At 26.5% G+C, this 57,671-nt stretch carries 68 protein-coding genes, 3 tRNA genes and 1 pseudogene; 14 read left to right on the forward strand and 58 right to left on the reverse strand.

Annotation, left to right across the window (positions count from 1 at the left end; translation table 11 throughout):
- The first annotated feature begins 67 nt into the window (after positions 1-67).
- On the forward strand, positions 68-574 hold the full coding sequence (def, locus tag U0T59_02260; protein ID XBC43240.1) for a peptide deformylase: 507 nt from the start codon (positions 68-70) through the stop codon (positions 572-574).
- 2 nt (positions 575-576) lie between these two features.
- On the forward strand, positions 577-1,539 hold the full coding sequence (fmt, locus tag U0T59_02265; protein ID XBC43587.1) for a methionyl-tRNA formyltransferase: 963 nt from the start codon (positions 577-579) through the stop codon (positions 1,537-1,539).
- A 545-nt stretch (positions 1,540-2,084) separates the two neighbouring features.
- Here the strand turns inward: fmt and rplQ are convergent.
- The 36 genes and pseudogenes from rplQ to fkpA form a co-directional block, all read right to left on the reverse strand.
- Positions 2,085-2,477, reverse strand: a complete 393-nt coding sequence (gene rplQ / locus U0T59_02270; protein XBC43241.1) for a 50S ribosomal protein L17 — start codon at positions 2,475-2,477, stop codon at positions 2,085-2,087.
- A 45-nt stretch (positions 2,478-2,522) separates the two neighbouring features.
- Positions 2,523-3,512, reverse strand: coding sequence for a DNA-directed RNA polymerase subunit alpha (rpoA, locus tag U0T59_02275; protein ID XBC43242.1), 990 nt, complete (start codon positions 3,510-3,512; stop codon positions 2,523-2,525).
- Positions 3,513-3,541: 29 nt separating this feature from the next.
- A complete protein-coding gene (rpsD, locus tag U0T59_02280; GenBank protein XBC43243.1) occupies positions 3,542-4,162 on the reverse strand; it encodes a 30S ribosomal protein S4 in 621 nt (206 codons plus the stop codon).
- Positions 4,163-4,189: 27 nt separating this feature from the next.
- A complete protein-coding gene (gene rpsK, locus U0T59_02285; protein ID XBC43244.1) occupies positions 4,190-4,582 on the reverse strand; it encodes a 30S ribosomal protein S11 in 393 nt (130 codons plus the stop codon).
- 17 nt (positions 4,583-4,599) lie between these two features.
- Positions 4,600-4,956, reverse strand: coding sequence for a 30S ribosomal protein S13 (gene rpsM, locus U0T59_02290; GenBank protein ID XBC43245.1), 357 nt, complete (start codon positions 4,954-4,956; stop codon positions 4,600-4,602).
- Between the two features lie 119 nt (positions 4,957-5,075).
- Entirely contained in the window at positions 5,076-5,192 is a 117-nt protein-coding gene (rpmJ, locus tag U0T59_02295; protein XBC43246.1) for a 50S ribosomal protein L36, read from the reverse strand.
- 36 nt (positions 5,193-5,228) lie between these two features.
- A complete protein-coding gene (secY, locus tag U0T59_02300; GenBank protein XBC43247.1) occupies positions 5,229-6,554 on the reverse strand; it encodes a preprotein translocase subunit SecY in 1,326 nt (441 codons plus the stop codon).
- 14 nt (positions 6,555-6,568) lie between these two features.
- On the reverse strand, positions 6,569-7,003 hold the full coding sequence (gene rplO / locus U0T59_02305) for a 50S ribosomal protein L15 (protein ID XBC43248.1): 435 nt from the start codon (positions 7,001-7,003) through the stop codon (positions 6,569-6,571).
- Between the two features lie 11 nt (positions 7,004-7,014).
- Positions 7,015-7,206 carry a 50S ribosomal protein L30 gene (gene rpmD, locus U0T59_02310; GenBank protein ID XBC43249.1) on the reverse strand — a complete coding sequence of 64 codons (192 nt, stop codon included), beginning with the start codon at positions 7,204-7,206 and terminating at the stop codon, positions 7,015-7,017.
- A 4-nt stretch (positions 7,207-7,210) separates the two neighbouring features.
- Positions 7,211-7,711 carry a 30S ribosomal protein S5 gene (gene rpsE / locus U0T59_02315; protein XBC43588.1) on the reverse strand — a complete coding sequence of 167 codons (501 nt, stop codon included), beginning with the start codon at positions 7,709-7,711 and terminating at the stop codon, positions 7,211-7,213.
- Positions 7,712-7,730: 19 nt separating this feature from the next.
- Positions 7,731-8,093 carry a 50S ribosomal protein L18 gene (gene rplR / locus U0T59_02320; GenBank protein XBC43589.1) on the reverse strand — a complete coding sequence of 121 codons (363 nt, stop codon included), beginning with the start codon at positions 8,091-8,093 and terminating at the stop codon, positions 7,731-7,733.
- A 4-nt stretch (positions 8,094-8,097) separates the two neighbouring features.
- The gene (rplF, locus tag U0T59_02325; protein ID XBC43250.1) at positions 8,098-8,634 is read right to left on the reverse strand and encodes a 50S ribosomal protein L6; all 537 of its coding nucleotides are present in this window, start codon (positions 8,632-8,634) and stop codon (positions 8,098-8,100) included.
- Positions 8,635-8,646: 12 nt separating this feature from the next.
- Complete coding sequence (gene rpsH / locus U0T59_02330; GenBank protein XBC43251.1) at positions 8,647-9,042, reverse strand: 30S ribosomal protein S8; 396 nt, start codon at positions 9,040-9,042, stop codon at positions 8,647-8,649.
- Between the two features lie 30 nt (positions 9,043-9,072).
- A complete protein-coding gene (gene rpsN, locus U0T59_02335; GenBank protein ID XBC43252.1) occupies positions 9,073-9,378 on the reverse strand; it encodes a 30S ribosomal protein S14 in 306 nt (101 codons plus the stop codon).
- Between the two features lie 15 nt (positions 9,379-9,393).
- The gene (gene rplE, locus U0T59_02340; protein XBC43253.1) at positions 9,394-9,933 is read right to left on the reverse strand and encodes a 50S ribosomal protein L5; all 540 of its coding nucleotides are present in this window, start codon (positions 9,931-9,933) and stop codon (positions 9,394-9,396) included.
- 15 nt (positions 9,934-9,948) lie between these two features.
- The gene (gene rplX / locus U0T59_02345; protein ID XBC43254.1) at positions 9,949-10,263 is read right to left on the reverse strand and encodes a 50S ribosomal protein L24; all 315 of its coding nucleotides are present in this window, start codon (positions 10,261-10,263) and stop codon (positions 9,949-9,951) included.
- A gap of 15 nt (positions 10,264-10,278) precedes the next feature.
- Entirely contained in the window at positions 10,279-10,647 is a 369-nt protein-coding gene (rplN, locus tag U0T59_02350) for a 50S ribosomal protein L14 (GenBank protein ID XBC43590.1), read from the reverse strand.
- 137 nt (positions 10,648-10,784) lie between these two features.
- On the reverse strand, positions 10,785-11,039 hold the full coding sequence (gene rpsQ, locus U0T59_02355) for a 30S ribosomal protein S17 (GenBank protein ID XBC43255.1): 255 nt from the start codon (positions 11,037-11,039) through the stop codon (positions 10,785-10,787).
- A pseudogene (gene rpmC, locus U0T59_02360) lies at positions 11,032-11,211 on the reverse strand (50S ribosomal protein L29). Before rpmC ends, rpsQ begins: the two are co-directional and overlap by 8 nt.
- Positions 11,212-11,224: 13 nt before the next feature.
- Positions 11,225-11,638 (reverse strand): 50S ribosomal protein L16, encoded by a 414-nt coding sequence (gene rplP / locus U0T59_02365; protein XBC43256.1) that lies wholly within the window; start codon positions 11,636-11,638, stop codon positions 11,225-11,227.
- A gap of 12 nt (positions 11,639-11,650) precedes the next feature.
- On the reverse strand, positions 11,651-12,352 hold the full coding sequence (gene rpsC, locus U0T59_02370) for a 30S ribosomal protein S3 (GenBank protein ID XBC43257.1): 702 nt from the start codon (positions 12,350-12,352) through the stop codon (positions 11,651-11,653).
- A gap of 19 nt (positions 12,353-12,371) precedes the next feature.
- Positions 12,372-12,707 (reverse strand): 50S ribosomal protein L22, encoded by a 336-nt coding sequence (gene rplV, locus U0T59_02375; protein ID XBC43258.1) that lies wholly within the window; start codon positions 12,705-12,707, stop codon positions 12,372-12,374.
- Positions 12,708-12,721: 14 nt separating this feature from the next.
- The gene (rpsS, locus tag U0T59_02380; protein ID XBC43259.1) at positions 12,722-13,000 is read right to left on the reverse strand and encodes a 30S ribosomal protein S19; all 279 of its coding nucleotides are present in this window, start codon (positions 12,998-13,000) and stop codon (positions 12,722-12,724) included.
- Positions 13,001-13,018: 18 nt separating this feature from the next.
- Positions 13,019-13,840 carry a 50S ribosomal protein L2 gene (gene rplB, locus U0T59_02385; protein XBC43260.1) on the reverse strand — a complete coding sequence of 274 codons (822 nt, stop codon included), beginning with the start codon at positions 13,838-13,840 and terminating at the stop codon, positions 13,019-13,021.
- Positions 13,841-13,862: 22 nt separating this feature from the next.
- Positions 13,863-14,165: a 50S ribosomal protein L23 gene (gene rplW / locus U0T59_02390; GenBank protein XBC43261.1), complete on the reverse strand. Its 303-nt coding sequence runs from the start codon at positions 14,163-14,165 to the stop codon at positions 13,863-13,865.
- Positions 14,162-14,767, reverse strand: coding sequence for a 50S ribosomal protein L4 (rplD, locus tag U0T59_02395; GenBank protein XBC43262.1), 606 nt, complete (start codon positions 14,765-14,767; stop codon positions 14,162-14,164). The genes rplW and rplD overlap by 4 nt, the downstream gene beginning before the upstream one ends.
- Positions 14,745-15,413, reverse strand: coding sequence for a 50S ribosomal protein L3 (rplC, locus tag U0T59_02400; GenBank protein ID XBC43263.1), 669 nt, complete (start codon positions 15,411-15,413; stop codon positions 14,745-14,747). The genes rplD and rplC overlap by 23 nt, the downstream gene beginning before the upstream one ends.
- Before the next feature lie 36 nt (positions 15,414-15,449).
- Positions 15,450-15,764, reverse strand: a complete 315-nt coding sequence (gene rpsJ, locus U0T59_02405; protein XBC43264.1) for a 30S ribosomal protein S10 — start codon at positions 15,762-15,764, stop codon at positions 15,450-15,452.
- 480 nt (positions 15,765-16,244) lie between these two features.
- A complete protein-coding gene (tuf, locus tag U0T59_02410; GenBank protein ID XBC43265.1) occupies positions 16,245-17,429 on the reverse strand; it encodes an elongation factor Tu in 1,185 nt (394 codons plus the stop codon).
- 45 nt (positions 17,430-17,474) lie between these two features.
- The gene (gene fusA / locus U0T59_02415) at positions 17,475-19,586 is read right to left on the reverse strand and encodes an elongation factor G (protein XBC43266.1); all 2,112 of its coding nucleotides are present in this window, start codon (positions 19,584-19,586) and stop codon (positions 17,475-17,477) included.
- 96 nt (positions 19,587-19,682) lie between these two features.
- Positions 19,683-20,153 (reverse strand): 30S ribosomal protein S7, encoded by a 471-nt coding sequence (gene rpsG, locus U0T59_02420; GenBank protein ID XBC43267.1) that lies wholly within the window; start codon positions 20,151-20,153, stop codon positions 19,683-19,685.
- Positions 20,154-20,244: 91 nt separating this feature from the next.
- Positions 20,245-20,619 carry a 30S ribosomal protein S12 gene (rpsL, locus tag U0T59_02425; protein ID XBC43268.1) on the reverse strand — a complete coding sequence of 125 codons (375 nt, stop codon included), beginning with the start codon at positions 20,617-20,619 and terminating at the stop codon, positions 20,245-20,247.
- 105 nt (positions 20,620-20,724) lie between these two features.
- Positions 20,725-21,012: a sulfurtransferase complex subunit TusB gene (gene tusB, locus U0T59_02430; protein XBC43269.1), complete on the reverse strand. Its 288-nt coding sequence runs from the start codon at positions 21,010-21,012 to the stop codon at positions 20,725-20,727.
- A 9-nt stretch (positions 21,013-21,021) separates the two neighbouring features.
- Positions 21,022-21,381 (reverse strand): sulfurtransferase complex subunit TusC, encoded by a 360-nt coding sequence (tusC, locus tag U0T59_02435; GenBank protein ID XBC43270.1) that lies wholly within the window; start codon positions 21,379-21,381, stop codon positions 21,022-21,024.
- Between the two features lie 11 nt (positions 21,382-21,392).
- Positions 21,393-21,779, reverse strand: coding sequence for a sulfurtransferase complex subunit TusD (gene tusD / locus U0T59_02440; protein XBC43271.1), 387 nt, complete (start codon positions 21,777-21,779; stop codon positions 21,393-21,395).
- Positions 21,780-21,846: 67 nt separating this feature from the next.
- Positions 21,847-22,614 (reverse strand): FKBP-type peptidyl-prolyl cis-trans isomerase, encoded by a 768-nt coding sequence (fkpA, locus tag U0T59_02445; GenBank protein ID XBC43272.1) that lies wholly within the window; start codon positions 22,612-22,614, stop codon positions 21,847-21,849.
- An 824-nt stretch (positions 22,615-23,438) separates the two neighbouring features.
- Here fkpA and tsgA point away from each other — a divergent pair.
- Positions 23,439-24,599 carry an MFS transporter TsgA gene (tsgA, locus tag U0T59_02450; protein ID XBC43273.1) on the forward strand — a complete coding sequence of 387 codons (1,161 nt, stop codon included), beginning with the start codon at positions 23,439-23,441 and terminating at the stop codon, positions 24,597-24,599.
- Here tsgA and trpS read toward each other — a convergent pair.
- The 4 genes from trpS to aroK form a co-directional block, all read right to left on the reverse strand.
- A complete protein-coding gene (gene trpS / locus U0T59_02455; GenBank protein ID XBC43274.1) occupies positions 24,592-25,593 on the reverse strand; it encodes a tryptophan--tRNA ligase in 1,002 nt (333 codons plus the stop codon). The two genes, tsgA and trpS, sit on opposite strands and share 8 nt — an antisense overlap.
- 39 nt (positions 25,594-25,632) lie before the next feature.
- A complete protein-coding gene (gene rpe, locus U0T59_02460) occupies positions 25,633-26,322 on the reverse strand; it encodes a ribulose-phosphate 3-epimerase (protein ID XBC43275.1) in 690 nt (229 codons plus the stop codon).
- 279 nt (positions 26,323-26,601) lie between these two features.
- On the reverse strand, positions 26,602-27,684 hold the full coding sequence (aroB, locus tag U0T59_02465; GenBank protein ID XBC43276.1) for a 3-dehydroquinate synthase: 1,083 nt from the start codon (positions 27,682-27,684) through the stop codon (positions 26,602-26,604).
- A gap of 44 nt (positions 27,685-27,728) precedes the next feature.
- Entirely contained in the window at positions 27,729-28,253 is a 525-nt protein-coding gene (gene aroK / locus U0T59_02470) for a shikimate kinase AroK (GenBank protein ID XBC43277.1), read from the reverse strand.
- 848 nt (positions 28,254-29,101) lie between these two features.
- On the opposite strand from aroK, the gene U0T59_02475 reads away from it, so the two are divergent.
- Positions 29,102-29,187: transfer RNA gene (locus U0T59_02475), tRNA-Ser, on the forward strand.
- A gap of 94 nt (positions 29,188-29,281) precedes the next feature.
- Here the strand turns inward: U0T59_02475 and deoD are convergent.
- The 3 genes from deoD to U0T59_02490 all read right to left on the reverse strand — a co-directional run bounded on the left by deoD (position 29,282) and on the right by U0T59_02490 (position 33,052).
- Positions 29,282-29,992: a purine-nucleoside phosphorylase gene (gene deoD, locus U0T59_02480; protein XBC43278.1), complete on the reverse strand. Its 711-nt coding sequence runs from the start codon at positions 29,990-29,992 to the stop codon at positions 29,282-29,284.
- A 53-nt stretch (positions 29,993-30,045) separates the two neighbouring features.
- A complete protein-coding gene (locus U0T59_02485) occupies positions 30,046-31,275 on the reverse strand; it encodes a phosphopentomutase (GenBank protein XBC43279.1) in 1,230 nt (409 codons plus the stop codon).
- Between the two features lie 1,201 nt (positions 31,276-32,476).
- Positions 32,477-33,052: an NfuA family Fe-S biogenesis protein gene (locus tag U0T59_02490; GenBank protein XBC43280.1), complete on the reverse strand. Its 576-nt coding sequence runs from the start codon at positions 33,050-33,052 to the stop codon at positions 32,477-32,479.
- A 265-nt stretch (positions 33,053-33,317) separates the two neighbouring features.
- On the opposite strand from U0T59_02490, the gene bioH reads away from it, so the two are divergent.
- Positions 33,318-34,100, forward strand: a complete 783-nt coding sequence (gene bioH / locus U0T59_02495; GenBank protein XBC43281.1) for a pimeloyl-ACP methyl ester esterase BioH — start codon at positions 33,318-33,320, stop codon at positions 34,098-34,100.
- Positions 34,101-34,217: 117 nt separating this feature from the next.
- Here the strand turns inward: bioH and ssb are convergent, their stop codons facing one another.
- Complete coding sequence (gene ssb / locus U0T59_02500) at positions 34,218-34,727, reverse strand: single-stranded DNA-binding protein (GenBank protein ID XBC43282.1); 510 nt, start codon at positions 34,725-34,727, stop codon at positions 34,218-34,220.
- A gap of 940 nt (positions 34,728-35,667) precedes the next feature.
- Here ssb and dnaB point away from each other — a divergent pair.
- The 3 genes from dnaB to ruvX all read left to right on the forward strand — a co-directional run bounded on the left by dnaB (position 35,668) and on the right by ruvX (position 39,290).
- On the forward strand, positions 35,668-37,053 hold the full coding sequence (dnaB, locus tag U0T59_02505; protein XBC43283.1) for a replicative DNA helicase: 1,386 nt from the start codon (positions 35,668-35,670) through the stop codon (positions 37,051-37,053).
- Between the two features lie 229 nt (positions 37,054-37,282).
- The gene (gshB, locus tag U0T59_02510; protein XBC43591.1) at positions 37,283-38,254 is read left to right on the forward strand and encodes a glutathione synthase; all 972 of its coding nucleotides are present in this window, start codon (positions 37,283-37,285) and stop codon (positions 38,252-38,254) included.
- Between the two features lie 604 nt (positions 38,255-38,858).
- Positions 38,859-39,290 carry a Holliday junction resolvase RuvX gene (gene ruvX, locus U0T59_02515; GenBank protein XBC43284.1) on the forward strand — a complete coding sequence of 144 codons (432 nt, stop codon included), beginning with the start codon at positions 38,859-38,861 and terminating at the stop codon, positions 39,288-39,290.
- 137 nt (positions 39,291-39,427) lie between these two features.
- Here the strand turns inward: ruvX and leuA are convergent, their stop codons facing one another.
- The 4 genes from leuA to leuB form a co-directional block, all read right to left on the reverse strand.
- Positions 39,428-40,981 carry a 2-isopropylmalate synthase gene (gene leuA, locus U0T59_02520; GenBank protein XBC43285.1) on the reverse strand — a complete coding sequence of 518 codons (1,554 nt, stop codon included), beginning with the start codon at positions 40,979-40,981 and terminating at the stop codon, positions 39,428-39,430.
- Between the two features lie 440 nt (positions 40,982-41,421).
- On the reverse strand, positions 41,422-42,030 hold the full coding sequence (gene leuD / locus U0T59_02525) for a 3-isopropylmalate dehydratase small subunit (GenBank protein ID XBC43286.1): 609 nt from the start codon (positions 42,028-42,030) through the stop codon (positions 41,422-41,424).
- Between the two features lie 39 nt (positions 42,031-42,069).
- Complete coding sequence (leuC, locus tag U0T59_02530; protein ID XBC43287.1) at positions 42,070-43,467, reverse strand: 3-isopropylmalate dehydratase large subunit; 1,398 nt, start codon at positions 43,465-43,467, stop codon at positions 42,070-42,072.
- The gene (gene leuB, locus U0T59_02535) at positions 43,464-44,564 is read right to left on the reverse strand and encodes a 3-isopropylmalate dehydrogenase (GenBank protein ID XBC43288.1); all 1,101 of its coding nucleotides are present in this window, start codon (positions 44,562-44,564) and stop codon (positions 43,464-43,466) included. The genes leuC and leuB overlap by 4 nt, the downstream gene beginning before the upstream one ends.
- A 298-nt stretch (positions 44,565-44,862) precedes the next feature.
- On the opposite strand from leuB, the gene U0T59_02540 reads away from it, so the two are divergent.
- Complete coding sequence (locus U0T59_02540) at positions 44,863-45,531, forward strand: YggS family pyridoxal phosphate-dependent enzyme (GenBank protein ID XBC43289.1); 669 nt, start codon at positions 44,863-44,865, stop codon at positions 45,529-45,531.
- 431 nt (positions 45,532-45,962) lie between these two features.
- Here the strand turns inward: U0T59_02540 and trmB are convergent, their stop codons facing one another.
- Entirely contained in the window at positions 45,963-46,679 is a 717-nt protein-coding gene (gene trmB, locus U0T59_02545) for a tRNA (guanosine(46)-N7)-methyltransferase TrmB (GenBank protein ID XBC43290.1), read from the reverse strand.
- Positions 46,680-46,833: 154 nt separating this feature from the next.
- Between trmB and mutY the strand changes: the two genes are divergently transcribed.
- The 3 genes from mutY (at position 46,834) to murI (ending at position 49,062) form a co-directional block, all read left to right on the forward strand.
- The gene (gene mutY, locus U0T59_02550) at positions 46,834-47,889 is read left to right on the forward strand and encodes an A/G-specific adenine glycosylase (protein XBC43592.1); all 1,056 of its coding nucleotides are present in this window, start codon (positions 46,834-46,836) and stop codon (positions 47,887-47,889) included.
- Positions 47,890-47,909: 20 nt separating this feature from the next.
- A complete protein-coding gene (locus tag U0T59_02555; GenBank protein XBC43291.1) occupies positions 47,910-48,164 on the forward strand; it encodes an oxidative damage protection protein in 255 nt (84 codons plus the stop codon).
- Positions 48,165-48,279: 115 nt separating this feature from the next.
- Positions 48,280-49,062 carry a glutamate racemase gene (gene murI, locus U0T59_02560; protein ID XBC43292.1) on the forward strand — a complete coding sequence of 261 codons (783 nt, stop codon included), beginning with the start codon at positions 48,280-48,282 and terminating at the stop codon, positions 49,060-49,062.
- A 39-nt stretch (positions 49,063-49,101) separates the two neighbouring features.
- Here murI and sbcB read toward each other — a convergent pair whose 3' ends face one another.
- Positions 49,102-50,535: an exodeoxyribonuclease I gene (sbcB, locus tag U0T59_02565; protein XBC43293.1), complete on the reverse strand. Its 1,434-nt coding sequence runs from the start codon at positions 50,533-50,535 to the stop codon at positions 49,102-49,104.
- A 154-nt stretch (positions 50,536-50,689) separates the two neighbouring features.
- Positions 50,690-50,762, reverse strand: a tRNA-Asn gene (locus U0T59_02570).
- Between the two features lie 185 nt (positions 50,763-50,947).
- Here U0T59_02570 and U0T59_02575 point away from each other — a divergent pair.
- Together U0T59_02575 and pyrE are read left to right on the forward strand one after the other, a co-directional pair.
- A tRNA-Ile gene (locus U0T59_02575) sits at positions 50,948-51,020 on the forward strand.
- A 47-nt stretch (positions 51,021-51,067) separates the two neighbouring features.
- On the forward strand, positions 51,068-51,709 hold the full coding sequence (gene pyrE, locus U0T59_02580; GenBank protein XBC43294.1) for an orotate phosphoribosyltransferase: 642 nt from the start codon (positions 51,068-51,070) through the stop codon (positions 51,707-51,709).
- A 63-nt stretch (positions 51,710-51,772) separates the two neighbouring features.
- Here pyrE and dut read toward each other — a convergent pair whose 3' ends face one another.
- From dut to hflK, 7 genes are all read right to left on the reverse strand, one after another.
- Entirely contained in the window at positions 51,773-52,237 is a 465-nt protein-coding gene (dut, locus tag U0T59_02585) for a dUTP diphosphatase (GenBank protein XBC43593.1), read from the reverse strand.
- 344 nt (positions 52,238-52,581) lie between these two features.
- Positions 52,582-53,043 carry a 50S ribosomal protein L9 gene (gene rplI, locus U0T59_02590; GenBank protein XBC43295.1) on the reverse strand — a complete coding sequence of 154 codons (462 nt, stop codon included), beginning with the start codon at positions 53,041-53,043 and terminating at the stop codon, positions 52,582-52,584.
- 29 nt (positions 53,044-53,072) lie between these two features.
- A complete protein-coding gene (gene rpsR, locus U0T59_02595) occupies positions 53,073-53,300 on the reverse strand; it encodes a 30S ribosomal protein S18 (GenBank protein ID XBC43296.1) in 228 nt (75 codons plus the stop codon).
- Between the two features lie 106 nt (positions 53,301-53,406).
- Positions 53,407-53,757 (reverse strand): 30S ribosomal protein S6, encoded by a 351-nt coding sequence (gene rpsF / locus U0T59_02600; GenBank protein ID XBC43297.1) that lies wholly within the window; start codon positions 53,755-53,757, stop codon positions 53,407-53,409.
- A gap of 323 nt (positions 53,758-54,080) precedes the next feature.
- Entirely contained in the window at positions 54,081-55,370 is a 1,290-nt protein-coding gene (locus tag U0T59_02605; protein XBC43594.1) for an adenylosuccinate synthase, read from the reverse strand.
- A 91-nt stretch (positions 55,371-55,461) separates the two neighbouring features.
- The gene (hflC, locus tag U0T59_02610; protein ID XBC43298.1) at positions 55,462-56,442 is read right to left on the reverse strand and encodes a protease modulator HflC; all 981 of its coding nucleotides are present in this window, start codon (positions 56,440-56,442) and stop codon (positions 55,462-55,464) included.
- A 3-nt stretch (positions 56,443-56,445) separates the two neighbouring features.
- Positions 56,446-57,657, reverse strand: coding sequence for an FtsH protease activity modulator HflK (gene hflK / locus U0T59_02615; GenBank protein ID XBC43595.1), 1,212 nt, complete (start codon positions 57,655-57,657; stop codon positions 56,446-56,448).
- Positions 57,658-57,671 lie beyond the last annotated feature (14 nt).

Here is a 57,671-nt window from a genome sequence, read left to right on the forward strand (position 1 = left end):
TAATTCAAAAAAAATTGTTTATAATACAAAGTAAGATTAAATTAAAATAAAAATATTTAAAATAATTATGTCTATTCTGAAAATTTTAAAATATCCAAATAATCGACTTCGAACGATTGCAAAACCAATTATAAAAATTAATCCATCAATTCAAAAAACTATTAACGACATGTTTGAAACGATGTATTTTAAAAATGGAATTGGACTCGCTGCTACTCAAGTAAATATTCCATTACAAATTATAGTAATTAGTAATATTACAAAATTAAAAAAACCACTAGTATTAATAAATCCTAAAATAATTAAAAAAAGTGGTAATACAAGTATAGAAGAAAAATGCTTATCTATCCCCAGTTACCAAGCCATAATACCTAGATCATCAGCCATTGTTGTAACTGCTTTAAATTACTTCGGAAAAAAAATTACAATAGAAGCAACTTCGCTTCTAGCTATTTGTATTCAACATGAAATAGATCATTTAGTCGGAAAATTACTCATAGACTACTTGTCTGATATTGAAAAAATTAAAATTCAAACACAAATTCTAAAAAATAATAAAAATTATGACTTTTAATAATACTTTCTTTTCTAAAAAAAAAATTAAAAATTGTTTTTTCAGGAACCTCAAACTTTTCGTCACAACATCTAAAACAATTAATTGATTATAAATATAAAATTGTTGGAGTAATTACACAACCAGATCGACCTTCCGGACGTGGTAAAAAAATAATTGAATCTCCAGTAAAACAAATAGCTAAAAAATATAACATCTCAGTTTTTCAGCCAGAAAATTTCAACGATTCTACGATACATGATCAATTATATAAACTTCATGCTAATTTAATGATAGTTGTTTCGTACGGTTTAATCATTCCAAAAAACATATTAAATATATTCTCAATAGGATGTATTAACATCCATGCTTCATTACTTCCTAGATGGAGAGGCGCAGCACCAATACAATCAGCAATTTTACATGGAGATTTAATAACTGGAATAACTATTATAAAAATGGATGAAGGAATTGATACTGGAAAAATATTATATTCAATATCCTGTAAAATAGAAAAATTTGACACCAGTCAAAGCTTACAAAATAAATTAAGTAAAATAGGATGTCAAGCGATATTACTTATACTACAAAAAATAGAACTAAGACAATATAATGCTATTATTCAAAGTAAATTAACAACTTATTCTTATAAAATAAAAAAGCAAGATGCACAATTAAATTGGCTTAAAGACGCAAAAATATTAGAACAATGTATAAGAGCTTTCAATCCATGGCCAATAAGTTTCTTTAAAATAAAAAAAGAACATATTAAAGTATGGCAAGCTAATGTTATTATACAAAAAAATATAAATCTATACTGCGCAGGAGAAATTATATTAATAAACAAAAATGGATTACAAATACAAACTAAAAAAAATATACTCAACATTACACGAATTCAACTCCCTGGAAAAAAAATAATAAATGCATATGATCTAAATAATTCTAAACACCATTGGTTTGCTCCTAATACACGATTAATTTAAATATAAAAAAAACTAAACATAAATTATCTTATAATTATATTAGAGCTAATAAAGAACTATTACCTCTAACTAATTAATATACTATAATTTTAAATTATAGTTTCATAATTAATATGCAAAATAATGAAAATAATAATATTACTAAAATACATTGCTAATATAACTATACTATTTATTAAAATTTAAACAAAAACTAGTAATTAATATGAAATTTTTATTAAAATTTGTATAAAAAACTCTCTAATTTTAATTAAAATTAGAGAGTTTTTTATACAAATTTATCTAGGACAAAATATATTAACATATCATATAAATATATTATACTATTGCATATATTCCAAACACACGATTATGGAATATTATTATTTACAATACAAACATATATAGATATCTAAACACATGCGCATTATATAATATCTTATTAATATTTATAAAATTAAATACTAATTTTTATTCATTCACAAACACAAACGGCATATCGCGCCGTTTGTCATTAAAAAATAAATAATTCTTGTTCCAATATACAATATCATGTGAAACATGCACTATTTTATTTTCTTGGATAATTCTACATTCTTTGTTAGTCTATTTATTAGTTGAATATATGCCATAGGTGCTTTATCACCTACACGATAACCACATTTTAATACTCTAGTATATCCCCCTGGCCTATTTAAAAAATGTGGACCTAAATCTAAAAATAACTTTGTAACTACATTATTATCTCGAATTTTAGAAAATACAAGGCGTCTATTAGCAATAGAATCAATTTTAGATCGAGTTATTAAAGGTTCTACTATACGTCGTAATTCTTTGGCTTTAGATACTGTTGTTTTTATTACTTCATGATTTAATAATGCACATACCATATTGTTTAGCATCAATCTTACATGAGTACTACTTCTATTAAATTTTCGACCAATTTTTCTATGTCTCATAAAAAATATAACCTTTAAATACAAAACCAAAAAATATCATTCCAATTAATCATCCAAGATACTTATAGGAGGCCAATTATCTAAACGCATTCCTAAAGATAAATTTCTCGCCGCTAATACATCTTTAATTTCAGTTAAAGATTTTTTTCCTAAATTAGGAGTTTTAAGCAATTCGACTTCTGTTTTTTGAACCAAATCTCCAATATAATGTATCAATTCTGCTTTTAAACAATTTGCAGATCTTACAGTTAATTCTAAGTCATCAACTGAACGAAGCAAAATTGGCTCAAATTCTGGTTTTTCCTCTTTAACTTCTGGTTCACGAATATCTCGCAAATCTACAAATGCTTCTAACTGATCTGATAAAATAGTAGCAGCTCTCCGAATAGCTTCTTCAGGATCAATAGTACCATTAGTCTTCATTTCTATTACTAGTTTATCTAAATCAGTCCTCTGTGCTACCCTAGCAGCTTCTACATTATATACAATACGTTCTATTGGGCTATAACATGCATCTACCAATAATTTTCCTATAGAATGTTCTCTATCTATTAAATTCATTCTAGAAGATGCAGTAACATATCCTCTACCTCTTTCTACTTTGATTCTCATAATAATTGATACATTTTCATATGTTAAATTACAAATAACATGTTCAGGATTTACAATTTCCACATCACTGCTATGATTAATATCAGATGCTTTTACTATACCTACACCAGACTTATTTAAAGTAAGTATCACTTGATCCTTTCCATACAATTTTACTGCTAATCCTTTTAAATTAAGTAAAATTTCAATAATATCTTCTTTAATCCCTTCCTTAGTGCTATATTCATGTAGTATTCCTTCAATTTCTACTTCTGTTACTGCACAACCAGGCATAGAAGACAATAAAATTCGACGCAAAGCATTTCCAAGCGTGTGACCAAAACCACGTTCTAGCGGTTCAAGAGTGATTTTAGCATGTGTTACACTAATATGTTCAATACCTACTAATCTCGGCTTTAGGAACTCATTCACAAAACTTTGCATTATTTCTCCTTATAGCCAAATTAATACTTTTATTTAGAATAAAGTTCAATAATTAAATGTTCATTAATTTCTGCAGATAAATCGGAACGCTCGGGTATTCGTTTAAATATACCCTCCATTTTAGACGCGTTAACTTCTATCCAAGATGGTTTTTCACGTTGTTCTACTAACTCTAAAGCTGCTCTTATGCGAGTTTGTTTTTGTGATTTTTCACGAATGCTAACAGAACAACCAGGATAAACTTGATAAGAAGGAATATTTACTATTTTTTTATTAACTAAAATTGATTTATGACATACTAATTGACGAGCTTCAGAACGCGTAGTTCCAAATCCCATTCTATAAACTACATTATCCAAACGACTTTCTAATAACACTAATAACTTTTCTCCCGTATTTCCTTTTAATCTTACAGAACGTTTATAGTAATTTCGAAACTGAGATTCTAAAACACCATATAAACGACGGACTTTTTGTTTTTCCCGTAATTGAATACCATAATCTGATAAACGAGATCTTTTAGAACCATGTTGACCTGGAAGTTGTTCTAATTTACATTTAGAATCAAGTGACCTCATTCCAGATTTTAAAAATAAATCCGTTCCTTCTCTACGAGATAACTTTAATTTTGGACCTAGATACTTTGCCATCTTTTATTTCCTAATTTAAAAAATAACTTATACTCGTCTCTTTTTAGGTGGGCGACAACCATTATGAGGAATAGGAGTAACATCAGTAATATTAGTAATACGAAAACCAGCAGAATTTAATGCTCTAATAGTTGATTCTCGACCAGGTCCTGGACCTTTTACAACTACTTCTAAGTTTTTAATACCATAATCCTTTACCATTTCTGAACAACGCTCAGCAGCTACTTGAGCTGCAAAAGGAGTAGATTTTCTAGATCCTCTAAATCCAGATCCTCCTGAAGTTGCCCACCCTAAAACATTTCCTTGTCGATCACTAATAGATACAATAGTATTATTGAAAGAAGCATGAATATGCGCTATACCATCTAATATTTGTTGCTTAATACGTTTTTTAACACGAACAAGATCTTTTGCTGCCATAATCGTCAACCTTAATATTATTTTTTAACTAATTTACGAGCACCTTTTCTAGTACGAGCATTAGTCTTTGTTCTTTGTCCTCGAACTGGAAGATTTTTTCGATGACGCAATCCGCGATAACAACCTAAGTCTACTAAACGTTTTATATTTAAATTCACTTCTCTACGCAAGTCACCTTCAACAATGAACTTAGATATTTCATTTCTTAATAGTTCTACTTGACTTTCAGTTAAATTCCGCGTTTTAATAGATTCAGATATGCCTGTTAAAGAACAAATTAATTTAGATCGCTTTTTTCCTATTCCATATATACTCATTAATGCAATAATAATATGCTTATTATCAGGAATATTAATACCTGCTATACGTGCCATCAAAACCTCCACAAATTCATCAATCAAACTAACACATTCTCATTAACAAAATAAAACTTTAAAAATTAAAAATAATATCCAAAAAATATACTCTATAACACATAAATTTTATAGGATGTTTATCCCTGACGTTGTTTATGCTTAGGATCTATACTGCAAATGATATAAACCACATTAGATCTACGAACAATTTTACAATTTCTGCATAACTTTCCTACTGAAGCACGAACTTTCATAATAAATACCTATCATGCAAATATTTACAACTCACTTTAAATATTTAAATTAGATTTTTTTAACACAGATTCATATTGAGTTGACATAATGTGTGTTTGTATTTGAGAAATAAAATCTATAATAACTACTACTACAATTAATAATGACGTACCACCAAAATAAAACGGAACATCCATAGATATACGCATAAATTCTGGTATAAGACAAATAAACATCATATAAATAGAGCCAATTAACGTTAACCTCAACATAACTTTATTAATATATTTAGCTGTTTGCATACCAGGTCTAATTCCAGAAATAAAAGCTCCGGATTTTTTTAAATGATCTGCTGTTTCACGAGAATTAAAAACTAATTTAGTATAAAAAAAACAAAAGAAAACAATAGTTACCATGTAAAAAAATATATATAATGGTTGAGTTGGTTGCAAATAAAAAGAAAGAGTTATTAACCATTTCCAATTGTAGCCTCCACCAAACCAAGATACTATAGAAATAGGAAATAATATAATACTAGACGTAAAAATAGCTGGAATAACACCTGCCATATTTAACTTTAAAGGAAGATGAGTGTTTTTTTCAGAATAAATTCGACGTTTTTGGTAATTTTTGGCATAATTAATATTAATTTTTCTATGACTCCTTTCAAAAAATACTACAAAAAATATCACTAAAAACACAATTAAGATTATTCCAAACAATAAAAAAAAATGTAAACTACCTTGTTGAACTTTGGCTAATGTATGCCCAATAGCAGACGGCAAACCAGAGACAATACCTGAAAATATTATTATTGAAATACCATTTCCAATACCTTTGTCAGTAATTAATTCTCCTAACCACATTAAAAACATTGTACCTGTTACTAAACTAATAACAGAAATACAATAAAAACACATATTAGGATTAATAACTAAATTGTTAACACCAGATATATTTGGTAAACTTATAGAAACTCCAATAGCTTGTAATCCAGCTAACATTAAAGTAGTATATTTTATATATACATTAATTTTTTGACGCCCTTCCTCTCCATTTTTTTTTATTTCTATAAATTTCGGATATACTAATGTAAGCATTTGTATAATAATAGAAGCCGATATAAAAGGCATAATACCTAATGCAAAAATTGAAGCTCTACTTAAAGATCCGCCTGAAAACATATTAAACATTTCTATAAGAGTGCCTTGATGATGTTGTAATAATTGTGATAAAACTGCAGTATCAATTCCAGGAATAGGAATAAATGATCCTATTCTAAAAATTATTAAAGAAATAAATACAAAAAAAATTCTTCTTTTCAATTCACTAAATTTAGTACCAACGATTGGAGATTTTCTTTTAAATATTTTTTCTGTCATAATACCTCTACTTATTATTTTTGAATTTTTCCACCAGAAAATTCAATCATATTGCGTACTCCTTGTGTAACATGTAATCCACGAATAGTTAATGGCGAAGTGACATTTCCAGATAAAATTATCTTAACAAATTTTACATGTTTGTTAATTACATTAAATTGTTTCAATAAATTCAAATCAATAACTTTATTAGAAAATCTTAATAATTCTGATAACCTAACTTCAATTTTATTTTTATTTTTTAAAGAAACAAATCCATACTTTGGAATACGCCTATATAAAGGAGTTTGACCTCCTTCAAACCCTCTATTTATTTTTCCTCCAGAACGAGATTTTTGACCCTTATGTCCTCTTCCTGCTGTTTTTCCCAATCCAGATCCAATTCCTCTACCCTTTCTTTTGCGCATTCTATAAGAACCGATTGCCGGAGATAAATTATTTAGATACATTCTAATTATTCCTATTTAGCAACAATTGAATTAATTTTTAACATATAAGATATTTTTTGAATCATTCCTCGAATAGAAGGTGTATCTTGAAGTTTTACTGTATGACCTATACGACGCAATCCCAATCCAATCAAAGTTGCTTTATGTTTTGGTAATCGTCCTATTGCACTTTTTATTTGAGTAACACTAATATATTTAATCATAATATTATACCAAAACATCTCTAATTGATTTATTACGTTTAGCTGCTATCATTTTTGGAGATTTCATTTTTTCTAAACAAGCTATAGTAGCTCGTACTACATTAATAGGATTAGTTGATCCATAAGTTTTTGCTAATACATCATAAATACCCGCCACCTCCAATACTGATCTCATAGCACCACCAGCAATAATCCCAGTTCCTTCTGATGCTGGTTTCATAAATATATTCGAACCAGTGTAAGATCCAACAATAGAATGATGTAATGTGTTTTTATTTAAAGCAACATTAATCATGTTTCGACGCGCTTTTTCCATAGCTTTTTGAATTGCAGCAGGAACTTCACGAGCCTTTCCATATCCAAATCCTACTCTTCCATTACCATTACCTACTACTGTTAAAGCTGTAAATGAAAAAATTCGACCACCTTTTACTGTTTTTGAAACACGATTTACTGATATTAACTTTTCTTTTAAATCTAAACTATTTTTTTTATCTGTATGCATTGCCATCATATTATTTTTCCTAAAATTCTAATCCTGCTTTTCTCGCAGCATCAGCTAAAGCCTTAACTCGACCATGATATTGAAAACCAGAACGATCAAAAGAAACATTCTTAATTCCACTTTTTAAAGCTCGTTTTGCAATAACATTACCAACAGCAACAGCAGCTTCCACATTTCCTGTATACTTAATTGACTGTGATATTTTTTTTTCCAAAGTAGAAGCAACTGCTAAAACTAAAGAACTCCTAGGAGAAATAATTTGAGCATAAATATGTCTAGAAGTACGATGAACAATCAAACGAATAGATTGTAATTCCTTAAATTTACACCGCATCTTAGTTGCCCTACGAATGCGAGCTTTTCTTTTATTAACTGGCAACATCATATTATTTCTTTTTAGCCTCTTTTATGCGAACAACTTCATCACTATAACGAATACCTTTACCTTTATATGGTTCTGGTACTCTATTGGACCGTATATCAGCTGCTACTTGACCTACCAATTGCTTATTAGCGCCCTTAACAATTATCTCTGATGGAGATAAACACTCTACAGTAATACCTTTTGGAACTAAATATTTTATTACATGAGAATAACCCAAAAACATATGCAAAACATTAGTACCTACTACAGAAATTCTATAACCTACACCTAATAATTGTAATTTTTTAAAAAACCCTATTGTTACACCCAAAATCATCGAATTAACCAATGATCTAGACGTTCCTGCTTGCGCCCAACCTTTAGAAGAATTAATCCTGCTCTTAAAAGTTAAACGATTACTAATACAAGTAACTAATACACTATTGTTAATAGTACAACTAAGAGTATTATTAGCTCTTTCAACAGTAATAGTATGTCCTACTAACGTAACAGAAACATCAAAAGGAACAACAATGGCTTTTTTTGCTACACGAGACATGTTCTTCTCCAATTAAGCTACATGACAAATAACTTCACCACCCAGACCAATTCGACGCGCTGATTTATCAGTCATCACCCCTTTTGAAGTAGAAATTATAGCTATACCAAGTCCGTCCATAACTTTTGGTAATCTATTTTTTCTATTATATATTCGTAAACTAGGAGAACTAATTCTCTTAACAGCTTCAATTACAGGTTTTCCATTGAAATATTTTAATATCAATTTTAATTGTAGCTTATTAACGCAATTTTTTATTGCATAATTTATAATATATCCTTCTTCTTTTAAAACCATACTAATAGCTACTTTTAATTTTGAAGAAGGCATAATCACTGATATTTTATTAGCTAATTGACTGTTACGAATTCTAGTCAACATATCTGCTATAGGATCTTGCATAGTCATACATGTTACTCCGAAAAAACATTAATAATTTTACCAGCTAGCTTTTTTCAATCCAGGAATTTCACCTTTCATAGCTGCTTCTCGTACCTTTATTCGACTTAATCCAAATTTTCTCAAAAAAGCATGCGGACGTCCAGTTTGACGACAACGATTACGTTGACGAATAGGACTAGAATCCCGAGGAAATCCCTGTAACTTCAATACAGCATTCCAACGATTTTCCTTAGAAATAGTTATATCAGATATAATAGCTTTAAGACGGTTTCTTTTTACAAAAAACTTGTTAGCCAATTTAATACGTTTAACTTCACGTGCTTTCATTGATTGTTTAGCCATTGTTATAATTTTACCTCATTTACAAAATGGAAAATTAAAAGAAGATAATAACGCACGACCTTCTTTATTAGACATTGCAGTAGTAGTAATAGTAACATTGATACCTCTAATACGATCTATTTTATCGTAATCGATTTCAGGAAAAATTATTTGTTCACGAATTCCAATGCTGTAATTCCCTCTTCCATCAAAAGACTTTTCAGATAAACCTCGAAAATCACGAATTCTAGGTATTGCTATAACAATCAATCGTTCTAAAAAATCCCATTTCTTTTTTCCACGTAAAGTAACTTTACAACCAATAGGATATCCTTTACGAATTTTAAAACTAGAAACTGATTTACGTGCTTTAGTAACTAATGGTTTTTGACCAGATATTTTAGTTAAATCAGAAATAGCGTTTTCAAGATGCTTTTTATCTACTGATGCTAATCCTACTCCAATGTTCAAAGTGATTTTATCTATTTTAGGAACTTGCATAACAGAAGAATAATTGAACTCGCTCATCAACTTTTTTAATATTTCGGTTTGATAATAGTTACGTAAAAATGACACTAGAAATACTCCATTTTACTTAATAATAATATTATTTGATTTAAAAAACCTTACTTTTTTATTATTTTCTATCTTAAAACCAATACGATCTGATTTATTTGTAGTAGGATTTAAAATAGCTATGTTAGAAATATGAATACTAGCTTCTTTTGTTATAATTCCTCCTGTTATATTTTGATCTGGAATAGATTTTTGATGTTTTTTTACTAAATTAATTCCCTCTAAAATTACTCTCCTATTAGACAATAATTTTTTAACTATTCCCACTTTACCTTTTTCTTTTCCTGTTATTACTATAACTTTATCATTTTTTTTAATTTTTGCTGCCATAATAATAGATTCTCATTATAATACTTCTGGAGCTAGTGATATGATTTTCATAAACCTTTCATTTCTTAATTCCCTCGTGACAGGACCAAAAATTCTTGTACCCAAAGGCTGATCATTATTATTTAATATCACGCACGAATTAATATCAAATCTAATAATAGAACCATCAATCCTTTTTATACCTTTTTTCGTCCTAACTACAACAGCTTTATAAATTTCTCCTTTTTTCACCTTACCTCTAGGTATAGCTTCTTTAATAGCTACTTTAATAACGTCACCTATATTTGCATATCTACGACGTGAACCACCAAGAACTTTAATACACAACGCAACACGCGCGCCAGAATTATCAGCAACATCTAATATGCTCTGTTCTTGAATCATACAATACTTCTCCATATAATAATAACAAGATAAATATCTTGATCAATATACATATTAATTAGTTTATCAAAAATAAATCAAACATGAATAGCAAATATCTAAATACTACTCATGTTAATGTTACACAATATTTATCATCAAACTATAGATTTTTTAACAATACGTACTAACATCCACGATTTTGTTTTAGAAATAGGACGACATTCACGAATTTCTACTACATCTCCTAATGAACATTCATTTTTATCATCATGAATATGTAACTTAGTTGTACGTTTAATAAATTTTTTATATAACGGATGTTTAATGACACGTTCAACAGAAACCACCGAAGATTTCTGCATTTTATTACTAATCACGCAACCTAATAACGTCCGAATCTTTTTACTCACTGTAATTTTCCTTTCTAGTTAACAAAAAATTAATTCTAGCAATATTACGACGCGCTAGTCGCAGTAAATGTAATTTTTGTAGTTTTTTAGAAGAAAATTGTAAACGAAGACTAAATTGTTCTTTCAACAAACTGACTAATTCAATATTCAATTCTTGTACAGTTTTTTTTTTGCATTATTTAAAATCATAATATTATACTCTTAGTTACAAACACAGTTTTTATAGGTAATTTTGACGAAGCTAATCTAAAAGCTTCTCTAGAAATTTCTTCAGATACACCACCAATTTCATATAAAATTTTTCCTGGTTGCACTAAAGCGACCCAATATTCTACATTACCTTTTCCTTTACCCATCCTTACTTCCAAAGGTTTTTGAGTAATTGGTTTGTCCGGAAAAATACGAATCCAAATTTTTCCTTGTCTCTTAATAGACCGAGAAATTGCCCTCCTAGCTGATTCAATCTGACTTGCTTTTAATCGTCCTCTACTAATAGCTTTCAAACCATAAGATCCAAAACTAATGTCTGTACCAACAGCAAGACCTCGATTACGACCTTTATGCATTTTTCGAAATTTTGTTCTTTTGGGTTGCAACATTAGAATTTATCCTTATTTTTTATATTTTTTTTGATGTTTTCTAAATTTAGTAGGAGGTTTTTCTAACTTTGGTACAGATGCAATACCACCTAAAATTTCACCTTTAAATATCCATACTTTTACACCAATTACTCCATAAGTAGTATAAGCTTCAGATAAACTATAATCAATATCAGCCCTCAAAGTATGTAAAGGAACCCTACCCTCTCTATACCACTCTCTTCGTGCTATTTCAACTCCACCCAAACGTCCACTGATTTCTATTTTAATGCCTTTAGCTCCTTGTCTCATTGTATTTTGTACAGCACGTTTCATAGCACGTCGAAACATTATTCTACGTTCTAATTGAGAAGTAATATTATCTGCTACTAATTTTGCATCTAATTCTGGCTGTCGAACTTCAGAAATATTGATTTGAGCGGTAACGCCTGTAATTTGTGTAATCGCTAATCTTAATTTCTCTACATCTTCACCTTTTTTTCCTATCACAATACCAGGACGTGCACTATATATTGTTATTCTAATACTTTTTGAAGGGCGTTCAATAACAATACGAGAAATTGAAGCTTTAAATAACTTAGTTTTTAAAAACTCACGTACTCTAAAATCACTATTTAAAATTTCTGCGAAGTTTTTAGTACTAGAAAACCATACAGAATTCCAGTGTCTAATTATTCCTAATCTCATGCCATTAGGATGTACTTTTTGTCCCATTAACTAGTTCTCCAAACTATTATAAACGATCAGAAACAACTAAAGTGATATGACTTGTACGCTTCAAAATCCGATCTGCGCGACCCTTAGCACGTGGCATCATTCTTTTCATAGTTGGGCCTTCATCGACAAAAATTTTTGTTATAATTAAATTATTTACATCCCTATCATTATTATGTTCTGCATTAGCTATAGCAGATTGCAATACTTTTTTAACTAATATTGATGCTTTTTTATTATTAAAATGTAAAATATTTAAAGCGTGCATAACCTTTTTTCCTCTAATCAAATTAGCTACCAATCGTACTTTTTGAGCAGAAGATCGAGCTTGACGATGCTTAGCAATTATTTCCATATTACACATTTCCTTTAACGTTTTTGAACTTTCTTATCAGAAACATGACCACGATACATACGAGTAGCAGAAAATTCACCTAATTTATGTCCAACCATGTCTTCAGTAATAAATATTGGAATATGTTGACGACCATTATGAACTGATATCGTTAAACCGATCATATTAGGAAAAACAGTTGAACGACGAGACCAAGTTCGTATCAGTTTTTTATCATGATTCTTAACAGCTTTTTCTACTTTTTTAAGTAACGATGCATCAATAAAAGGACCTTTTTTAAGAGAACGTGGCATTTATTTTTCCTCCTTAAATTATTTATTACGCCTTCTTACAATAAATCGATCAGTACGTTTATTTCTTCTAGTTTTTTTACCTTTAGTTTGCAACCCCCATGGACTAACTGGATGTTTTCCAAAGTTCCTCCCTTCCCCACCTCCATGAGGATGATCAACTGGATTCATTGCTGTTCCTCTAACAGTAGGACGAATTCCACGCCAACGCGAAGAACCAGCTTTACCTAAAATTACTAACATGTGTTCTTCATTTCCTACTTCACCAATAGTAGCTCTACATCTTGATTCTAATCTTCTTATTTCTCCAGATCGTAAACGTAAAGTTACGTATTTTTCTTCTTTTGAAATCAATTGAACACTAGATCCTGCAGATCTAGCTATTTGTGCTCCTTTTCCAGGTTTTATTTCTACATTATGAATTGTTGTTCCAACAGGAATATTTTTCATAGGCAAAACATTTCCTGATTTTATGTCAGATAATTCTCCTGAAATTATCTTATCACCTATTTTTAAACCCTTTGGAGATAAAATATATTTTCTTTCTCCATCCTTATATAAAACCAAAGCAATATTTGCAGATCGATTTGGATCATATTCTAATCGTTCAACAATAGCAGGAACATTGTCTTTATTTCTTTTAAAATCAATAATTCTATAAGATCTTTTATGACCTCCTCCTATATGACGAGTAGTAATACGACCATGATTATTTCGACCTCCACTTTTACTGTTTTTCTCCACTAAAGGAGCATAAGGCTTTCCTTTATATAAATTATAATTAACTAATTTTACAACATGACGGCGACCTGGAGATGTTGGTTTACATTTAATAATAGCCATATTTTTCTCCTTCAATACACATTTATTCTATATGTCCCATAAAATTAATATCTTGTCCCTTTTTTAAAGAAATATAAACTTTTTTCCAACTACGCAAATAACTAGTACGACCATTCTTTTGTTTTTTTTTACCTTGCACGATTAATGTATTAATACATTTTACCTGTACTTTAAATAAATTTTGTATAGCTTGTTTAATTTCTATTTTTGTTGTACGCATAGGAACTTTTGCTACTACAGTATTAAATTTTTCTGCAGAAATAGAAGATTTTTCAGAAATATGCGGAAAAAAAAAGATTTTTAACAATTTTTTTTCATTAATCATAGTAGTGATTTTTCCACTTGTTTAATAGCTTTAGAAGTAATAATGACATTTTTAAACATAATTAAACTTACCGGATCAATAGAACTAATAGTCTTAATATTTACTTTATATAAATTTCGTGAAGCTAAAAATATATTTTTATCCCTAACTATCTTTATAATCAAAACATCAGATATCTTTATAGACTTTAATTTAGTAACTAAAAATCGAGTTTTAGGCATATCTATAGAAAAATTTTCGAAAATAAACAACCGATTTTTTCTAATTAACTCTGAGAAAATACTTCTTAAAGCACCGCGATACATCTTTTTATTAACTTTTTGACAGAAATTTCTAGATTTAGCCGCAAAAGTTACACCACCAGATCTCCATATAGGGCTTCTCAGAGAACCAGCCCTTGCGCGTCCCGTTCCCTTTTGACGCCATGGTTTTTTTCCTGATCCAGATACTTCAGAACGACTCTTTTGTGATTTAGTTCCTTGCCGAGTACTAGAAGAATAAGAAGTAACAACTTGATGTACTAATGCTTCATTAAAACTACAGTTAAAAACCATATCAGATACATTAATAACACTTCCTTTATCTTTGAGCACTAATTCCACTATTTTTTACTCCTTTCACCTTAACTGCTGGTTTAACAATAAGGTCACTTCCTTTAGCACCAGGAACTGATCCTTTTACCAGAAGTAAATTACGATTTAAATCAATTCTAACTATATCTAAATTTTGTATAGTCACCCGATGATTACCTAATCTACCTGCCATATTTTTACCTTTAAAGACTCTACCAGGCGTTTGATTTTGTCCAATAGAACCAGGAGCTCGATGAGATAAAGAGTTTCCATGACTTGCATCTTGAGTCCGAAAATGCCATCGCTTAACTGTACCACAAAATCCTTTTCCTTTAGATCTTCCAACTACATCTACTTTTTTCAAATTCAAAAATAAATTTAAATTTAAACTTTGTCCTATTTTAAAATCCAACGCATTCTCGGTAATACGAAATTCCCATAAACCACGACCAATTTGCATTCCAGATCTAGAAAAATGACCTATTTCTGATTTTAAAAATTTTTTACTTTTTTTCACTCCAGTAGTAACTTGAACAGCATTATATTGATCAATATCTATGGTTTTCATTTGAACAATACGATTTTCTTGAATTTCAATAACAGTAACTGAAATTAAAATACCTTCTTTTGTAAAGATACTAGTCATTCCTACTTTTTTACCAATGAGACCAATCATGTGTTCTTCAATTCCTTTAATAATTTATTTGTGTAATTAACCCAAGCTAATTTGTACATCTACACCAGCAGCAAGGTCTAATCTCATCAAAGCATCAACTGTTTTTTCAGTAGGTTCAACAATATCAATGAGTCGTTTGTGTGTTCGAATTTCATATTGATCACGAGCATCTTTATTTACATGCGGAGAAATAAGTACAGTAAATCGTTCTTTGTGTGTTGGAAGAGGAATAGGTCCACGAACTTGTGCTCCAGTCCTTTTAGCCGTTTCAACAATTTCTGAAGTTGACTGATCTATTAACCTATGATCAAAAGCTTTAAGACGAATGCGTATTCTTTGGTTCTGCTGCATAAGACCAGAACTCCCATAATATAAAATTACAAAAAATTCTTCTTTTCAATTTCGAAAAGAATATGTTAATATTAAGTTATTAATACATAAAAAAGAACATATTTAAAAAATTTTAATAAAAATTACTGAAATATCATAAATAATTAAATAAATATTGAACTATTGAAAGATATAATACTCAGAAATATAAATAAACTATAGAATACACTTAACACTATAATTTATATACATAATTTAATCTATAATTCTAATATTAAAAAATTTTTGTATATGAAAACATTTTTATTTAAATTATTATAAAGCATGAAATAAGAAAATTCATTATTTTTTTGCAATTTATCTTACAAATATACTTTTATTAGACAACAACATAAAAAATTAAATTTTGAAATCAATATAAAATAAAAAAATCAAGAAAAGAGCAAAATTATGATTTCTTTTCTTGACTTAATTCCTATGATGCACGAAATATATTTTAAGTTAATTAATGACTTTAACTACAATTCCAGCACCTACAGTTTTTCCACCTTCCCGGATAGCAAAACGCAATCCATCCGCCATCGCAATAGGATGAATTAGAGTAATAACCATTTTAATATTATCTCCAGGCATAACCATTTCTATTCCTTCCGGAAGTTCAATGTAACCAGTAACATCTGTAGTACGAAAATAAAATTGAGGTCTATATCCTTTAAAAAATGGTGTATGACGCCCTCCTTCTTCTTTAGACAATACATATACTTCAGACTCAAATTTTATGTGAGGAGTAATTGTTCCTGGCTTGGATAATACTTGACCTCTTTCAATATCATCACGCTTAGTACCTCGCAATAGAACCCCAACATTCTCTCCCGCTCTACCCTCATCTAATAATTTCCTAAACATTTCTACACCAGTACATATGGTTTTAACAGTGGGTTTAATCCCTACAATTTCTACTTCTTCTCCTACTTTTATTATTCCTCGTTCTACACGACCAGTGACTACTGTTCCACGACCTGATATAGAAAAAACATCCTCTATAGGAAGTAAAAAAGGTTGATCAATAGATCTTTTAGGATCAGGAATATATGTATCCAATATATTTGCTAAATCAATTATTTTATTTTCCCACGCAACATTTCCTTCTAACGCTTTTAAAGCAGAACCTCGTATAATTGGAGTTTTTTCTCCAGGAAAATCATATTGAGTTAATAAATCACGAACTTCCATTTCAACTAATTCAAGTAGTTCTTCATCATCTACTATATCGCATTTATTTAAAAAAACAACAATATAAGGTACTCCCACCTGTCTACCTAATAAAATATGCTCACGAGTTTGAGGCATAGGACCATCTGTAGCAGCTACCACTAAAATTGCACCATCCATTTGAGCTGCCCCAGTAATCATATTTTTTATGTAATCAGCATGACCAGGACAGTCTACATGAGCATAATGTCTCACATTAGTATCGTACTCTACATGGGAAGTATTAATAGTAATTCCCCTTTCTTTTTCTTCTGGAGCGTTGTCTATTTGATCAAAAGCTCGTGCAGATCCTCCATATTTTTTCGCTAAAACAGTAGTAATAGCTGCTGTTAAAGTAGTTTTACCATGATCTACATGACCAATAGTACCTACATTTATATGAGGTTTTAAACGTTTAAATTTTTCTTTAGACACAACTATTTCCCTTTTTTTAAAAAATTTAATATAAAAAAATCAAAACTATCTATTTTCTCTTGCTTCAATAATAAAAGTTGCTATATTACTTGGAGATTCTGAATACTTTAAAAATTCCATAGAATATGAAGCTCTACCTTGTGTTTGTGAACGCAAATCAGTTGCATAACCAAACATTTCAGAAAGTGGTACTTGAGCAGAAATTGTTTTTCCCACCAACAAATCTTGCATACCTTCAATTACACCTCTTCTTCTATTTAAATCACCAATTACATCACCCATATATTCTTCTGGTGTTTCTATTTCAACTTTCATAATTGGTTCAAGTAATGTTGGCTTTGCATTTTTGAAAGCACTCTTAAATGCTAATGATGCAGCTAATTTAAATGCAATTTCAGAAGAATCAACGTCATGGTAAGAACCAAAATGCAACCGAACTCCAATGTTTAACACAGGATAACCAGCCAAAGGCCCACTATGTAATTGTTCTTGTATTCCTTTATCAATGGCAGAAATATATTCTCCTGGAATCACGCCTCCTTTAATGTCATTTATAAACTTATAATTTCCTTCACCAGATTTTAACGGAAACAAATCAATTACAACATGACCGTATTGACCTCTTCCTCCGGATTGTTTTATATACTTACCTTCAATATCATTTACATTATTTCTAATAGTTTCACGATAAGCAACCTGAGGATTACCTATATTTGCGCTAACACTAAATTCTCTTTTCATTCTCTCAATAATTATTTCTAAATGTAATTCACCCATACCAGAAATAATTGTTTGATTTGATTCTTTATCAGTCCATACTCTAAAAGAAGGATCTTCTTTAGCTAATCTACTTAAAGATGAACCCATTTTTTCTTGATCTGCTTTAGTTTTAGGCTCAACTGCAATAGAAATCACTGGATCAGGAAAATCCATTTGTTCTAATACAATGATATGATTAGGATCACATAAAGTATCACCAGTAGTTACACTTCTTAAACCAATCGCAGCAGCTATATCACCAGCTCTAACTTCTTTTATCTCTTCTCTCTTATTTGCATGCATTTGCACAATACGCCCAAAACGTTCTTTTTGACCTTTCACAGAATTAACAACAGTATCTCCAGAATTAACTACACCAGAATATACTCTAAAAAAAGTTAAATTCCCTACAAATGGATCTGTAGCAATCTTAAAAGCTAATGCAGAAAAAGGATCTTGATCATTTGAATAACGTACTGTCAAACCATTTTTTGTATTTTTTGAAACACCTTTAATAGAAGCAATATCACTCGGTGACGGCAAAAATTCAACTATGGCATCTAATAACGCCTGAACACCTTTGTTTTTAAAAGCAGATCCGCAAGTAACAAGAATTATTTCATTATTTAATGCTCGTTTACGAAGAGCAGTTTTAATTTCTTTTTCAGATATTGTTTCTCCTGATAAATATTTTTCCATTAAACATTCATCATTTTCTACTGCGCTTTCAATAAGGTTCTGATTCCATTTTTCAGACAACTTTTTTAAATACACTGGAATTTCTTCATAAGTGAATGTAGTTCCTTGATCCAAATTATTCCAATGAATTGCTTTCATTTTTATCAAATCAACAATTCCAACAAAACTATCTTCGGATCCAATAGGCAATTGAATAGGAATAGGATCAGCTCCAAGTCTTTTTTTTATTTGTTTAATTACATTAAAAAAATTTGCTCCCATGCGATCCATTTTATTTACAAAAGCAATCCTGGGAACATTATACTTATTTGCTTGCCTCCATACTGTTTCTGACTGAGGTTGTACTCCACCTACAGCACAATAAATCATAACCACACCATCTAATACTCGCATAGACCTTTCAACTTCTATAGTAAAATCTACGTGACCAGGAGTATCGATAATGTTAATCCTGTGCGGGGAGAATTGTTTAGCCATTCCAGACCAAAAAGTAGTAGTTGCAGCTGAAGTTATAGTAATACCTCTTTCCTGTTCTTGTTCCATCCAATCCATAGTTGCTGCGCCATCATGTACCTCACCAATCTTATGATTAATTCCTGTATAAAATAAAATCCGCTCAGTAGTAGTTGTTTTACCTGCATCTATATGAGCACTAATTCCTATATTTCTATATTGTATTATTGGTGTAGTACGTCCCATTATATTCCTCTAATTTTAAATTTTTATATAATATAATTTCATATAAAAACTAAAATTAATTATAAATTAATTAAAATTCATACATACTTTATCAATTTACCAACGATAATGCGCAAAAGCTTTATTTGCTTCTGCCATGCGATGAACCTCTTCACGTTTTTTTACAGCAGCTCCTTTATTTTCTACTGCATCTAATAATTCACTCGCCAATCTCAAAGACATAGATTTATCAGTACGCTTTCTAGCAGCATTAACTATCCATCTCATAGCTAAAGTATGTCTCCGAATTAAACGTACTTCTACTGGAACTTGATAAGTTGAACCTCCTACACGACGCGATTTAACTTCAACAGTAGGTCGAACGTTATCTAAAGCTAAATCAAATGATTCTAACTCTTTTTTCTTAGTTTGTTTAGATAAAATTTGTAACGCGTCATATACTATTTCTTCAGCAATAGATTTTTTTCCATTTACCATGATTATATTAATAAGTTTTGCAATAATTTCAGAAGAAAATTTCGGATCTGACAAAATTTTACGATGTCCAATAACACGACGTCTTGACATAATATTCTCCAATTAATATTAATTGAAAATATATTTTACTACACTTTTCAAATATTATTAAAAATTTAAATAATAAATTTTCTAAAACATTCTACGATTTTTGTTTTTTTACTCCATACTTAGAACGACTCTTTTTTCTATCTTTTACACCAGAACAATCTAATGCTCCTCTTACTACATGATAACGAACTCCAGGTAAATCTTTTACTCGACCACCTCTAATTAAAATAACTGAATGTTCTTGTAAATTATGACCTTCACCTCCAATATACGACGTTACTTCAAAACCATTAGTTAAACGAACTCTGCAAACTTTTCGTAACGCAGAATTAGGTTTTTTAGGAGTAGTAGTATATACTCTAATACATACTCCTCTTTTTTGAGGGCATTTACTCAAAGCTGGAACATTACTTTTTGTTATTTTATGTAAACGGGGTTTATTTACTAATTGGTTAACTGTAGCCATAGCAATCCTGATTGTCTTATATTAAAACACTTATATAAATACATTCTATGTAATGTAACATAAACAAGTTTTTATTTCAGTAAGAAGAATTTAAAAAACTTAATTTTACCAAGACATTTGTTTTTTATGCTTAACTGTTAAAAGTACAAATTGCAGATAATCTACGATATTGACTTTACTGGAAATTTTTTCTTGAATACCACGAGCATAAACATCTTGTTTGATAACATATAATTTTATTGGAATAGACAACAATTCTTTAAGAAAAATATTTTTATCTATTGCAATTATCACACTATCTTGTAATGCAATTACATCATCATTAGACCTCAATAAATCTATCAATAATATCATATTAATTTCAAAAGGAGAACGCATTAAGATATGTAACATATTTATTCCTCAAAAATTAATAATTAAATCGCACTTTTCCAATTTTTTACGTATACAAGTTCTACTTATAATATAAATATCTAAAAAAAAATCGTATTCATGAAATAATCCTCTTTCAATCAAAGATTCTTTACAATAATATAATTGATTAATTCCAAAGAAAGGTAAAATTCCAAATGAAGAAACATAATTATGTAATAAAATATGTTCAGGACTTTGATTTTTCATTAATTGAAATACACCATCTCCTATAAAAAAAATAGAAACATTAGGATTAATCATAGAAATAGATAAAACAGAATCTAATCCTTCCTTACTTAAACTAGTACCATAAGGTACGTGAGAAAACACAAAAGCTATATTTTTCATAAAATTGATCACTAAAACTGTATTACTCGATCACTCTTCTCTATATATCTTGCAAGCTCACTTAATCCAGTAAAAAAAAATGATGATTGTACATCATCAATATTTTTAAAAAATTGATTTTGTGCGCTTTTTTTTAAAACACCTCTTCTAGATGCAGCACTGATACATACATTTAACTTTACAGAATATTTATGGTGTAAATTTACCCATTTTTCAACCAAATTACATTCCTCAGAAGACAAAGAAATATATTTATTAGCATTTGATGTTCCATCACAATGAAAAAAAATACTTAATAATTTGTTTTTACTACTGGTAACAGCGCAAGCAAATAAAAAAGCAGTACTAGAATTTTGAGTTCCATAAGGGGGACCCATAACTAAAAGTGTATAGTTCATTGCTATTTTTTATGTTATGTACTTTAAAAGTACGATATTTATCGTAATTAAAAAAATTACAGTTTAATTACAAATTAGACTTAATATTAATTAATTTTATATCAAATATTAAGGTAGAATTACCCGGTATGCCAGGAACTCCATCTTCTCCATACGCTAATGATGGAGGAATAACTAATTTTATTTTTCCACCTTTTTTTATATATTGTAATCCCTCTTTCCATCCCAAAATTACATTGTTTAGAGCAAATGATAAAGGTTTACCTCGCTTATAAGAATTATCGAATTCACGTCCATCAATTAATGATCCGATATAATGTACAGTAACAATATCATTTTCACGTGGATGTAATCCTATTCCTTTTTCTTTTACGAAAAAAACCAAACCTGTCTTAGAACATTTCATGTTACTATGCATTAAAAGTTTTTTAATATATTCTTTTCCTTTAATAGCATTAATTTTTTTCTCTTTAATTTTTGCATTTTCTTCTAAACGTAATAGTTTTTTCTCTAATTGATTAAGTATTTGAGACACTGAACTAGCAGATAATTTAGATTTTAAAAAAACTGAATCGCTAATTCCCGATAATAGAACTTCTTTATTCAAACGCACTCCTAATTTATTTTGATCTACAAAAAAATGATTTATATAATTTCCTAATGATACGCCTAATGCATAAGACGATTGATCATTATCATTTTTAAAATGCTTATCAAGAAATGTTATATTTGACTGAGACGAAATTAAAGAAGGATATATCATTTTTGAAAAAACTATAGAGGAAAAGAAAAAAATTATTATTACTAACATTCCTCTGAATAAAAATAAAAACATTGTCTCTCCAAACAAAAAATGAAATATTATTTTGAAAATCATCAACTATCATTCAACGTATTCAGTAATATCAAAATAATATAAAAAATTTATAATTATGTAATATATATTTTTAAAAAAGATAATAATAAATACTACAAATTAATATCATGTATTAAACTTTTAAAAACATACCATAAAATAATATTTTAATAAAACGTAATTATTGAAAAAATTTTTTAAAAAATTTAAAATTAAATAAATTTAATATATATAATCACAACTAACAAAATCATAAAAAACATATAAAAAATCTAAATTTCAATAAAAAAATTTACAATGCCATAAATTACTAATATAAGATATTCCAAAAAGTTCTATATATAACTAAACATCAACTAATCCTAAAAAACTAAACATTTTTAATAAATTTAACTATACTGGATACAAATTAAAAAAATTTATATTTAACTATCATTATTACCTTAATAGTTTTTTATCAATACACACATCTTTTAAAATATTATTTAATAAAAAAATTGCTAAGTGTCAAAAAAATCAATATTGAAAATTATAAAATAATATGTACATACTATTATATTTAAAACATATCTAACATATTGTAAAACTTTTTCTCTATCATTAAATAATGATAATTCAAAAATAAACTTTACATTAAAAAATATCTAAAATATCACTTAAAATCATCGAATAGTTATAATAATCGTCATTTGTTTTCTTACTTCATGAAAATTTATATATATGGCTTAATATAAATATAATAATGTTTTATGTTATACAAAAAATTTATGAATGAATTTTATATCATATGGGAAGTTAAAGTAATGGAAAAAAAAAATGTTTTTGGATTAACTTGCATTAGTTTTTGCTCTTATGCTTTAACAGGAGCGCTAATCATTGTCACTGGTATAATTTTGGGAAATGTGTCTGAATATTTCAAAGTATCTATAACTAGTATGAGCAATACTTTCACTTTTCTTAATGCCGGAGTTTTAATTGCTATCTTTTTAAATTCATGGCTCATGAGTACTATTACATTAAAAAAACAATTAATCATTGGATTCATACTCATGATAATAGCTATATGGATACTAATATTTCATCATACGCTCACATTATTTTCTCTCAGTATATTCATATTTGGAATAGTTAGTGGAGTAACGATGTCTATCGGAACTTTTTTAATTACTCACTTGTACGCGGGAAATAATAGAGCATCTATATTATTACTAACTGACTCATGCTTTAGTATGTCAGGTATTATTTTTCCAATTATTTCAACATTGTTAATTTCTAATCATATTACATGGTATTGGATTTATCCTGTAATAGGAATATTATATATAATTATATTTATATTAACAATAAATTTAAAATTTCCCATTCTAAATCCAGAAATTAAAAAATATCCAAAAATAGAAAAATGGAATATTTCTATTTGTTACCTGTCAATATCAGCATTGCTATACATATTAGGACAATTAAGTTTTATCTCGTGGATTCCAGAATACGTTATAAAATCTATTCACTTAAACATTACCCAAGCTGGAACATTAGTTAGCAACTTTTGGATGTCATACATGATAGGAATGTGGACTTTTAGTTTTATATTAAAATATTTTGATTTAAAAAATATCATTATATATTTAACAGGAATTACTACACTATTAATATGCATATTTAACAATATTCAAAGTTATATATTATTAAAATGTGTTATTGTCTTAATAGGTTTCGTTTCTAGTGCTATTTATACTATTATAATTACACTAGCATCCCAACAAACAAAAACACCTTCTCCAAAAATTATTAATTTTATTTTAACTAGTGGAACAATAGGTACACTACTTACTTTTGTAGTTACTGGACCAGTGGTACAACACTATGGATTAATTTCGGCTTTAATTACATCTAATATACTATATGGATTAGTTTTCATAATATCTATACTATTCAACTTACAAAACAGAAATAAAATTAAATAAACCCTACTACTTGTTTAACTTTTTTTAACATTTTATCTGCTTCGATACAAGCTCTAGATGCACCATAATGCAACAATTGTTCTAAGTAATCTTCACATTTCCTATAATAAAAATAAGAAGATTGCACTTTACCTATTACATCAGATATAACTTCAATTATATCTGATTTAAAATCTTTATATGACTTTCTAGCGAATTCTACTTCTACATCAGAAATACTTTTATTTATTAAACTAGAAAAAATATTTAATAAATTAGATATTCCTTTTTTATTCACTATATCATAATGAATACTAGGAGGAATATCAGAATCAGTAACAGCTAACCTTATTTTTCTAGAAATACTACTAATACTTTCTAACAAAAAAATAACATTATTTTTATTAGAATCAGATTTAGACATTTTCTTGTTTGCATCTAATAGAGATAAAATATGAGAACCATTTTTCATTATATATTTTTTAGGAATTGTAAATATATCACCATAATATGAATTAAATCGACGAGCAATATTACAAACTAATTCCAAATGTTGTATTTGATCGTAACCAATAGGAACAACATTAGTTTTATACAATAAAATGTCAGATGCCATTAAAATAGGATAATTTAATAGTCCAGAATTAATGGTTTTAATATTTTTCAAAAATTTACTTTTAAACTGAGTCATTCTTGATAATTCACCATAATAAGTATGACATGTCAAAATCCAATGTAATTGAGCATGTTGATGAACCTGAGATTGAAGAAACACAACACTTTTATATGGATCAATACCACAAGCTAAATATAGAGCTATGGTATCTAATACATTTCTTCGTAATTCAATAGAAGAACGACATGTGGTAATAGCATGCAAATCAGCAATACAATACAAACATGTATAGCTTTTTTGCATTTGAACCCACGGACGCATAACACCAATATAATTACCTATAGTTAATTGTCCTGAAGGTTGTATAGCACTAAATAAAATTTTTTTAACATTGTTCACTATCTCTTTCCATATAAAATATTAAATACTTGCAACAAATTAAACTTGGATATCACAATCGTTTCTTAAATCAATTTGATAACGAAGGTCTTTAATAATCTGTTTATAATTTTTTGAACTAAATATAACTGAACCAATCACAAAAACATTCACTCCATAAGATGCAACTTTTTTAAGGTTACTTAAATTAATTCCTCCATCAATTTCCAATAAAATATTTCGATGACTATTATCTATTAATTTACGAACTTCCAATAACTTCTTAAATATAATCGGTATAAATTGTTGTCCTGAAAAACCAGGATTAACAGACATCACAACAATCATATCTAATTTATCCATAACATATTCTAAAACATCTAATGTAGTCGAGGGATTAATAGCTAATCCTACCTTACAACCACAATTCCTAATTAAATTTAAAGATCGATCTAAATGATTAGTTGATTCTGGATGAATAGTAATAAAATCAGCCCCTGCCTGGGAAAATTGAATTATTAATTCATCTACTGGATCAGCCATAATATGCACATCAATAATTGATGTAATTCCATAATTTCGAATAGACTTTAATACCATAGGTCCAAAAGTTAAATTAGGAACATAATGATTATCCATAACATCAAAATGAATAATATCTCCTCCTGCTTCTAATACACTTGTAATTTCTTCTCCTAACCTAGCGAAATTAGCAGATAAAATTGAAGGAGCTAACCATATAGTCTTCATTATTTTTCCTAAAATTTATAATACTTAACACCACTATTTATTTTATATATAATATGCATATACAAAAAATAATTCATAGAAATATAAAAATATTAATTTTATATAATCAGTGTATACAAATTTTTATAACCATACGAAAACTTTTTATTATTATTTTTCCAACAAAATTAATGAATTTAAATGGTTATATTGAACATAATACATACTATTATTTGACGAATGACATTACTCATACATAAAATCAAATGCAATTTCAGAATTAACCTTAACATTACTTATTTACTTACAATTACTAATCGCTGAAATTAATATATTTTTTTTTACATTAGAATAAATCATAGCTTTTCCGATAGATGTAGGTAATACCAATCTCACAACTCCTGAAGCAACTTTTTTATCTCTTAAAAAATTCTCATAATAAGAATTAAATGCCATATTTTTAGGTCCTTTTATTGGCAAACCTACTTTATTTAATAAATCAACAATTCTATTTTTTTCACATACATCTAATATTCCTAACAATACAGAAGTCTCAGCTGCCATTATCATTCCTACAGACACAGCTTCTCCATGCAACCACTTCCCGTATCCTAAATGAGTTTCGATCGCATGACCATACGTATGACCCAAATTCAATAAAATTCGGGAATTGTTTTCTCTTTCGTCTTGCTCTATTATTACTTTTTTAATTTCGCAACATCGTTTTACGCAGTAAGAAATTGCTATTTCATCTAATTTTAATACTAAGTCAATATTTTCTTCCAACCAATTAAAAAAAATATCGTCAAAAAGAACAGCATATTTTATAACTTCTGCTATTCCAGATACTAATTGATTTTTAGGTAATGTAGACAAATAATCTAGATTAATAATTACTGAAGATGGCTGCCAAAACGAACCAATCATATTTTTTCCAAGAACATGATTAATAGATGTTTTTCCACCAATAGAAGCATCCACTTGAGATAATAATGTAGTAGGAACTTGTATAAACCGAACTCCACGTTGATACACTGAAGCTACAAAACCTGTTATATCACCAATTACTCCACCTCCTAATGCTATTAAAGTAGTATCTCGCCCATGTAAATGTTTTAATAATTCTGATATAATATATTCCATTGAACCTATGTTCTTAGTAACTTCACCATCAGGTAAAATAACACAATTTATTTTAACTCCTAACTTTTTCAAATGGTATACAAAATTATTTTTCCAAATATTAGATACTATATTATTAGTAACTAACATAACCTGATCGCCTGATGTTAATGGAAAAAAAATATTTTCTATTTTAAAAACAGATGATCCAATATTAATATAATATGCTCGATTTCCTAAAGTAACTTTTAATTTTTCCAAAATGAATACATCCTAACAATATTTTAAATAATAACATATATAAATTAACTTTTATTTAACAAATTAATAATATAGAATACTATTGCTTTAACACTTTTACCATCCATATGAACAGTAATATCTGCTATTTCTTTATATAATGGATTTCTTTCAATGGCTAACGATTCTAAAATATTTTTTATAGGAACATTTTGAACTTGTAATAAAGGTCTTTTTTTATCTTTTTGCGTTCTAACTAATTGTTTTTCTACAGTAGTTTCTAAATATACAACGATGCCACGAGATGATAGTTTATTTCTATTCTCTTTTAACTTAACAGACCCTCCTCCTGTAGCTAATACAATCCCATATTTGCTAGTCAATTCATTAATTATCTTTTGTTCACGTTCTCTAAATCTTGATTCACCTTCTACATCAAAAACCCAACTGATATCAGCACCAGTACGTTTCTCAATCTCTTGATCAGAATCGTAAAATTCCATATTCAACTGTTGAGCTAATTGGCGACCCACAGTACTCTTTCCAGCACCCATAGGTCCGATTAAAAAGATATTGCGTTTTTCTGCCATATTTTAATATTGTTTTATGATTAGTATGTTAGTGATAATCATGCACAGCTTATTTAAGCTGACAAGAAATAAAGTTTTCAATTCATTTCTGAATAATACAAAGTTATGAAGATTCGTTAAAATCAAAATAAAATTCGATAAAAATTGTTGATTTTAAAAACTATATTAAAATTAATATCCAAAATAGATATAACTTTTTCTCAACGTCTATTTTTTACTATTTATTTTTAATAAATATTCCAAACAAGTTATTTATTATTGTGAAAATAATAAAAAAATTCAAAAACCTACCTACAAAATAATATATCATATTAAAATATAAAAAAATTATAATAAATTTCTATAAATATTTTAAAATATTAATATTTATAACTAAACCATACATTTTACCAAAATATAATTTTAATTTAATAATTTTGAAATAAAAAAAACATCAAAAATAATCATTACTATCACATAAAAAACTATTAAAGATAAAATATAGTTATATTTTTATAAACACTATTAATTTTTTTAATACATATATGTATATCATGTAAAATGATGCTCTACATAGAAATTAAATTGGTAAATTATTTATTCTTCTATTTCTTTATTTATTAATATGCTTATTACTAACATGAACAGAGAATATAAATAAATATTCTAACATGTTACTTTCATATTTTTTACAAGTAATGCGTAAAAAATCACTTTTATAAAAGTCATAAAATCTATAATAGACATTAATAATAGAAGTTATATAATATAAAATTCATTTAAAATACTTTTTAATATTTGCTATATACCAAAAATAAATTTATAATTAAATTGACTTATAATATTAAAAATAAAAACCTTTAATACACGGTGAGATGTCCGAGAGGCTTAAGGAGCATGCTTGGAAAGCATGTATACGAAAAACGTATCAAGGGTTCGAATCCCTTTCTCACCATAATTATTTTATTTACGTCAACTAATAAACAAACTACATTAAAAAAACCATATATCACTTTTAAGAAACCTTGTTCAAATAACATTAATTAATTTTAACTCAATAAGCTAGAATTTAAAGCAATTTTAATCATTTTGTCTAAACTAGATTCTCTGTCTTGCGAACTAATTCGACTATTTTTTATAATATGATCAGAAACTGTACAAATAGATGCAGATTTAATTCCTAATTCTGCAGAAATACTGTATAATCCAGCCGTTTCCATTTCTATACCAATAATATTAAATTGTTTAACAGATTGTAATACATCATTATTATTATGATAAAACAAATCTGTCGTAAAAAAATTTCCTACATTTACTTGTATTCCTAAATCTTTAGAAGCGAATACTAAATTACAAACTAAATCAAAATCTGCAACAGCTGAAAAGTCATTATTTCTAAATCGCAATCTATTTATTTTAGAATCAGTAGAAGCTCCCAAACAAATAATAATATCATTAAGATTTATATCTTCACAAACAGTACCACAAGTACCAATACGAATAATTTTTTTTACATTATATTCTGTAATCAATTCGTATGCATAAATTAAACATGAAGGCATTCCAATGCCATGACTCATTATAGAAATTCGCTTTCCTTTATAATCTCCAGTAAATCCTAACATAGAACGAACATTAGTTACTTCTGTAGCATGATTTAAATAATTTTTTGCAATATACCTAGCTCTAATAGGATCACCAGGCATAAGCACAAAATCAGAAAAATCATCCTTTTTAGCATTAATATGAGAGGTTGTCATTATACATTACCTATTTTTTAAATTAAAATTATAAAAAACAATAGAAATCATTATCATTTATAAAACATTTCTCTTCCAAACTTCATTGGAGATAAATCAAAATATTTTGCTAATGTTTGGGCTATATCTGAAAATGTTTTGCGATGACCTAAATATCTTGATTTAATATTTGGCCAATAAATTAATATAGGTACATTTTCTCTTGTATGATCAGTTCCTATCCACGTAGGATCACATCCATGATCAGCAGTAATAATCAAAACATCATCCTTTTTTATTAAACTTAATAATTTAGGTAAACGACTATCCAACCACTCTAATCCTTTAGCGTAACCAGAAACATCACGCCTATGTCCCCATGAAGAATCAAAATCTACAAAATTAACAAAAACAATAGTATTATGGTCAGATTTGTTTATTTCATATAAAGTAGCATCAAATAACTCTAACAAACCTGTTGCATGTACTTGTTTCGTAATTCCTTCTCCTGCATAAATATCTGAAATTTTACCTATTGAAATTACTTTTCCAGACTTTTCATTAATTAACTTCTGCATAATAGTTATATCATGAGGTTTAACTGAAAAATCTCGTCGATTTCCTGTACGTTGAAAATAGCCACTTTTATTACCAATGAATGGCCTAGCAATTACTCGTCCAACGTTTATTTTTGCTTCATCTAATATTTTTCGAATAGCATTACAGAGTTCATACAATTTATCTAAACCAAAAGCTGTTTCATGACAAGCAACTTGAAATACTGAATCAACAGAAGTGTAAAAAATAGGTTTTTTAGTATTTATATGTTTTTCACCAAAATCATCTAATATAGAAATTCCAGAAGAATGACAGTTACCCAAAAATCCAGATAAATTACATGTATTAACAATTTTATCTAATATATTTTTTGGAAAACTATTTTTCACATTACTAAAACAATCCCAATCATATAAAACCGGTACTCCAGCTATTTCCCAATGACCAGAAGATGTATCTTTTCCTGATGAAATTTCACTAGAATAAGCATAACTTCCTACAATTATTTTACTATCTTCTATCCCAAATAATTTTTTTCCTATAGATTTATTAGCAGCGCGTAATAATCCAAGAGATATTAAATTAGGTATATGTAAAGGTCCAACTCTACCAATATTAGCTTTACCCAAATAACAAAATTTTACTATATTTCCAAATGTATTAGCACCTACATCATTAAATTTATGCGCATCACTCGTTGAACCAATCCCAAAAGAATCTAAAACTACAATAAATGCGCGTTTCATATAATTTCCAAATTAATATTAATTCAAATTTTAAAAACTTTATATATGCTAATAAAATGTTTTAAAAACATATGATATATAAAATCACATTTGACGTACATACATTGTATATACATGCAAATATCACTTAATACAGTTAATACTATCTAGTAAGTTTAAAATCGACAAAATAACGAAATTTATATAAATTTTTCAAACAAACACATGTTTTAAAATCACTTACTTTTTTCACTTACCTTAAAAGTCTACCTAACTAAGAAACATCAATATTATTAAGATTACATAAAATACTATTCGTTAAAAAATAAATCATTTCTTATATTTAACTGTTTATCAATGTTAAAACACATAAAAATAATCCATATTATAGTAATTTATACATATTCTACAAGATTATTATCTTGCTATTTTATTTATAAAAAATACACATTTATTTTTATTTATAACATCTATTGTACAAAACCGCCATACATAACGTAATCTTATAAAAATTATCAAAACAACCATTACGCATACAATTAAACATTTATACTTTTTTAAAGAAAACTAAATTATATAATTAACCATAACTATTAAAGTTTTACTATCATAAACATGTTTTCATAATTAATATAATGTTATAACAATTATAGAACGCATAAAATTTTATGTGATATAAAAACAACATTATTGATGCAGAAAATTATCATACAACTATCTTTTTTATATTTAATATATATATTAAAAATAATTAAATATTTAAGTTTCCACATATCTGAAATCATACTATTTTTTATTAATTAATCTTATGACTTATTATTCCTTTTTATTTTCCTGTCTATAAAGTTTTAAAATTTTGAATAATATTTAAAAATATAATTAGTATACTAAAATTTAAAAAATTTGGAAAATTATCATTAATTCTCAAATTTTATTACATAAATTACAATTTTATACATAATAAAACGTACTGTTGTAACTAATACAACTCTATTTTTGACAGTCTCCTCAACTATTTAAAAAAATGAATTATATCTCCAACAAATAGAAAAGAAAATTATCACTATTGCCTTAAATACATTATAAGAAATGTAAGTCTATCAATAAATCAATAAATCTAAATAAAAGTTAATAATTTTAAAACAAAAAACATATAAATAATTAAAAAAAATAAAATCATCTACTTGTAAAAACTACTAAAAATCCTTAAAAAACTGTCATATCAATAATATGAATGTCCACCTTTATGATGTTTAGTAGCATCATAAACTCCTTTTAATTCAGGAAATGCAATTAATAACTGACGTTCTATTCCCTTTTTTAAAGTATACTGCACCATAGAACATCCATTACAACCACCTAAAAAATTAATAGTAACATATCCTGATTGAGTAATATTGATTAAACTTACTTTTCCTCCATGAGAAAGTAACTGAGGATTAATTTTTAAATTTAAAAACGATTCTACTTTATGTTTTAAAACAATGTCTTTATTTAAAAGACATTTTTTAGCATAAGGGGCTATTAAAGTTAATTGAGAATTACAATTTTCTATTGTAATATCAATTTCTGCTTCTTTTAAATAAGGTAAACTTAATTTATCAATATATAATTTAAAATGGTCATATTTAAACTTTATATCTTGTTTAGTAACATCCTCAAGATAACAAAAAGATACTCCACATTTTGCAATAGGAGTTCCAGGATTATTTACAAAAACTCTAATATTAGTATCATTTTTTTGTTTAGACAGCAGATTTAAAAAGTGATCTTGAGCTAATTTAGAAATATTAATCATAAAATGGACTCAATCATGTAATTTAAAAAAATAGTTTTCAATAATGGATCGATTACATCGGGATAACGTATACAACATTACATAAATTTTGTATATAGCATAATTATATTTCAATAATAAATACAATTTAATTAAAAATAATGTTGTTTATAACGATTCAAATTAGTTATATTTTATAATACCAATGACATTAGTTGTAATATTATTATAATTTCTTATAATATATATTTATGTTAAAAACAGAATGTAGGAAATATTTGAACCTATGCATAAGCTTCATTGGAACAAAATAGGTACCGGAAAAATACATTTAGTTTTAATACACGGATGGGGATTTAATTCCAAAATTTGGAACATGCTGTTCTCTAAATTACATAAAAATTTTAAAATTCATTTAGTAGACTTACCAGGATTTGGAAAAAACTATGATCTAAAATTTACAAATTTAAAAGATATAGTTCAATTACTAGAAAAATACATACCAAATAATTCTATATTATTGGGATGGTCAATGGGGGGTTTAATTACTAACAAAATTGCATTATATTATCCAAAAAAAATTATAGGATTAATTAACGTTACTTCTTCACCATGTTTTATAACACGCCCCAATTGGCCAGGAATACCTAAATATCAGTTATTAAAATTTTATTATCAATTAACTGAAAACTATCAAGAAACAATTTCAAATTTTATTAAAATGCAAAATATTAATTCAAAATGTCTTAATCAAGAAATACATACATTAAAAAATCTCGTATTATCTCAACCAAAACCTACTATTTCAACACTAAAAAATGGATTAGAATTATTATATTCATCAGATTTAAGAAAAGAAATGACTACATTAAATATTCCTATTCTTAGAATATACGGATCTTTAGATACACTAGTTCCAAAAAAAATAGCTGAAATATTAGATCAACAATTACCTAAAAGTCAACATAAAATAATGAATCAATGCGCTCACGCTCCATTTATTTCTAATAAATATGAATTTTGTTCTATTATACTAAAATTCTCTCAGAATTTACATATTTTAAAATAATTTTTTTAAACAATCAACTTCCCATCATTAATTATGAAATACTTTTATAAAATATTAAAAAATAAAGACCATTTAAATTAAAATTAAACGTCAAAACATAAATTACCAAATGCATATTTAAAAAGGAATATCTTCATCATCAAAATCTAAACTACTAGAATCATTATCTAAAATTTTTTTAGAATCATTATTCTTTTTATTATCATCTAATGTTTGTTTTTCCAATTCACGTGTATTATTTTTTGCAAATCCTAAAGAAGACGATTGATTATCAGTGTTACGACTGCCTAACATTTGCATAGTTCCACCAACACTCACAATAATTTCTGTAATATAACGATCTATGCCATTTTGATCTTGCCATTTTCTAGTTTGTAATGATCCTTCAATATATACTTGAGATCCTTTTTTTAAATATTCTCCTGCAATTTCTGCTAACTTATTAAAAAAAACAATTCTATGCCATTCTGTTTTTTCTTTTACTTCTCCAGTATTTTTATCCTTCCAATTTTCAGATGTAGCTAATGTAACATTAGTAACAGCTCCTCCATTTTGCATATATCTTACTTCTGGATTCTGTCCTAAATATCCAATTAGAATGACTTTATTTATACCTCTACTAGCCATGATACTTATCTCTCTCTAATAAATTTTTTATGTACAATATTATACATCCAAACAAACAATGACCTAAAAATAACTAATTTTAAACTCATAAATTATAAGTATACCATCAATTAAAAAAATTTTTTAAATAAAACATAAACAATTAATTTACAATAATATTTATATTCTATCTTAATAAAGTAATTACTTTTTTAATATATACTTATTAAAACGAAAAAATTATAATGTATTTATTGTGTATTTACTATATGGATGTTAATAAAATAACATACGTACGAAAAGCATTACATTTTTATAAAAATAAAATTATCTATACTTATAATAATAATGTTATAAAAGAAAATACTTATATATTTGAAATTATGTTTATACTAAACTATACTAATAAATTTCTATAAACTTTGCATAATTAATTTAATAAACATATTATTATACATATTAAAATTAATGTATACATTAATTATTTCAATGTACATGAACAAATTTATATAATAAAAAGCTATAAATAATATATTATATTTTCTTAAATAAATTTAAACAATAAAAAAAGATATACATTTTTTATATTAAACGTATATTAGATATAAAATGTTAATTAACCTATAACTTACATTATATAGACCACTATTTTATTTCTCTGATTAAAAAATTTTACAATTTACATAACATATAAAACAAGAAACCTAAAATACATACTTCCCAAACATTAAACTCCACCCATAAAAGAAATATCAATAAACACAATCTACTTAGTTTCATACGAAAACATTCGCATACATTCTTATTTATTGTACTATTAAAATTTATAATTATCATAAAAAATTTTTTAAATATCAAAATATTTAATATAATAATTAAAATAATCATAATTTAACATTTTATCTCACAATAAAGATACCATTTAAAATCATCACATTAGAATTTTGGTGTTATATCAAAAATGTCAGAAAAACAAATATTGCATAATAAAATTAAAAAACACATTGCACTCCCTCATTCTCTAGAAGCTGAGCAATCCATATTAGGAGGATTAATGCTAGATAATCAGAAATGGGAATGCGTAATAGAAATAATTACAGAATATGATTTCTTTAGTTCTTCACATAAATTAATTTTTCGAGAAATGCAATGGTTACTAGATCACGGATATCCTATTGATTTAATTACCTTGTCAGAATCTTTAGAAAATAAAGGCGAACTAGAAAACATAGGAAGATTTTCTTATTTAGCAGAATTATCTAAAAATATTCCTAGCACTGCTAATATATTAACGTATGCTCAAATAGTTCGCGATCATTCTATTATCCGTGAAATAATTAAATCTGCACATAAAATAATTCATATTGGACATAACTTAAAAGGAAGAACCAGCAAAGAACTTTTAAATATAGCTGAATCAAAAATATTTAACATTGCAGAAAATCGTTTAAAAAAAAATGCTAGACCCAAAAATATAGAACAAATATTAGATTCCACCCTACAAAGCATAGAAACACTATTTAATACATCGCATCAAGGAATTACAGGAATTAATACAGGATATCAAGATCTCAATAAAAAAACGTCAGGACTACAACCATCTAATTTAATTATTATAGCAGCCCGTCCTTCAATGGGAAAAACAACATTTGCTATGAACATTTGCGAAAATATCGCAATGACTTATGAAAAACCTGTTTTAATCTTCAGTTTAGAAATGTCAGGGGAACAAATAATGATGAGAATGTTATCTTCTTTATCTCGAGTCAATCAAGAAAAAATACGAACAGGACAACTAAATGATGAAGATTGGTCTCGAATTTCTAGTACTATAAATATCTTATTAAAGAAAAAAAATATGTATATTGACGACTCATCAACTCTTACTCCTACTGAAATGCGATCAAGATCACGTCAAATCTATCGAGAAAACAACGGATTAAGTTTAATTATGGTTGATTATTTGCAATTAATTAAAGTTCCATCACTTATAGGAAACAGAACACTAGAAATAGCTGAGGTTTCCAGAACATTAAAAGCACTAGCAAAAGAACTACAAGTACCAATAATAGCATTATCACAATTAAACCGATTATTAGAACAAAGAGGAGACAAACGACCAATTAATTCTGACTTACGTGAATCTGGATCTTTAGAACAAGATGCAGATCTAATCATGTTTATATATCGAGATGAACTGTATTATAAAAACACAGACTTAAAAGGCATTGCTGAAATAATTATAGGAAAACAAAGAAACGGACCAATAGGAACAATTAAGTTAACATTTAACGGTCATTGGTCACGATTTGACAATTATTCTAGATCTACATATCATGAAGAATAAGACGTTTATTTCTTGTTATAAAACATGAGCCGCAATTTTGATGCTAGTAAAAAATAATATTAAGATATTCTCGCATTAATTAAAAAATATATATATATCATCAATAACATCCAATATTATTTTACTCATATTTCATTTAAAAAAATTTGTTAACATATAAATGATTGATTTTAAAACATATACATGTAAAATGAATTTATTTAGAATGTTTAAAACAACATAAAATACGATAAAAATAAGCATGAAAATAAAATTAGGAATTATAATGGATCCTATTTTCTCTATTAATATAAAAAAAGATTCTAGTTTTTCTATATTATTAGAAGCGCAAAAAAGAAAATATTCAATATATTACATGGAAACATTAGATTTATATCTAAAAAATAACAAACCTTTTTCGAAAGCGAAATTATTATTGCTTAAAAACAATAAAAAAAAATGGTTTTTTTTTAAAGAACAGAAAAATATTTCATTATTAGATTTAGATGTAATTTTAATGCGGAAAGACCCTCCTGTCGATGAACAATATATGTATGTTACTTATATACTCGAGCAAGCTGAAAGTCATGGTGTTTTAATAATTAATAAACCTGGAAGTTTACGAGATTTTAACGAAAAATTATCTACCATGTGGTTTCCTGAATTTATTCCTTATACTTTAGTAACCAGCAATATTTCTCAAATCTACAATTTCGTAAATAAACACAAAGACATTATAATTAAACCATTAAACGGAATGGGTGGTTTATCTATTTTTAGAATAAAAAAAAATGACCCTAATACGATGGTTATCATTGAAACTATGACTGATTATGGAAAAAAATTATGTATATCACAAATTTATATACCAGATATAAAATATGGAGATAAAAGAATATTAATTATCAATGGAAAACCATTTCCATGGTGTTTAGCTAGAATTCCTAAAATAAACGAAAATAGAGGTAATTTAGCTTCAGGAGGATTAGGAAAAGTTCAAAAACTAACTTTATGCGATTGGAATATAGCTAATAATATAGCTCCTGTTCTAAAAAACAAAGGATTATACTTTGTAGGAATTGATATTATTGGAAACAAATTAACTGAAATTAATGTTACTAGTCCAACTTGCATACAAGAAATCGAATTTAAATGTAAAATATCTATTAGCAACATCATTCTAAATTTCATAGAACAACATTTAATTACTAAAACTATTTAAAATTATCAATGTTTTCAAAAACTATTACTCTAAAAAAGTATTAAAAAGTATATAATAATAAAAACTAAAAAATAAAAAAATCATTGTTTAATTGTTATACTTAATTCAAAAAGTCTATTTCTCAAAATATGTCATATATAAAAACATAATAACAACGAAAATTATAATTAAAAAACTGACCACATATTTAAACACTTTAAATAAACTAAAATTAATATATCATTGCAAAAAATATTTTAACTATTTATATACGCCTACAATACTTGAAATTCGATATCTATAAACTATACTTTTATGTTATATTTTTTTAAAAAATACGTTTCTGGCTATCATAATATCAAAACATAATTTTATTATATTCTCTCAAAATACTTTAAAACATATCACTCATCATAATGAGTACTAAAAATACATTAATAACATTAAATTATTACACATAAAAAATTAATTAGACAATACGATGTTAATAAACATTAACCACTAACATTAAAAGAACTAAAATTTTATTTAATATCCCCTTGTTATCTCGCAGGCACATTCAATTAAAATATAATGCAAAATAACAGATATTATAATTCACTCTAGGTTTTGGATATACACAATAATGATTATTATAGCATTTGATTTCGGAATTAAAAGAATTGGAGTAGCAGTAGGACAAAATATAACAAAAACCGCACAAATTTTACCTTCTATAAAAGTAAAAAATAAAAAAATAGATTTAATAACATTTAATCTATTATTTCGCGAATGGAAACCATGCCTCATAGTTATTGGATTACCGTTAAATATGGATGGAACAAAACAAAACATAACAAAAAAATCAGAACAATTTGCAAAAAAATTGTTTTCGTATTTCAAAATACCTGTCCACTTACATGATGAAAGATTAACAACCATAGAAGCAAGAACTACATTATTTGAAATGAATGGATTCAAACATTTTAAACAAGACAAAATTGACTCTACTTCTGCTGCAATTATTTTAGAAAGTTGGTTATCAAATAATGAAAACATCCTAAAATTGTACATATAAAATTAATGTAAAAATTTATATTAAAATAAACTATTTAAAAATATTTTAATATTATCAACGTATATATGAACGTAAAAATTACATCAATTTTTACATCCATACTCAATAACATAGATAATAATTTTCAAATATCACTATTAAACCTGTAAAGATTTATTGAATTTTATGTGGATTTGTTTAACACGCCAAATATCATTTAATATACTAATCATAGCTAATATAAACGATTCAAGAAGATTAATAGATGAACCTATCCCATAAAACATACGGCATCCATATTGTACTTCAACGTTTATTTGTCCAAAAGCATTATTAATACTATTTTTTTCCACTAAATACAACTTTTTTATTTTAACATTAAAAGTAGTTATCTCTTTTAATGTTTTACATATTGCATATATTGGCCCATTTTTAGTTATTATACTTTTAGTGTAAACTTTTATTCCACACATTAACATAATTGAAAAATCAGAAATTCCATTTAAACCTAATTTTATGCTAAAATCTTTTAACTGAAAATATTCAAATGATTTACCTGTCAACTTAAAAAAAGCTAATATTTCCAAATCATAATCAAACACTTGTCCTTTTTTATCAGCAAGTTCTAAAAAAGAAGCATATACATCATTTAAATCATAATCATCATTTTCTTTATATCCCATATTATACATATAATGTTTGACTGCAGCTCGACCTGATCGAGAAGTTAAATTTAATCCGATTGGTTTCAAACCAATAGCTTCTGGAATGATTATTTCATAATTTTTTCTATTTTTTAATACTCCATCTTGATGAATTCCAGATGAATGCGAAAAAGCATTACTTCCTACTATTGCTTTATTTTCAGGAATAGAAACATTACATATTTCACTCACTATCTTACTAGTATTATAGATTTCATTACACTTAATATTAGTACGAAGTGAAAAAATATCTGATCTAGTTTGAACAGCCATAATTACTTCTTCTAAAGCAGCATTTCCAGAACGCTCTCCTATTCCATTAATTGTACCTTCTATTTGTCTAGCTCCTACTTGTATAGCAGAAATTGAATTAGCAACAGCCATTCCTAAATCATTATGGCAATGAACAGATACAACAACTGTATCAATATTAGGAACTCTAGAATATAAAGCAGCAATAATTTTCTGAAATTGACTAGGAATAGTGTATCCTACTGTATCTGGAATATTAATAGTCGTAGCACCAGACTTAATTGCTACTTCTACAATACGACATAAATCGTCTAAATTAGTTCTAGTCGCATCTTCGCAAGAAAATTCAACATCATCTGTATATTTACGTGCCCTTTTAATAGAACATACTGCCATATTGATAATTTCATCAAATGTTTTTCGTAATTTAGATTTTACATGCAAACTAGATGTACCAAGAAATATATGAATTCGAAATGAATCAGAACTTTTCATTGCTTCAGCAGCCACATCTATATCTTTATAAACACATCTCGCTAAACTACAAATTTTAGAATTTTTAATGTTTTTAGATATAATACAAGTAGATTTAAAATCATTAGGTGATGAAACTGGAAATCCTACTTCCATTACGTCGACACCCAATTTTTCTAAAGCAAAAGCTATTTTTAACTTTTGTTTAACACTCAAGCTAGATTTCAAAGACTGTTCACCATCACGTAACGTTGTATCAAAGATGATTAATTGTTGAGTCATTTATTTTCCTAAAAAAATTAAATACATTATGTAATGTGTCATTTAATGATTTATAAAAATACCAAATATCACTATTATTTATTGTTTACAAACACTCGTATTTTTGTATTGTATATAATAATTCATATTAAATTTTTAAAAAATACTATTAAGATCTATTTTTAAAATAACTTTCATTATTTTAAAAATCGTTTTAATGAATAAATTTTAGTATACATGTGCTATAAACCAACAATGTTTAAATTAGTTATTAAAAAACTAAATACCATCGCTAACAACATTAATGACATAACAATTTAGCTGCAATCAAAAAATTAATAATAAATAATATTAATACAATTCAATTATCTGATATACATTTAAAATGCAAATAATAAAAAATCAGTATAAATAAATCATACAATATTAATATATAAAAGTATTTCAAAAAATATAATACGTTAAAAAGATGTAAAAAATCTAGGAATATTATGTTCATAACATTCTATTTTTTTAATACATTTCATAGTCAAATCTATGTCATCTAATCCGTGTAATATACAATATTTATAAACAGAATCAATTTCAAAGTTATAATGTTGATCATGTACTAAAACTTTATTGTTCAGCAAATCAATAACTATACGCGTATTAGGATCTTTTAATATTGTTTTAAATAATTCGTTTATAACTTTTTTAGACAACACTACAGGTAACAAACCATTCTTAATACTATTACTATAAAAAATATCAGCAAAACTAGACGCTAAAATTACTTTAAATCCATAATCTAACAAAGCCCAAACAGCATGTTCCCTTGATGAACCACATCCAAAATTTTCTCTTGACAACAATATAGTAGAATTATGATAAAGAGGACTATTTAAAATAAAATTTTTGTTCAATGTACAACTACCGTCATCTAAATATCTCCAATCATTAAACAAATGCTTACCAAAACCTGACTTAGTAACCTTTTGCAAAAATTGTTTTGGAATAATCGCATCAGTATCTACATTAGACATATCTAAAGGAACTGCTGTTCCAATATGAGAAACAAATTTAGACATATTAACTTCCTAAAAAATAATATTTATTTAAATTTAACACTACAATTTTCTAATATCTACAAAACGGCCAAAAATTGCTGCTGCAGCAGCCATCATAGGGCTAACCAAATGAGTTCTTCCACCTCTTCCTTGACGTCCTTCAAAATTTCTATTACTTGTTGAAGCACAACGTTCTTTATTATTTAAATAATCTCCATTCATAGCTAAACACATCGAACATCCTGGATAACGCCACTCAAATCCCGATGCAATAAAAATTTTATCTAATCCTTCTTGTTCTGCTTGTCTTTTTACCATTCCCGAACCTGGAACAATAATAGCATGAACAGAACCAGAAACACGTTTATTTTTAATAATTTTAGCTACATCACGTAAATCTTCTATCCTAGAATTAGTGCATGATCCAATAAAAACCTTATCAACAGATATATCTGTTAAATACATTCCTGATTCTAATCCCATATAATTTAATGATTTCTCTGCACTATCTCTTTCAAGAAAATCGCTGTATGAATTCAAATCCGGGATTTTTTCATCAATAGCAACAACCTGACTAGGATTTGTACCCCAAGTAATTTGCGGAGCAAGAGTAGAAATATCTAACACTATTTTTTTATCAAATATTACTCCTAAATCAGACTTTAAAGAACTCCAGTATAATAACGCATTTTTCCAATTTTCTCCTTTTGGAGAATATTTACATTTCTCTAAATATTGAAAAGTAATTTGATCTGGAGCAATAATTCCCGATTTTGCACCCATTTCAATAACCATGTTACATATAGTCATTCTACTTTCCATACTTAAATGAGAAATTAAATTACCAGAAAACTCTATTACATATCCAGTCCCACCAGATACACCCAGTGTTTTAATTACAAACAAAATAATATCTTTTGCTGTTATAAAATTACTAATTTTACCATTAATTTCTATATTCATGTTTCTATAACGATTTTGTTTTAACGTTTGTGTAGAAAAAACATGTTCTACTTCAGATGTACCAATTCCGAAAGACAATGTACCAAAAGCTCCATGCGTAGACGTATGAGAATCACCACATACTACAGTCATACCAGGTAAAGTCATACCTTGTTCAGGACCAACAACATGAATAATACCCTGATTAACATGATTTAAACCAAATAACTTAACATTAAACTTACGACAATTACTTATTAATGTATTCATTTGTTTTCTAGCTAAATCAGTAGCACAATTTATATCTCTACTAGTAGTTGGAACATTATGATCCATAGTAGCAAAAGTTTTTTTAGGTTGTCTCAATACTCTATGTTTTAAACGCATTTCATGAAATGCTTGAGGAGAAGTAACTTCATGTATTAAATGCAAATCTATATATAAAATTGGGGATTGTCCTTCTTCTTCGCAAACTATATGCGAATCATATAACTTTTGATAAAGTGTTTTTTTCATTGTATTCTTCTATGAGATAATAATTGAGAAATAATGTCACCCATTTCACTAGTGCTAGTAAAACTGTTATTATCATCCGATATATCTTTTGTTCGATAACCTAAACTTAAAGCTTCATACACTACTTTGTCAATAATGTCTGCTATCAAATCTAGTTGAAAACTATATCTAACTAACATGCTTAATGAAAGAATTAATGCAATAGGATTAGCTATGTTTTTTCCTTGAATATCAGGCGCCGAACCACCAGCAGGTTCATATAAGCCAAATTTTTTTTCATTTAAACTAGCAGAGGGTAACAAACCTATAGAACCAGTAATCATTGCGCATTCGTCTGAAAGTATATCACCAAACAAATTAGAACATAAAATCACATCAAATTGATTAGGATTATTAATTATTTGCATAGCAGCATTATCTACGTACAAATGAGATAATTTTACTGTAGGATACTCTAAAGATACACTATTAACCGTATTTCTCCATAATATAGAAGTTTCTAAAACATTAGCTTTATCAACAGAAGTTAGATGGCACTTTCTCATTAAAGCTAATTTAAACGCAACATGAGCAATTCTTTCAATTTCAAATTGATAATATATTTCAGTATCGAAGGAATATTTTTTGAAATTATTATATTTAGTACCTTTTGGATAACCAAAATAAATACCTCCTATTAATTCACGAACACATAAAATGTTAAATCCTTTTACAGTTATTTCAGAACGAAGAGGAGACATTGCTTCTAATCCAGGATATAATTGAGCTGGTCTTAAATTTGCAAATAAATTAAAATGTTTTCTAAGAGGTAACAAAGCACCTCTTTCTGGTTGTAAATTAGGTGGCAAAGTGTTCCATTTCGGACCACCAACAGAACCAAACAAAATTGCATCAGAATTTTCGCATCCATTTAATGTATTCTTAGGAAGTGCAACACCGTGTCTGTCTATTGCAATACCACCAATATCATATTCATGTGTTTGAATATTTATGTCAAAATTTTTTTTGAGTATTCGTAAAATTTTATACCCTTCTCGCATTATTTCAGGTCCAATGCCATCACCAGGTAAAATAGCAATTTTATATCTTTTTTTCATATATAGTGACACTTCCTTACAAAAAACATTTTTTAAAATTAAAAAAATAATACTAAATAAGAGCATAAATAAAATTTATTTAAAAAAAATACTACGTATGATACAAAAAATTTTTAATATATTTAAATTTTTAATAAACGATGGTATTATATAAAAAATTTTATGTTAATAAATCATTGTATACAATTATTTTATATATATATTTATTAAAAAATTTAATAAAATAATTAATATATAATGTTTTTACCTATTATTAAAATAATATATTTAATACAAATTTCATAACGCAATAATATTTATGTCACAAATAAAAAAAAACTTAAAATATATACATGAAAAAATTACTTCTATAAGTAATAAATATTGTATTAACCCAAAAAATATAAAAATACTAGCAGTAAGTAAATCAAGATCTATTCAAGAAATAAAAGAAGCTGTTCAATGTAAACAATACGAATTTGGAGAAAATTATGTGCAAGAAAGTTTATCCAAAATTCGTGAATTTAAAAACGTTCATTGGCATTTTATAGGACATATTCAATCTAACAAAATACGTACAATATCCACTAATTTTTCGTGGTGTCATACTATAAAAAATGAAAAAATAGCTAAAGCACTAAATGAATATCGTTGGAATATTATTCCAAAATTAAATGTTTTAATACAAATAAACATTAGAAACAATTTTATTACATCCAGAATTAATATAAATAATTTTAAAGATCTAATAAAAAAAATTCTACTATTAAAAAATTTAAATTTACGTGGCATAATGGGCATGCCTAATAAACTTCTTCATTATGATGATCAAATAAAATCGTACAAACATGTACAATTATATTTTTCTATAATGCAAGATATATGTTCTTCTGCAGATACTATATCATTAGGAACAAGCCACGATATAAAAGCAGCTATAATTTCAGGTAGTACTTTAATAAGAATAGGATCACATATTTTTAATTAAAAAAATAGTTTGTTTAAAAAATTACATATTTTACTATTTCATAATAAAATTATTATTTTAATATATTATAAAGTTGTACAATTAACTCTAAGTATCAATAAAATATTAACTCTAATTTCAATATACATATACATTCGTATGTATTTTAATAAATATTCTGAAAACAATCATTTATAAAAATACAAAATTTAATAATGCATATCTTAAACATTTTTCTAAAACAATCGTTTTTTAAAAACATTTTTATTTTAATACAAGTATAAATGTATATTTGTATTTAATTTAATACTTATATTTATGTTCATTAACAACGTACTTTCGCATATAATAATATACCTATAAATACTTACAAAAAATAAAATTAAAAAATACATTGAATGAAATGGTATAATTAATATTTAAAACGCATTTTTTAAAAGACAAATTTAAACCTATCGAACAATAAACATCAAATCAAATATAGTATTACCCAAGCTTCTCCCTCTTTTTTCAAAGTGAGTGACAGGACGGGAATCAGGCTTAACAATATAATTACTATGTTTAGATAAATTAATATATTCATCTATACTACCAATTATAGATAGTATTTCTTCTGCATATGATTGACAATCAGTAGATATATGTAATATTCCACCATTTGGAACTAATTTTTTCAATACTAGTTCTGCAAAATATCTGGTAAATATTCTTCTTTTTCGATGACGTCTTTTTAACCACGGATCTGGGAAAAAAATTTGAACTTTAAATATACTTTTATCACAAATCATGCTATTTAATACTTCTACCGCGTCATAATAAATAATTCTAATATTTTTTAAATTATACATATGAATATATTTTAAACACGAAATAACACCAGGTGGATAAACTTCAACTCCTAAAAAATTTTTAGATGAACAGTTTAATGCAGTTCTACACAGTGAAAAACCCATTCCAAATCCAATTTCTAATACTATTGGATTATTTACAGTAAAAAAGTTATTTGCATTTATATAAGATAACTGAAAATTTATTCCAAATTTTGGCCAAAATTTATTAAAAAAATCATGTTTATTACGACTTAACTTTCTATTTCTAAATACAAAACTACGTACTTTACGTAAAAAAACACCATTTTTACTATATTTTAATGTAACAACGTTACGCATGATTATAATGTTAAAAAATTTTCTTCATGTATTTTAATAGTATACTATACTACTTCACATGTATAACATATAGTATTCAATTTTATGTTCATGCTGTTCATTAAACATGCAAAAAAAACAAGAAAAACTTAATATAAAATTATATAGACATCTCATGAACTTATACGTTGTATTCTCACAATTAGTACTTAATTGGTATCATCAATATGGTCGAAAAAATTTACCTTGGAAAAAATATGAAAATCCTTATCATACTTGGATATCAGAAATAATGTTGCAACAAACACAAGTTAAAACTGTCATTCCTTATTACAAAAAATTTATTAAACGTTTTCCAAACGTTAGAATGTTAGCAAATTCCTCTATTAATAATATACTTAATATATGGAGTGGATTAGGATATTACAATAGAGCTCATAACATTCATCATACAGCGCAAATTATTGAAAAAAAACATCATGGAAAATTTCCAAATCACTTCTCCAATATCATTAAACTTCCAGGAATTGGCAGAACTACAGCAGGTGCTATTTTATCGTTCGGATTTAATTTTCATGCTTGTATTCTAGATGGAAATGTAAAAAGAGTTTTATTAAGACATTTTAGTATAAAAGAAAAAACAAAAACAATAACCGAAAAAAAATTATGGAACAAAATAGAATCAATAACACCAATACATAATACAAAACAATTCAATCAAGCTATAATGGATATAGGTGCTTTAATTTGCGTAAAATCTCAACCAAAATGTAATATATGTCCATTAAAAAACACATGTATATCATTTATAAAAAATGACTGGTCTACATATCCATATATACAAAAAAAAATTATTATCAACCAAAAAAATATATATTTTTTAATTATTCAATGTAAAAATTTCATATTTTTAAAAAAAAATACATTAACAGGAATATGGAAAGGACTATATTGCTTTCCAGTATTTTATAACCAAATAGAAATTTTAATATGGATAAAAGAAAAAAAAATTAGAATTGTTCAACAAGAAATATTTAAATCTTTTTTACACAAATTTTCACACCTTCAATTACGTTGCGTCCCAATACGAATTCAGATAAAAAAAATATTTTATATTGATCCATATAAAAACGAAATTTGGTTCAACATGTATAGTCAAAAAGATAAAATAGGATTACCATCACCAATAACAAAACTATTTAAAAAAATTTTTTCATGTTTTCATACTTAATTTTGAGGAATTTAATTAAAATGAATAGAAACATCTTTTGTCACTTTTTAAAAAAATTTGATGTTGGTTTAGATACTCAGCCATATCCAGGTGAACTTGGAAAAAAAATTTATGAACAAATATCAAAAATAGCATGGAAAAAATGGACATCTGAACAAACGAAAATAATTAATGAAAAAAAATTAAGCATGATCAACAAAAAACATCGCAAAATTTTAGAACATAGTATGATTGATTTTCTTTTTAATAATACCAAAATATGTAATAAAAAATAAAAAAATCACAAATAAAACATATAAAAATTTTTATAATTAATAAATAATTTAAAAAAATTATTCAAAACATTATAATAGAATCATGGACCAAAAAAAAAAGTAAACTTTGAAAAGTATGAAATGTAACGTTTTAATATTTGATTCCGGTCTAGGTGGATTATCTATATACCAAAAAATAAAAAACTGCTTCCCAAATGTAAATTATATTTATGCATGCGACAATAATGCATTTCCATATGGAGAAAAAAAAGAACTATTCATCATAAAACGATGTTCTAAAATAATCAATATTATATCCAAAAACATAGATATTACTGCCGTGATACTTGCATGCAACACAGCTAGTATTACTAGTTTATTAACATTAAAAAATAATTTTCATTTTCCTATCATTGGAATTATTCCAAACATAGAAAAATCTGTTAAAGTAACAAAAAATAAAATTATTGGATTATTAGCAACTAAAACTACTATTCGTCATTGTAATATTCAAAACAAAATTTTATCATACTATCCTAGTATTACTATAAAAACACTATACAACAAAGAATTAGTAGTAATGGCAGAAAAAAAATTAAAATATAATTTTTTAGAAATAAAAAACATAAAAAATATACTACAACCATGGTTAATTACACCACAAATTCCAGACACAATCATACTAGGATGCACACATTTTCATTTTTTAAAAAATGAAATTAAAAGTTTATTTTTCAAAAATGTTAAAGTAATTGATTCTAATATTGTAATACCACCAAAACTCTACAAAATTTTAAAAAATAGCATGATCACAAATAAAAATATTGCTTTTTTTTCAAAAAATATTAAAAATGATATACATTTATTACAATTATTTAATAAATATAATTTCGCAACATTTAAAAAACTACGCGTTTAAATATAAAAATTTTCATATGACATGAAAACACTTATTACACTAGATATTTCTGATATCTCTTTTAATGATATATACATATTTCAATAAATCTTTTAATAAAGACACTTTTTTAGAATCATTTTTATTTAATTCTAATAAATTCAAAATTTTTTTAACATATGTACATATACTTTTAGAATTTACAACTACGTTACAATGTTTTTTCCACAACAACTTTTCTCTAACATTTAAAATATAAGGATAATTACGAGCTATACAACGCAATAATAATAGTCTAATTCTATTACTTAAAATAGGCAATGTCCTATTTAAAGAACGTTGTATAAGCAATTTGTGTATAATTTTTATTAACTTTTTTTCTAAATTCCCAAAAAATGCATTATACATTTGTAAATCAACGTTTTCCAGATGTAATTTTGGAACTTTATTATTAATAATTTTTAACCTATTTTTTAAAAAAACACTGCTACGTATTAAAAATAAGTTTTTTTTGCATACTTCATAATTTATGTTTAAACGTAATCTATCTTCAATACCCATAACATTAATAGGAGCTAGTATTGGACAACGATTGACATGTATTAACACAATTCCTTTCTGAAAAATATAATTGTAATTTATAGCTTTAATAGTAACATCTGAAAGATATATAAGAAGACCCTCAACATCTTTGGCTAAATCAATACTAATTAATACATTTGAATTATTAGGATCCCACAAAATTGGAGCGATGTAACTAATATTATTCCGAGACGATCCAAAAAATCGAGATACATATATCATAGGTTTAATATTATACACATCAATTATCTTCAACAATTCTTTTTTTCTACGATATTTAAAAAAATAATCGAATAATTTTGGTTGTATTCTTTTTAACAATTTCGTAATTTGGAGAGTAGCAAAAACATCACTAACAGCACTATGTGCCTTATCATGAACAATTCCATTAGACTTTGATATATCTGATAACTTGAAACTAGGATAAAAATTATGTACACCACTAGGCCAATTGATTCCTTTAGGACGCAATGCATAACACGCACGCAATACATCTAAAATGTCCCATCTAGAATTTCCATTCTTCCAACTCCATTCATAAGGATCAATGAAATTACGATAAAAAATATTCCTAGTAATTTCATCATCAAAATGTATATTATTATATCCAATAATACAAGTATTTGGTTGCATAAATTGATTACAAACTTTACTTGCAAACTCAAATTCGTTCAATCCACATTTACGTGTATAAAAAGGAGAAATACCAGTAATTAGAACAGAATTAGGATCAGGAAAATAATCAATAGGAGGATAACAAAAAAACTCATTAGGAGTATCAATGATGTTAAAATTAATATCAGTACGAATACATGCAAATTGCGCAGGTTTGTCTAAAGCTGGATGAATGCCAAAAGTTTCATAATCATAAAATAAAAAATTTAAACTATTTAAATTTAAAACAGTATTCATAAATTATATATTAACTGGATTTAAATCTATTTCAAACATTTAAAATTTATATAAAGAAAATAAATTATTAATTTTATACTTCTTAGATATTCATATATTTTACTAAATACTATTACATCATTAATAATAAAAATTTGAATAAGTGAAATATTTTCTCCCCTGACTGGATTCGAACCAGTGACATACGGATTAACAGTCCGCCGTTCTACCAACTGAACTACAGAGGAAAGATAAAATCTTATCAAAAAAATTTCATATTGTCAATAAGTTAAAATTTAAAAAAATATATATTTTTAAATAAAACACATGTATAATTACAATTATTATATATTTTATTTAAAAATTTGTTTACAATATACCATAAATAAAGTTTTACATATTCCATAAAAAACGTTACATTATAAAATATATAGGCCCCTTAGCTCAGCGGTAAGAGCAAGCGACTCATAATCGCTTGGTCGCTGGTTCAAATCCAGCAGGGGCCAAAAAATAAATCCTATTAAAGAGAATTTTTAAATTTCGGAAATATACAATGAATAATTGGAATCAGAAATTTATTCAATTTTGCTTTGAAAAAAAAATATTACAATTTGGTAAATTTAAATTAAAATCAGGAAAAGAAAGTTCATTTTTTTTTAATTTTAGTTTATTTAATACAGGTTTTGATCTTGAAAAACTTGGATTTTTTTATGCTAAAACTATAGTACAAAATAATATTAATTACAATCTATTATTTGGCATTGCATATAAAGGAATACCTATTGCTATATCAACTACTATAGCATTAAAAAAATATTTTAATATCAATGTCAAATATTGTTTTAATAGAAAAGAAATTAAAAATCATGGAGAAAAAGGAATGTTTGTTGGAAATTATCTGACTAAAAATATCCTTATATTAGATGATGTAATTACATCTGGATCATCTATACAAAATACAATAAAAATAATCGAATCATATGATAATGGCAAAAATCTTATATCAAATATTGTAGTTGCCTTAGATAGACGAATGCATAAAAATATAGATTTAACCAAAATAGAACATAAATATAATTTTAAAATAACTTCTATAATTAACATAAAAGATATTATTAATTATATAAAAAATAATAGACATTTATACCACTACTTAGAATACATAGAACAAACATCTTGTACAAAAAATGATTAAAATATAATCAAAAAAAAATTATTAAAAACTTTCTATTTTTAAACGCATTTTTTATAAATTGCATTAATCTAATCCTGAATGACCAAACCCTTGTTCTTTTCTATCACTACAACTCATACTAAAATCTTTTACAAAATTAAAAATAGGCTTAACAATAGGAATAAAAACTATTTGTGCTATCCTCATGCCAGCAGTTATCGTAAATCGTTGAGTACTTCTGTTCCAAACTGATACCATGATTTGACCTTGATAATCAGAATCTATCAATCCTGTCAAATTTCCTAAAACAATTCCATTTTTATGCCCTAATCCAGATCTAGGTAAAATTAAAGCAGAAACATGCGAATTATCTATGTGTATAGCAATACCAGTAGGTAATAAAACGGTAGCATTTGGTAATACATCTTTGTTACATGTAATACAAGCCCTTAAATCTAAACCTGACGATCCTGTAGTAGCATAATGCGGAACAGAAAATTCATTGTTTATACGAGGATCTAAAATTTTAATATTAATTTTCATTTTAATGCTGTCACTTGTTTTTATGAATTTTTTAATCAACATATGTATATAAAATACATATAATTTTACATTTAAATAAGCATTAAAAAAACAAACTTTTATACCGTTTTCGTTATTATTATTTCTACAAATTTATATAGTTTCAACGAACAAAATAACTATCTTTAAAACTATAACTAAAAATGTTATTTATTCTGTAAATTAACAAATACTATATGCTATCTTTACTTTAATAAAATACTTAGAAAAATAAAATAAATCTATGTCAATATCACATATTGAATTCATAATTTTAAATAATTAAAATACCACCAATTATAATATAAAATTAGCTGTATTTATGTAAAAAATTATTCTTCTTTAGATACAATATTAATCGCAATCGTTATCGAAATATCATAATGAGGTTTAAAAAAAACATCATACTGCCCTACTTTTCGAAAAGCCCCATTTGAAAGATAAATTTCTCGTTTTTTTACTTCTATTCCACTTAACTTAGATAATAATTCAGAAATATCACGAGATCCTATAGAACCGAACAACTTGCCTTCTTTTCTGGATTTTGAATACATAATAATTGGTTGTGCAACTAACTGAACTTTTTTAGCACGAATTTGAGCTAAAGATAATTTGTCTAATAATTTTTGTTTTATTTCATCTTTTTTTCTCAAAGCCAATGCAATATTTTGTTGAGTAGCTGGTATTGCTTTTCCACGAGGTACTAAAAAGTTACGCGCATAACCTGCTTTAACATGTATTACATCACCTAAATTACCTAAATTTTTTACTTTAGTAAGGAGAACAATTTGCATGAATTAAAATAACCTTATATGGGTTTATATTATTGATGTTGATCTGTATATGGTATTAATGCAAGGTAACGAGCACGTTTTATAGCACGAGCTAATTGACGTTGATATTTTGCTTTGGTTCCTGTTATCCTACTAGGAACTATTTTTCCACTTTCTGAAATATAATTTTTCAATATAGAAATATCTTTATAATCTATTTCTTGAATTCCATCAGCAGTAAATCTACAAAATTTACGACGACGAAAATAACGAATCATGACAAAATATCCTTTTATAATTTTATAAATCATAAATATAATTTTGATACGTTTTTAAAAAATATGTTTAATAAAAATCAATTTTTTAAAAAATCCACAAAATACTCTAATGAACATCACTATTAAGCTTTTTATCATCCCTACAACGCATCATAGGAGATGCTTCTGTTATCGGTTTCTTTAAACATATAATCATGTTTCGCACTATAAAATCATTAAATCGAAACTTATCTGATAATTGTTTAATAGTATCTAAAGAAACTTCAATATTCATTAATATATAATGTGCTTTACGAATTTTAGCAATAGAATATGCTAATTGACGCCTTCCCCAATCTTCAAATCTATGAATTATACCTTTATCATTATAAATTAACTTTTTATATTGTTCTACAATACTTGAAAGTTGTTCACTATGATCAGGATGAACAAGAAATATTATTTCATAATGCCTCACTAGATAAACTCCTTATAACTGATTTAATTCCTAAAATATCGTTAAAAAATTATATTCAATACAAAAATTAAAAAATAAATATATAATATACATCAATAATAAAAAACATTCAATACAAGATATAAAGTTAACATGAAATTTAATACTCTATAAAATTAATATTTAAACAATAGTATTCGATTATACTATAACGTTTAAAGTATAGTTACATACTAAATATAAAATAACCATAACCAAAAAATAACCTATAGTAAATAAAGTATAAATATTAAAAACTCAAAGCTAGAATCAAATCATATATCTTAACTCTAGCTATAAAAATACTATAATATATTTCTAAAAATAGTATCGTTTCTATTAGGACCAGTAGATATAATATTAATAGACATACCTAATATTTCTTCAATACGAAAAATAAAGTTTTTTGCTAAGATGGGTAAACTGTCAAAATTAGTAACACCTAATGTCTTATTATTCCAACCTTGCATTATTTCATAAATAGGAGTAATCATTTGCCAATCCTTATAACAACACGGAATCTTATCATGCTCAAAACTTCCTCTATTTTTATAACCTATGCAAATTTTAATTTCTCTTAAATCATCTAATACATCTAATTTTGTTAAACACAACTTAGATAAAGAATTAATGTTTATAGATCTTTTAAGTAAAACAGTATCTAGCCAACCAATACGACGCTTTCTACCAGTCGTAGAACCAAATTCATTTCCTTTTTTACAAAAATATGTATCTAAATCACCAAAAAATTCTGTTGGAAATGGTCCATTTCCCACTCTAGTAGAATATGATTTAACTACTCCAAACACATGTTTTATATGAGATGGTCCTATTCCAGAACCAACATATGCACTACCAGTAATACTATTAGAAGAGGTTACATATGGATACATACCGTGATCTATATCTAATAATGTTCCCTGAGCACCTTCGAATACGACTAATTTCTTATTATGTTGAGCTATTTCTAAAATTTTAGAAACATCATCTGACATTCGCACTAAAATATCTTTTATTTTAAACATGTCAGCAGAAATACTTTTATAATCTACGCCTTTTTCATGATAAAAATGTACCAACTGATGATTATAATAATCTACATTATCTTTTAATCGACGAGAAAAATAAGACCAATCCTTTAAGTCACCTACACGTAATCCTCGTCTAGCTATTTTATCCTCATAAGCTGGTCCAATTCCACATTTAGTCGTTCCAATAGAATATTTACCTTGTTTTTTTTCTCTAGCTATATCCATAGCAACATGATAACTTAATATTAAATGACAACATTCTGATATGACAATACGATCTTCTACATTATAGTTATACTTTTTCAACAAATTAATTTCATTTATAAAATGCATAGGTGATAATACAACACCGTTAGCTATTAAAGCAGTAACATTACTACGTAAAATCCCAGAAGGCAAAATATGTAAAACAATTTTTTTTCCATCAACCACTAATGTATGACCAGCATTATGACCTCCTTGATATCGAACAACATAATCTGCATTTTCAGTTAAATAATCTACGATTTTCCCTTTTCCTTCATCTCCCCACTGAGTACCTAAAACAACGATATTATCTTTAATCATTAAGTGATTACCTTATCTCTACGCATTAATTTAGTATAAACACTTACCATAGTATTTAGTACAAAAGAAAAACTATAAAACAATAATGTTACTGAATTTTTTTCATATACTTAAAAAAATAATTGTTTTCAGGATTAATAATTAAAACATCTTTTCCACTTTTAAAACTATTTTCATATGCTAATAAACTGCGGATAAAACTATAAAAATTAGGTTCTTGATTAAAAGAATCAGCAAATAACTTAGCTACTGTAGCCTCTCCTTCACCTTTTATAATTAACGCTTTTCTTTGTGCTTCTGATAATACTTTAATAACCTCATAATCAGCCGATGCTCGTAATTTTTCTGCTTCTTCTTGACCTTTCGAACGCTGACTTCGAGCAACAGCTTCACGTTCTGCTCTCATCCTATTATATATTGCATCGGATACTTCAATTGGCAAATTAATTTGCTTAATACGTACGTCAACAACTTTGATTCCTAATTCAGTCATACTATTAGTGTTAATTAATACTCTATTATACTTATTATTTTTAATATCTAACATCATATGTTCATTTTGTTTTCTTACATGATCAGAAGAATAATCTCTACTTCCAGTATTCAAAGCATCTCTTACATCAGTAGTTAATCGACCTCTAGAATCAGTAACAATTTCTTTTACATTAAGGCGCCCCATTTCTGATCGTAGTCGATCACTAAATTTTCGTTTTAATAATATTTCTGCTTGAGAAATATCACCTCCTCCTGTTGCTAGATAATATCGACTAAAATCGCTAATTTTCCATTTTATATAAGAATCAACAATTAAATCTTTTTTTTCTTTTGTAACAAAACGATCTGCCTGATTGTCCATAGTTTGAATTCTGGCATCTAACATTTTTACCGTATCAATAACTGGAAACTTAACGTACAAACCAGGATCATATACCAAAGGTTCATTTTGATTATTACGCAAAACTTTACCAAATCGCAATATAATTCCTCTTTGTCCTTCTTGAACAATAAACAAACAAAGAAATAAAAAAATTAATGTTGTACTAAAAATTACTACAAAAACTTTATTCATATTTTATTCTCTTCCTTTTCTAGAAATATCAACTTGAATAGAATGATTATCTTTTTGATTTACTTCATTCTTTGGAATATCGCTAGAAGTAACATTATCACTAACTTTTTTCTTTGAAATTGAAGTATCGTTTGAAGGAGTATTTTCTTGAGTAGAATTAGAATTTTTTAACAAAGTATTGTTTTTTAAAAATAAGCCATCTAAAGATAATAGCAACGCATTATTATTAACAAATATTTTTCTAGCACTACTAAAAATTCTTTCCATAGATTCGATATACAATCTTTTTAAAGTAATGCTTTTTGCAGCTCTATATACAGGTAATATTTTCGAAAATCTGACTACTTCTCCTTTTGCTTCAGATATAATACGAGATTTATAAGCTCTTGCTTCTTCTAAAATACGTTGTGCTTGACCATTAGCTTTTGGTTGTACCTCATTAGCATAAGCTTCTGCTTCCCTAATATATTGTTCTCTATTTTCTCTAGCTGCAATTGCATCATCAAAAGCAGATTTTACTTCCTCAGGGGGGCGAGCAGCTTGAAAATTTACATCTAATATAGTTATACCCATGTTATACGGTTGTATTGTTTTCTCTATTTCTTTTTGTGTATCACTTCTAACGACAGTACGACCTTCAGTTAGAACTCGATCCATAGTAGAATGACCAATTACCCCACGTAACGCACTATCAGTAGCTTCTCTTAAACTATTATCAGGATAAGTGACTGAAAATAAATATTGAAATGGATTAGTAATACGATATTGTATATTCATTTCTACTCGAACAACATTTTCATCAGATGTTAACATGATACCAGATGTAGCTAATTCTCTAACTGATTTAACATTAATAGGAATTACTTGATCAATAAATAATGGTCTCCAATTTAATCCAGGTTCTACTAAATGACTAAATTTTCCAAAACGCATAATTACACCACGTTCTGCTTCTTTAATGGTATAAAAACCATTAATTGTCAAAACTGATATAATCATAATAAAAATTAATATTACAGGATTTTTAATACATTTCGAAGATCCTGAGCTACCATAAAATGATTGTATTTTTATTTTTAATAAATTAAAAAACTTTTTTAATTCAATAAAAATAAAAAAATTATTTTTTTTATTTTTGAAATCTTCTGAATTTCGATTTTTATCACTCCAAGGATCTAGTTCAGGTTTATTGTTACTTGGCTGATTCCAGACCATATTTATCTCCATCT

This window comes from Buchnera aphidicola (Meitanaphis flavogallis) (genome assembly GCA_039830035.1).
GTDB classification, from domain to species: Bacteria; Pseudomonadota; Gammaproteobacteria; order Enterobacterales; family Enterobacteriaceae; genus Buchnera_B; species Buchnera_B aphidicola_AZ.

What these genes read in the sequence shown, in the direction of transcription:
- U0T59_02485 (XBC43279.1), bottom strand. Translation starts at nt 31,275, where the DNA reads ATGAAACGCGCATTTATTGTAGTTTTAGATTCTTTTGGGATTGGTTCA.
- rpsM (XBC43245.1), bottom strand. Translation starts at nt 4,956, where the DNA reads ATGGCACGTATAGCAGGTATTAATATTCCTGATAATAAGCATATTATT.
- rpmD (XBC43249.1), bottom strand. Translation starts at nt 7,206, where the DNA reads ATGATTAAATATATTAGTGTTACTCAAATAAAAAGTGCAATAGGACGA.
- tusC (XBC43270.1), bottom strand. Translation starts at nt 21,381, where the DNA reads ATGAAAAATATAGCTTTTGTGTTTTCTCACGTACCTTATGGTACTAGT.
- secY (XBC43247.1), bottom strand. Translation starts at nt 6,554, where the DNA reads ATGACAGAAAAAATATTTAAAAGAAAATCTCCAATCGTTGGTACTAAA.
- rpsK (XBC43244.1), bottom strand. Translation starts at nt 4,582, where the DNA reads ATGGCAGCAAAAGATCTTGTTCGTGTTAAAAAACGTATTAAGCAACAA.
- rplQ (XBC43241.1), bottom strand. Translation starts at nt 2,477, where the DNA reads ATGAGACATAGAAAAATTGGTCGAAAATTTAATAGAAGTAGTACTCAT.
- bioH (XBC43281.1), top strand. Translation starts at nt 33,318, where the DNA reads ATGCATAAGCTTCATTGGAACAAAATAGGTACCGGAAAAATACATTTA.
- rplI (XBC43295.1), bottom strand. Translation starts at nt 53,043, where the DNA reads ATGCAAATTGTTCTCCTTACTAAAGTAAAAAATTTAGGTAATTTAGGT.
- rplN (XBC43590.1), bottom strand. Translation starts at nt 10,647, where the DNA reads ATGATTCAAGAACAGAGCATATTAGATGTTGCTGATAATTCTGGCGCG.
- trmB (XBC43290.1), bottom strand. Translation starts at nt 46,679, where the DNA reads ATGCGTAACGTTGTTACATTAAAATATAGTAAAAATGGTGTTTTTTTA.
- rplB (XBC43260.1), bottom strand. Translation starts at nt 13,840, where the DNA reads ATGGCTATTATTAAATGTAAACCAACATCTCCAGGTCGCCGTCATGTT.
- rpsS (XBC43259.1), bottom strand. Translation starts at nt 13,000, where the DNA reads ATGCCACGTTCTCTTAAAAAAGGTCCTTTTATTGATGCATCGTTACTT.
- fusA (XBC43266.1), bottom strand. Translation starts at nt 19,586, where the DNA reads ATGGGACGTACTACACCAATAATACAATATAGAAATATAGGAATTAGT.
- pyrE (XBC43294.1), top strand. Translation starts at nt 51,068, where the DNA reads ATGAATAATTGGAATCAGAAATTTATTCAATTTTGCTTTGAAAAAAAA.
- rpsJ (XBC43264.1), bottom strand. Translation starts at nt 15,764, where the DNA reads ATGCAGCAGAACCAAAGAATACGCATTCGTCTTAAAGCTTTTGATCAT.
- rplW (XBC43261.1), bottom strand. Translation starts at nt 14,165, where the DNA reads ATGATTAATGAAAAAAAATTGTTAAAAATCTTTTTTTTTCCGCATATT.
- rpsC (XBC43257.1), bottom strand. Translation starts at nt 12,352, where the DNA reads ATGGGACAAAAAGTACATCCTAATGGCATGAGATTAGGAATAATTAGA.
- leuD (XBC43286.1), bottom strand. Translation starts at nt 42,030, where the DNA reads ATGTCTAAATTTGTTTCTCATATTGGAACAGCAGTTCCTTTAGATATG.
- U0T59_02555 (XBC43291.1), top strand. Translation starts at nt 47,910, where the DNA reads ATGAATAGAAACATCTTTTGTCACTTTTTAAAAAAATTTGATGTTGGT.
- rpmJ (XBC43246.1), bottom strand. Translation starts at nt 5,192, where the DNA reads ATGAAAGTTCGTGCTTCAGTAGGAAAGTTATGCAGAAATTGTAAAATT.
- rpsN (XBC43252.1), bottom strand. Translation starts at nt 9,378, where the DNA reads ATGGCTAAACAATCAATGAAAGCACGTGAAGTTAAACGTATTAAATTG.
- rpsH (XBC43251.1), bottom strand. Translation starts at nt 9,042, where the DNA reads ATGACTATGCAAGATCCTATAGCAGATATGTTGACTAGAATTCGTAAC.
- rplO (XBC43248.1), bottom strand. Translation starts at nt 7,003, where the DNA reads ATGTATCTAAATAATTTATCTCCGGCAATCGGTTCTTATAGAATGCGC.
- ssb (XBC43282.1), bottom strand. Translation starts at nt 34,727, where the DNA reads ATGGCTAGTAGAGGTATAAATAAAGTCATTCTAATTGGATATTTAGGA.
- deoD (XBC43278.1), bottom strand. Translation starts at nt 29,992, where the DNA reads ATGACAACCTCTCATATTAATGCTAAAAAGGATGATTTTTCTGATTTT.
- mutY (XBC43592.1), top strand. Translation starts at nt 46,834, where the DNA reads ATGAACTTATACGTTGTATTCTCACAATTAGTACTTAATTGGTATCAT.
- murI (XBC43292.1), top strand. Translation starts at nt 48,280, where the DNA reads ATGAAATGTAACGTTTTAATATTTGATTCCGGTCTAGGTGGATTATCT.
- hflK (XBC43595.1), bottom strand. Translation starts at nt 57,657, where the DNA reads ATGGTCTGGAATCAGCCAAGTAACAATAAACCTGAACTAGATCCTTGG.
- tusD (XBC43271.1), bottom strand. Translation starts at nt 21,779, where the DNA reads ATGAACTATACACTTTTAGTTATGGGTCCCCCTTATGGAACTCAAAAT.
- hflC (XBC43298.1), bottom strand. Translation starts at nt 56,442, where the DNA reads ATGAATAAAGTTTTTGTAGTAATTTTTAGTACAACATTAATTTTTTTA.
- rplP (XBC43256.1), bottom strand. Translation starts at nt 11,638, where the DNA reads ATGTTGCAACCCAAAAGAACAAAATTTCGAAAAATGCATAAAGGTCGT.
- U0T59_02540 (XBC43289.1), top strand. Translation starts at nt 44,863, where the DNA reads ATGTCACAAATAAAAAAAAACTTAAAATATATACATGAAAAAATTACT.
- U0T59_02490 (XBC43280.1), bottom strand. Translation starts at nt 33,052, where the DNA reads ATGATTAATATTTCTAAATTAGCTCAAGATCACTTTTTAAATCTGCTG.
- rpsD (XBC43243.1), bottom strand. Translation starts at nt 4,162, where the DNA reads ATGGCAAAGTATCTAGGTCCAAAATTAAAGTTATCTCGTAGAGAAGGA.
- dnaB (XBC43283.1), top strand. Translation starts at nt 35,668, where the DNA reads ATGTCAGAAAAACAAATATTGCATAATAAAATTAAAAAACACATTGCA.
- ruvX (XBC43284.1), top strand. Translation starts at nt 38,859, where the DNA reads ATGATTATTATAGCATTTGATTTCGGAATTAAAAGAATTGGAGTAGCA.
- tsgA (XBC43273.1), top strand. Translation starts at nt 23,439, where the DNA reads ATGGAAAAAAAAAATGTTTTTGGATTAACTTGCATTAGTTTTTGCTCT.
- rpsR (XBC43296.1), bottom strand. Translation starts at nt 53,300, where the DNA reads ATGATTCGTTATTTTCGTCGTCGTAAATTTTGTAGATTTACTGCTGAT.
- rpe (XBC43275.1), bottom strand. Translation starts at nt 26,322, where the DNA reads ATGAAGACTATATGGTTAGCTCCTTCAATTTTATCTGCTAATTTCGCT.
- tusB (XBC43269.1), bottom strand. Translation starts at nt 21,012, where the DNA reads ATGTTACATATCTTAATGCGTTCTCCTTTTGAAATTAATATGATATTA.
- rplR (XBC43589.1), bottom strand. Translation starts at nt 8,093, where the DNA reads ATGTTGCCAGTTAATAAAAGAAAAGCTCGCATTCGTAGGGCAACTAAG.
- aroK (XBC43277.1), bottom strand. Translation starts at nt 28,253, where the DNA reads ATGGCAGAAAAACGCAATATCTTTTTAATCGGACCTATGGGTGCTGGA.
- leuA (XBC43285.1), bottom strand. Translation starts at nt 40,981, where the DNA reads ATGACTCAACAATTAATCATCTTTGATACAACGTTACGTGATGGTGAA.
- rplC (XBC43263.1), bottom strand. Translation starts at nt 15,413, where the DNA reads ATGATTGGTCTCATTGGTAAAAAAGTAGGAATGACTAGTATCTTTACA.
- rpsE (XBC43588.1), bottom strand. Translation starts at nt 7,711, where the DNA reads ATGCATACAGATAAAAAAAATAGTTTAGATTTAAAAGAAAAGTTAATA.
- rpsG (XBC43267.1), bottom strand. Translation starts at nt 20,153, where the DNA reads ATGTCAAGACGTCGTGTTATTGGACATCGTAAAATTTTGTCAGATCCG.
- rplX (XBC43254.1), bottom strand. Translation starts at nt 10,263, where the DNA reads ATGGCAGCAAAAATTAAAAAAAATGATAAAGTTATAGTAATAACAGGA.
- fkpA (XBC43272.1), bottom strand. Translation starts at nt 22,614, where the DNA reads ATGTTTTTATTTTTATTCAGAGGAATGTTAGTAATAATAATTTTTTTC.
- sbcB (XBC43293.1), bottom strand. Translation starts at nt 50,535, where the DNA reads ATGAATACTGTTTTAAATTTAAATAGTTTAAATTTTTTATTTTATGAT.
- rpsL (XBC43268.1), bottom strand. Translation starts at nt 20,619, where the DNA reads ATGGCTACAGTTAACCAATTAGTAAATAAACCCCGTTTACATAAAATA.
- rplV (XBC43258.1), bottom strand. Translation starts at nt 12,707, where the DNA reads ATGGAAATAATTGCTAAGCATCGTCAAGCTCGATCTTCTGCTCAAAAA.
- leuC (XBC43287.1), bottom strand. Translation starts at nt 43,467, where the DNA reads ATGAAAAAAACACTTTATCAAAAGTTATATGATTCGCATATAGTTTGC.
- leuB (XBC43288.1), bottom strand. Translation starts at nt 44,564, where the DNA reads ATGAAAAAAAGATATAAAATTGCTATTTTACCTGGTGATGGCATTGGA.
- def (XBC43240.1), top strand. Translation starts at nt 68, where the DNA reads ATGTCTATTCTGAAAATTTTAAAATATCCAAATAATCGACTTCGAACG.
- rpoA (XBC43242.1), bottom strand. Translation starts at nt 3,512, where the DNA reads ATGCAAAGTTTTGTGAATGAGTTCCTAAAGCCGAGATTAGTAGGTATT.
- rplF (XBC43250.1), bottom strand. Translation starts at nt 8,634, where the DNA reads ATGTCTCGTGTAGCAAAAAAAGCCATTGTTGTTCCTTTTGATGTTTCT.